This is a genomic window from Flavobacterium sp. N2038 (genome assembly GCF_025947185.1).
GTDB lineage: Bacteria > Bacteroidota > Bacteroidia > Flavobacteriales > Flavobacteriaceae > Flavobacterium.
Map to the genome: position 1 here is coordinate 2,191,514 of NZ_CP110001.1, position 57,671 is coordinate 2,249,184.

44 protein-coding genes, 1 other RNA gene and 1 pseudogene (2 of these 46 running past the window's edge) are annotated in these 57,671 nt (G+C 32.9%); 29 read left to right on the forward strand and 17 right to left on the reverse strand.

From position 1 onward, the window contains the following. The 5 genes from OLM51_RS09950 to OLM51_RS09970 all read left to right on the forward strand — a co-directional run. Positions 1 to 1,579, forward strand: partial view of a translocation/assembly module TamB domain-containing protein gene (locus OLM51_RS09950; protein WP_264554161.1) — the 3' portion only. The gene continues 2,906 nt to the left of window position 1, outside the view; the window shows 1,579 of its 4,485 coding nt (coding positions 2,907-4,485); the start codon falls outside the window, past its left edge; the stop codon is at positions 1,577 to 1,579. Positions 1,580 to 1,888: 309 nt separating this feature from the next. Further along, positions 1,889 to 2,875 carry a 6-phosphofructokinase gene (pfkA, locus tag OLM51_RS09955; protein ID WP_264554162.1) on the forward strand — a complete coding sequence of 329 codons (987 nt, stop codon included), beginning with the start codon at positions 1,889 to 1,891 and terminating at the stop codon, positions 2,873 to 2,875. Positions 2,876 to 2,972: 97 nt separating this feature from the next. After that, complete coding sequence (gene gap / locus OLM51_RS09960; RefSeq protein WP_264554163.1) at positions 2,973 to 3,977, forward strand: type I glyceraldehyde-3-phosphate dehydrogenase; 1,005 nt, start codon at positions 2,973 to 2,975, stop codon at positions 3,975 to 3,977. A 134-nt stretch (positions 3,978 to 4,111) separates the two neighbouring features. Further along, positions 4,112 to 4,963, forward strand: a complete 852-nt coding sequence (locus OLM51_RS09965) for an N-acetylglucosamine kinase (protein WP_264554164.1) — start codon at positions 4,112 to 4,114, stop codon at positions 4,961 to 4,963. Positions 4,964 to 4,973: 10 nt separating this feature from the next. Then, positions 4,974 to 5,348, forward strand: coding sequence for a methylglyoxal synthase (locus OLM51_RS09970; protein WP_213258393.1), 375 nt, complete (start codon positions 4,974 to 4,976; stop codon positions 5,346 to 5,348). Here OLM51_RS09970 and OLM51_RS09975 read toward each other — a convergent pair. From OLM51_RS09975 to OLM51_RS09995, 5 genes and pseudogenes are all read right to left on the reverse strand, one after another. Then, positions 5,329 to 5,421, reverse strand: a pseudogene (locus tag OLM51_RS09975) (Rid family hydrolase); the annotation flags it as partial. The gene OLM51_RS09970 and the pseudogene OLM51_RS09975 sit on opposite strands and share 20 nt — an antisense overlap. A gap of 70 nt (positions 5,422 to 5,491) precedes the next feature. Then, positions 5,492 to 6,091, reverse strand: coding sequence for a hypothetical protein (locus tag OLM51_RS09980; protein WP_264554165.1), 600 nt, complete (start codon positions 6,089 to 6,091; stop codon positions 5,492 to 5,494). Between the two features lie 11 nt (positions 6,092 to 6,102). Beyond that, complete coding sequence (locus OLM51_RS09985) at positions 6,103 to 7,749, reverse strand: hypothetical protein (RefSeq protein ID WP_264554166.1); 1,647 nt, start codon at positions 7,747 to 7,749, stop codon at positions 6,103 to 6,105. Positions 7,750 to 8,436: 687 nt separating this feature from the next. Beyond that, positions 8,437 to 8,817, reverse strand: coding sequence for a Rid family detoxifying hydrolase (locus OLM51_RS09990; RefSeq protein ID WP_264554167.1), 381 nt, complete (start codon positions 8,815 to 8,817; stop codon positions 8,437 to 8,439). Between the two features lie 27 nt (positions 8,818 to 8,844). Further along, entirely contained in the window at positions 8,845 to 11,544 is a 2,700-nt protein-coding gene (locus tag OLM51_RS09995; protein WP_264554168.1) for a putative LPS assembly protein LptD, read from the reverse strand. Positions 11,545 to 11,626: 82 nt separating this feature from the next. Between OLM51_RS09995 and OLM51_RS10000 the strand changes: the two genes are divergently transcribed. The 7 genes from OLM51_RS10000 to OLM51_RS10030 all read left to right on the forward strand — a co-directional run bounded on the left by OLM51_RS10000 (position 11,627) and on the right by OLM51_RS10030 (position 18,631). Next, positions 11,627 to 12,754, forward strand: a complete 1,128-nt coding sequence (locus OLM51_RS10000) for an N-acetylmuramoyl-L-alanine amidase family protein (protein WP_264554169.1) — start codon at positions 11,627 to 11,629, stop codon at positions 12,752 to 12,754. 50 nt (positions 12,755 to 12,804) lie between these two features. Then, a complete protein-coding gene (locus OLM51_RS10005; RefSeq protein ID WP_264554170.1) occupies positions 12,805 to 13,770 on the forward strand; it encodes an MlaD family protein in 966 nt (321 codons plus the stop codon). A 5-nt stretch (positions 13,771 to 13,775) separates the two neighbouring features. After that, positions 13,776 to 15,113, forward strand: coding sequence for a (Fe-S)-binding protein (locus OLM51_RS10010; protein WP_264554171.1), 1,338 nt, complete (start codon positions 13,776 to 13,778; stop codon positions 15,111 to 15,113). A 123-nt stretch (positions 15,114 to 15,236) separates the two neighbouring features. After that, on the forward strand, positions 15,237 to 16,028 hold the full coding sequence (locus OLM51_RS10015; RefSeq protein WP_264554172.1) for a (Fe-S)-binding protein: 792 nt from the start codon (positions 15,237 to 15,239) through the stop codon (positions 16,026 to 16,028). A 102-nt stretch (positions 16,029 to 16,130) separates the two neighbouring features. Continuing rightward, positions 16,131 to 16,613, forward strand: a complete 483-nt coding sequence (locus OLM51_RS10020; protein ID WP_264554173.1) for an ABC transporter ATPase — start codon at positions 16,131 to 16,133, stop codon at positions 16,611 to 16,613. A gap of 431 nt (positions 16,614 to 17,044) precedes the next feature. Continuing rightward, a complete protein-coding gene (gene bshA / locus OLM51_RS10025; RefSeq protein ID WP_264554174.1) occupies positions 17,045 to 18,181 on the forward strand; it encodes an N-acetyl-alpha-D-glucosaminyl L-malate synthase BshA in 1,137 nt (378 codons plus the stop codon). 27 nt (positions 18,182 to 18,208) lie between these two features. After that, positions 18,209 to 18,631 carry a protease complex subunit PrcB family protein gene (locus tag OLM51_RS10030; RefSeq protein WP_264554175.1) on the forward strand — a complete coding sequence of 141 codons (423 nt, stop codon included), beginning with the start codon at positions 18,209 to 18,211 and terminating at the stop codon, positions 18,629 to 18,631. Positions 18,632 to 18,707: 76 nt separating this feature from the next. Here the strand turns inward: OLM51_RS10030 and OLM51_RS10035 are convergent, their stop codons facing one another. Together OLM51_RS10035 and OLM51_RS10040 are read right to left on the reverse strand one after the other, a co-directional pair. Then, the gene (locus tag OLM51_RS10035) at positions 18,708 to 19,205 is read right to left on the reverse strand and encodes a hypothetical protein (RefSeq protein ID WP_264554176.1); all 498 of its coding nucleotides are present in this window, start codon (positions 19,203 to 19,205) and stop codon (positions 18,708 to 18,710) included. Positions 19,206 to 19,356: 151 nt separating this feature from the next. Further along, a complete protein-coding gene (locus tag OLM51_RS10040) occupies positions 19,357 to 20,187 on the reverse strand; it encodes a UDP-2,3-diacylglucosamine diphosphatase (RefSeq protein ID WP_264554177.1) in 831 nt (276 codons plus the stop codon). Positions 20,188 to 20,373: 186 nt separating this feature from the next. On the opposite strand from OLM51_RS10040, the gene aroC reads away from it, so the two are divergent. The 3 genes from aroC to OLM51_RS10055 all read left to right on the forward strand — a co-directional run bounded on the left by aroC (position 20,374) and on the right by OLM51_RS10055 (position 25,089). Further along, a complete protein-coding gene (gene aroC, locus OLM51_RS10045) occupies positions 20,374 to 21,432 on the forward strand; it encodes a chorismate synthase (RefSeq protein ID WP_264554178.1) in 1,059 nt (352 codons plus the stop codon). Positions 21,433 to 21,485: 53 nt separating this feature from the next. Continuing rightward, positions 21,486 to 22,766: a dicarboxylate/amino acid:cation symporter gene (locus tag OLM51_RS10050; RefSeq protein WP_264554179.1), complete on the forward strand. Its 1,281-nt coding sequence runs from the start codon at positions 21,486 to 21,488 to the stop codon at positions 22,764 to 22,766. 217 nt (positions 22,767 to 22,983) lie between these two features. Further along, positions 22,984 to 25,089, forward strand: a complete 2,106-nt coding sequence (locus OLM51_RS10055; RefSeq protein WP_264554180.1) for a response regulator — start codon at positions 22,984 to 22,986, stop codon at positions 25,087 to 25,089. Here the strand turns inward: OLM51_RS10055 and OLM51_RS10060 are convergent. Together OLM51_RS10060 and OLM51_RS10065 are read right to left on the reverse strand one after the other, a co-directional pair. Further along, positions 25,086 to 26,333, reverse strand: a complete 1,248-nt coding sequence (locus OLM51_RS10060; RefSeq protein ID WP_264554181.1) for a DEAD/DEAH box helicase — start codon at positions 26,331 to 26,333, stop codon at positions 25,086 to 25,088. The two genes, OLM51_RS10055 and OLM51_RS10060, sit on opposite strands and share 4 nt — an antisense overlap. A 135-nt stretch (positions 26,334 to 26,468) precedes the next feature. After that, positions 26,469 to 27,506 (reverse strand): formimidoylglutamase, encoded by a 1,038-nt coding sequence (locus OLM51_RS10065; protein ID WP_264554182.1) that lies wholly within the window; start codon positions 27,504 to 27,506, stop codon positions 26,469 to 26,471. Between the two features lie 97 nt (positions 27,507 to 27,603). Here OLM51_RS10065 and OLM51_RS10070 point away from each other — a divergent pair, with 97 nt between their 5' ends. Then, positions 27,604 to 28,482 (forward strand): hypothetical protein, encoded by an 879-nt coding sequence (locus tag OLM51_RS10070; RefSeq protein ID WP_264554183.1) that lies wholly within the window; start codon positions 27,604 to 27,606, stop codon positions 28,480 to 28,482. Positions 28,483 to 29,086: 604 nt separating this feature from the next. On the opposite strand, the gene hutI is transcribed toward OLM51_RS10070, so the two are convergent. Together hutI and OLM51_RS10080 are read right to left on the reverse strand one after the other, a co-directional pair. Continuing rightward, a complete protein-coding gene (hutI, locus tag OLM51_RS10075; protein WP_264554184.1) occupies positions 29,087 to 30,328 on the reverse strand; it encodes an imidazolonepropionase in 1,242 nt (413 codons plus the stop codon). Positions 30,329 to 30,424: 96 nt separating this feature from the next. Further along, positions 30,425 to 31,480 (reverse strand): glutaminyl-peptide cyclotransferase, encoded by a 1,056-nt coding sequence (locus OLM51_RS10080; protein WP_264554185.1) that lies wholly within the window; start codon positions 31,478 to 31,480, stop codon positions 30,425 to 30,427. A gap of 88 nt (positions 31,481 to 31,568) precedes the next feature. Here OLM51_RS10080 and ffs point away from each other — a divergent pair. From ffs to OLM51_RS10100, 4 genes are all read left to right on the forward strand, one after another. Beyond that, positions 31,569 to 31,666: signal recognition particle sRNA small type (gene ffs / locus OLM51_RS10085), an RNA gene on the forward strand. A gap of 193 nt (positions 31,667 to 31,859) precedes the next feature. Continuing rightward, positions 31,860 to 32,663: an SDR family oxidoreductase gene (locus tag OLM51_RS10090; protein WP_264554186.1), complete on the forward strand. Its 804-nt coding sequence runs from the start codon at positions 31,860 to 31,862 to the stop codon at positions 32,661 to 32,663. 125 nt (positions 32,664 to 32,788) lie between these two features. Then, complete coding sequence (gene fsa, locus OLM51_RS10095; RefSeq protein ID WP_264554187.1) at positions 32,789 to 33,445, forward strand: fructose-6-phosphate aldolase; 657 nt, start codon at positions 32,789 to 32,791, stop codon at positions 33,443 to 33,445. A 91-nt stretch (positions 33,446 to 33,536) separates the two neighbouring features. Continuing rightward, positions 33,537 to 34,034, forward strand: coding sequence for a hypothetical protein (locus OLM51_RS10100; protein ID WP_264554188.1), 498 nt, complete (start codon positions 33,537 to 33,539; stop codon positions 34,032 to 34,034). A gap of 96 nt (positions 34,035 to 34,130) precedes the next feature. Here the strand turns inward: OLM51_RS10100 and OLM51_RS10105 are convergent, their stop codons facing one another. The 3 genes from OLM51_RS10105 to OLM51_RS10115 form a co-directional block, all read right to left on the reverse strand. Next, positions 34,131 to 35,606 (reverse strand): MFS transporter, encoded by a 1,476-nt coding sequence (locus OLM51_RS10105; protein WP_264554189.1) that lies wholly within the window; start codon positions 35,604 to 35,606, stop codon positions 34,131 to 34,133. A gap of 177 nt (positions 35,607 to 35,783) precedes the next feature. Next, positions 35,784 to 36,485 carry a LytR/AlgR family response regulator transcription factor gene (locus OLM51_RS10110; protein ID WP_264554190.1) on the reverse strand — a complete coding sequence of 234 codons (702 nt, stop codon included), beginning with the start codon at positions 36,483 to 36,485 and terminating at the stop codon, positions 35,784 to 35,786. Then, positions 36,475 to 37,527, reverse strand: coding sequence for a sensor histidine kinase (locus tag OLM51_RS10115; RefSeq protein WP_264554191.1), 1,053 nt, complete (start codon positions 37,525 to 37,527; stop codon positions 36,475 to 36,477). The genes OLM51_RS10110 and OLM51_RS10115 overlap by 11 nt, the downstream gene beginning before the upstream one ends. Positions 37,528 to 37,969: 442 nt before the next feature. On the opposite strand from OLM51_RS10115, the gene OLM51_RS10120 reads away from it, so the two are divergent. From OLM51_RS10120 to chiA, 5 genes are all read left to right on the forward strand, one after another. Further along, the gene (locus OLM51_RS10120) at positions 37,970 to 41,017 is read left to right on the forward strand and encodes a SusC/RagA family TonB-linked outer membrane protein (RefSeq protein ID WP_264554192.1); all 3,048 of its coding nucleotides are present in this window, start codon (positions 37,970 to 37,972) and stop codon (positions 41,015 to 41,017) included. A 156-nt stretch (positions 41,018 to 41,173) separates the two neighbouring features. Continuing rightward, positions 41,174 to 42,760, forward strand: coding sequence for a RagB/SusD family nutrient uptake outer membrane protein (locus OLM51_RS10125; RefSeq protein ID WP_264554193.1), 1,587 nt, complete (start codon positions 41,174 to 41,176; stop codon positions 42,758 to 42,760). 115 nt (positions 42,761 to 42,875) lie between these two features. Continuing rightward, positions 42,876 to 44,813 (forward strand): glucosamine-6-phosphate deaminase, encoded by a 1,938-nt coding sequence (nagB, locus tag OLM51_RS10130; protein ID WP_264554194.1) that lies wholly within the window; start codon positions 42,876 to 42,878, stop codon positions 44,811 to 44,813. Between the two features lie 153 nt (positions 44,814 to 44,966). Beyond that, positions 44,967 to 47,033, forward strand: a complete 2,067-nt coding sequence (locus tag OLM51_RS10135; RefSeq protein ID WP_264554195.1) for a beta-N-acetylhexosaminidase — start codon at positions 44,967 to 44,969, stop codon at positions 47,031 to 47,033. A gap of 486 nt (positions 47,034 to 47,519) precedes the next feature. Then, complete coding sequence (gene chiA / locus OLM51_RS10140) at positions 47,520 to 52,262, forward strand: T9SS-translocated chitinase ChiA (RefSeq protein WP_264554196.1); 4,743 nt, start codon at positions 47,520 to 47,522, stop codon at positions 52,260 to 52,262. 177 nt (positions 52,263 to 52,439) lie between these two features. On the opposite strand, the gene OLM51_RS10145 is transcribed toward chiA, so the two are convergent. After that, positions 52,440 to 52,634, reverse strand: coding sequence for a hypothetical protein (locus tag OLM51_RS10145; protein WP_264554197.1), 195 nt, complete (start codon positions 52,632 to 52,634; stop codon positions 52,440 to 52,442). A 295-nt stretch (positions 52,635 to 52,929) separates the two neighbouring features. On the opposite strand from OLM51_RS10145, the gene OLM51_RS10150 reads away from it, so the two are divergent. Beyond that, positions 52,930 to 53,625 (forward strand): DUF3592 domain-containing protein, encoded by a 696-nt coding sequence (locus tag OLM51_RS10150; protein ID WP_264554198.1) that lies wholly within the window; start codon positions 52,930 to 52,932, stop codon positions 53,623 to 53,625. Positions 53,626 to 53,793: 168 nt separating this feature from the next. After that, a complete protein-coding gene (locus OLM51_RS10155; RefSeq protein ID WP_264554199.1) occupies positions 53,794 to 54,453 on the forward strand; it encodes a DUF3592 domain-containing protein in 660 nt (219 codons plus the stop codon). 93 nt (positions 54,454 to 54,546) lie between these two features. On the opposite strand, the gene OLM51_RS10160 is transcribed toward OLM51_RS10155, so the two are convergent. Further along, the gene (locus OLM51_RS10160) at positions 54,547 to 54,777 is read right to left on the reverse strand and encodes a hypothetical protein (RefSeq protein WP_264554200.1); all 231 of its coding nucleotides are present in this window, start codon (positions 54,775 to 54,777) and stop codon (positions 54,547 to 54,549) included. Positions 54,778 to 55,066: 289 nt separating this feature from the next. Here OLM51_RS10160 and OLM51_RS10165 point away from each other — a divergent pair, with 289 nt between their 5' ends. Further along, positions 55,067 to 55,840 (forward strand): TlpA family protein disulfide reductase, encoded by a 774-nt coding sequence (locus tag OLM51_RS10165; RefSeq protein WP_264554201.1) that lies wholly within the window; start codon positions 55,067 to 55,069, stop codon positions 55,838 to 55,840. Positions 55,841 to 55,916: 76 nt separating this feature from the next. Here the strand turns inward: OLM51_RS10165 and OLM51_RS10170 are convergent, their stop codons facing one another. Further along, positions 55,917 to 56,909 (reverse strand): virulence RhuM family protein, encoded by a 993-nt coding sequence (locus OLM51_RS10170; protein WP_264554202.1) that lies wholly within the window; start codon positions 56,907 to 56,909, stop codon positions 55,917 to 55,919. Between the two features lie 166 nt (positions 56,910 to 57,075). Between OLM51_RS10170 and OLM51_RS10175 the strand changes: the two genes are divergently transcribed. Next, on the forward strand, positions 57,076 to 57,671 hold the 5' portion of the coding sequence (locus tag OLM51_RS10175) for an ABC-F family ATP-binding cassette domain-containing protein (RefSeq protein ID WP_078228806.1). 1,024 nt of this gene lie beyond the right edge of the window; the window shows 596 of its 1,620 coding nt (coding positions 1-596); its start codon is at positions 57,076 to 57,078; its stop codon lies beyond the right edge, outside the window.

Consider the following 57,671-nt stretch of genomic DNA (forward strand, 5'->3'; position numbering starts at 1 on the left):
TACAGATTATGAATTGAGTGACCGAACTGTAATTGATTTAACAGATGAAAAGTTCTTATTTAGAAATAATCAGTTAACAGATACTAAATATGGTACAAAAGGATTATTGAACGGAACTATTGAGCATCATAATTTTGGTGACTGGAAACTCGATTTAAATATCACTTCTAAGCGACTACTTGCATTAGATACAAAAGACAGCGAGGATGCTGCTTATTTTGGTACCGCATTTATCAATGGTACTGCAAGTATTAAAGGACCAACTGATGGCTTGTTTATTAAAGTAGATGCGAAATCAGAGAAAGGTACAGAAGTTAAAATACCAATTAATAATGCGCAAAGTGTTGGAGAAAGCAGCTGGATTCATTTCGTGACACCTAAAGAAAAATATAATTTAGAAAACGGGATTGTAGAAAAAACCAGAAATTACAATGGTCTTGAGTTAGAGTTTGATTTTGATATTACCCCAGATGCAGAAGTAGAAGTTATTCTGGATCGTAATTCAGGTCACGGTATGAAAGGTAAAGGATACGGTTCGTTACTATTTAAAATTAATACATTAGGTAAGTTTAATATGTGGGGGGATTTCCAGGCATATGAAGGAACTTATAATTTTAAATATGGCGGATTAATCGATAAGAAATTTGCAGTAAAAAAAGGAGGATCTATTATTTGGGAAGGAAATCCGATGAAAGCTCAGCTTAATTTGGAAGCGGTTTATAAAACTTCTGCAAATCCGGCGGTACTTTTAGAGAATTCTTCTTTTAATAAGAAGGTTCCGGTTGAAGTTGTAATTGGTTTACGTGGAGATTTAACCAGTCCGGATCCTAATTTTGATATTCAGTTTCCATCGGTTAGTAATGTTTTAAAATCTGAAATTCAATATAAGCTCGATGATAAAGATGTTCGTCAGACACAGGCTTTGTATTTGCTGTCAACAGGTTCATTTATGAGTCCTGACGGATTTAATCAAAGTGACTTGTCCGGAACATTTGCCGAGACTGCAGCAAGTTTATTGGGAGGGATCATTAAATCAGACAGTGATAAATTTAATATCGATTTGAATTTTATATCAGCAGACAAGCGAATTGGTCAGGAAGCTGATGGTCAGTTTGTGGCTAATATTTCATCGCAGATTAATGAAAAAATATCCATCAACGGGAAAGTAGGTGTTCCGGTTGGAGGAGTTAATGAATCTGCTATCGTTGGAGATATCGAAATATTATATCGTGTAAACGAAGATGGATCGATGAATCTTAGATTGTTTAATAAAGAGAATGATATTAATTATATAGGACAGGGAGTTGGTTATACACAAGGAGTTGGTATTTCGTATGAAGTCGATTTTGATACTTTTAGTGAGCTGGTAAATAAACTCTTTAAAAGCCATAAATTAGAAAGAACCATCAAGAAATCTTCAGATGATATTCAGGATTCTTATTTAAATCCGGATTATATTAACTTCAATAGTAAAAAAGATAAAGAGAAGGATAAAAAGACTCCAGAAAAGAAAGAGGAGGAAAAGAAGCCTGTTCCTCAAAATAATCAAGGGCTAATTCCTGATAACGATGACTTTTAAGTAATTGTTAAAAAAGTAGTAAATCTAAAACCATTATTCTTATAATGGTTTTTTTTATGCTAATTTTAGATGTTTGAACATTTTTTGCGAAATGAAGTCTCCCTCACAATTTTATAACACTTCATTTATGTATTGTTAATTTTAAAGATTTAATTAAAATAAGCACCTTTTATTATTTTATCTGAATTTTTTGCTACAGAAAAACTTATTAACGAAAACGTTTGAATTTAACATATTTTATTAATTTATTATAATCAGAACCTGAAAAGTGGTGAATGTTTGCTAATTTTACAACTTAATACTTAAATAATGCCAAAAACAATAAAAAAAGTTGGTGTTCTAACATCAGGAGGAGACTCTCCGGGAATGAATGCCGCAATACGATCAGTTGTTCGAACATGTGCGTATCATAATATAGAATGCATAGGAATTTATAGAGGGTATCAAGGAATGATCGAAGGAGATTTTAAAGAAATGGGCCCTCGAAGCGTTAATAATATTGTAAACAAAGGTGGAACGATCTTAAAATCGGCTCGTTCTGTTGAGTTTAGAACTCCGGAAGGCAGAAAAAAAGCTCACGAAAATCTTATAAAAGCAGGAGTTGATGCTCTTGTTGTTATTGGAGGAGACGGAAGTTTTACCGGAGGATTACTATTTAATTCAGAATTTGGTTTTCCAGTAATGGGAATTCCGGGTACAATCGATAATGATATTTATGGAACAAGTTTTACTCTAGGGTATGATACTGCTTTAAATACTGTTGTAGACTGTATCGATAAAATTAGAGATACTGCAAGTTCACATAATCGTCTGTTTTTTGTAGAGGTTATGGGTAGAGATGCAGGGCATATTGCTCTTAATGCAGGTATTGGAGCTGGTGCCGAAGAAATCCTTATTCCTGAAGAAGATTTAGGTCTGGACAGATTGCTGGACTCTCTTCAAAAAAGTAAAGCTTCAGGAAAATCATCAAGTATAGTAGTTATCGCTGAAGGTGATAAAATTGGTAAAAATGTTTTCGAATTAAAAGATTACGTTGAAGCTAATTTGCCTGAGTACGACGTGAGAGTTTCTGTTTTAGGACACATGCAGCGTGGTGGTTCACCATCTTGTTTTGATCGTGTTTTAGCAAGCCGTTTGGGGGTAAAAGCAGTTGAATCTTTAATCGAAGGAAAATCAAATTATATGGTTGGACTTAAAGAAGATAAAGTGGTTTTGACTCCGCTTGAGCAGGCAATAAAAGGTAAATCTGAAATTGATAGAGAATTGTTGAGAGTGTCAGACATTATGTCGACATAATATATATAAATATAAAAGTTTAAAAAGGGAGAAGTTTATTGTGAGGAAATTAGACTTTGAATTAGTATAATAAAAACAAAAGCAAAAAATTAGTAAAATGTCAAAAGTAAAATTAGGAATAAACGGATTTGGACGTATCGGAAGAATCGTTTTTAGAGAGTCTTTCAATAGAGATAATGTTGAGGTTGTTGCAATCAATGATTTATTAGACGTAGATCACTTAGCTTATTTATTAAAATATGATTCAGTTCACGGTCGTTTTGATGGAACTGTAGAAGTAAAAGAAGGAAAACTTTATGTAAACGGAAGAAACATCCGTATCACTGCAGAAAGAAATCCTGCTGACTTAAAATGGAATGAAGTTGATGTAGACGTTGTTGCTGAATGTACTGGTATCTTCACAACTATCGAAACTGCAAATGAGCATATTAAAGGTGGTGCGAAAAAAGTAATTATTTCTGCTCCTTCTGCAGATGCTCCAATGTTTGTAATGGGAGTTAACCACGAAACTGCAAAAGCTTCTGATTTGGTTGTTTCTAATGCTTCTTGTACTACAAACTGTTTAGCTCCTTTAGCTAAAGTTATCCACGATAATTTCGAAATCGTTGAAGGTTTAATGACTACAGTTCACGCAACTACTTCAACTCAAATGACAGCTGACGGACCTTCTAGAAAAGACTGGAGAGGTGGACGTGCTGCTGCAATAAACATCATTCCTTCTTCAACAGGAGCTGCAAAAGCAGTTGGAAAAGTAATTCCTGCTTTGAATGGAAAATTAACTGGAATGTCTTTCCGTGTACCTACTGCTGACGTTTCTGTAGTAGATTTAACAGTAAAAGTGGCTAAAGAAACTTCATATGAAGAAATTATGGCAGTTTTGAAAAATGCTTCTGAAACTAACATGAAAGGTATTCTAGGATATACTGAAGATGCTGTTGTATCTCAGGATTTTATCTCAGATAAAAGAACTTCAATCGTTGATGCTGGTGCTGGAATCGGATTAAATTCTACTTTCTTCAAATTAGTATCTTGGTATGATAATGAGTACGGATATTCAAGTAAATTAATTGATTTGTCTGTTCATATCGCAAGTTTAAAATAATATTATATATTTTTGCAAAATCCCGTTATTTCAAAGTGACGGGATTTTGTTATTTTGTTTACGTCTTTAATTAATGTAAAAAACACACTTTTTATTTTGAATGAAGAAAAACTAATCCAAAAACTAAAACAAAAATGAAATTAATAGTTGATAGTGGATCTACTAAAGCCGATTGGATTGCAATTGATGATAATGGAAAAGTATTATTTACCACGCAAACTTTAGGGTTAAATCCGGAAATTCTTGACGGGCCGGAAATCATTGAAAGATTGAATGACCGTTTTGATATTCTGCAAAATAAAAAAGAGGCAACGCATTTGTTTTTTTACGGAGCTGGTTGTGGAACTGACCGTATGAAGCAGACTCTAAAGTTAATCTTTCAGGATTATTTTACAAATGCAATTGTAGATGTTCAGGAAGATACATATGCAGCTGTATATGCTACAACTCCAAAAGGCGAAGAAGCAATTGTATCGATCTTAGGAACAGGTTCTAACTGCAGCTATTTTGATGGTAAAGTATTACATCAAAAGGTACAATCATTAGGATATATCGTAATGGATGATTGCAGCGGAAATGTTTTTGGAAAAGAGTTAATTAGAAAATACTATTTTAATAAAATGCCTAAGGAATTGGCTGTTGAACTTGAAAAAGAGTACGATGTTGATCCTGATTTTATTAAAAACAAATTATACAAAGAGCCTAATCCAAATGCTTATTTAGCAACTTACGCTAAGTTTTTAATTAAACATAAAGATACAGAGTTCTGTAGAAAAATAATTTTCAAAGGAATGAAGTCTTTCGTTAAAAATTACATTAAGCAATTTGATAACTGCAAAGAAATTCCGGTTCATTTTGTTGGTTCTATTGCGTTTTATCTAAAAGATGAATTGCAGGAGACTTTTGATAAATACGAGCTTAAATTAGGAAATGTTTTAAGAAGACCAATTGATGGTTTAATCGCGTACCATGTTGCCAATCAATAGTTCTGGATTTATGGAAATTGCGATCATTGCACATGATGGTAAGAAAGCTGATCTGATTGATTTTTTGATTAAGAATGCAGATGTGCTGCATAATGAAAAGATTAAGCTTATTGGTACAGGAACAACTGGAGGTAAAGCGGAAGCAGCGGGTTTTAAAACGCAAAGAATGCTTTCGGGACCTTTAGGAGGTGATGCGCAAATTGCCGGAAGAGTAGCAGAAGGAATAACTCAGATGGTGTTCTTTTTTAAAGACCCATTGTCAAGTCATCCACATGAGGCTGATATAAATATGTTAATTCGCGTTTGCGATGTACATAATGTGCCGCTGGCAACAAATGAAGCAACGGCACAATTATTATTAGATGCTATTGCACTGCAATTATAGAGATCTCAACATTTACATTTTTTGGCAAACAAGCCACCTGAACCGTTTCACGAGCTGGAGCGGTTTTTTCGTTTATATTTTTTGAGTTTCTTTTATTTTCTAAAAATACAGTTTAGTAAAACAGCATGTCCTTATTTTATTTATTAAAACTTGATTCCCGTACTTAAACCATAAGACTTGAATATAATATCGCCAGGCTTTTCTTGTTCATAATTAAACAATGATTCTGCACCATCGAGTCTTAATAGTTGTTGCTCTTTAAATAGATTGAGAGAGATATTAAATTTATCTCTTTTTATAATTGGAACTCCAATACCAATTCTTGCATTGGTACCGCTTTTAAATTGATTTTTGTTTGTGCTGATTTCACTAGTAACCAATCCATACAGAAATACATTATTTGTATCTACAAAAAAGAATTTCATAATACCACCTAATTCTAATATTGAAAAATCAGGTTGATTATATTTCTTATAACCTGTAAGAACTCCAATGCTCATTTTTTTGAAAAGCATATAATTATAAGAGTATGTGAGTCCAAAGGCAATTTTTTTATTGTTTAGTTCTTCATCCCAAATGACGTGTTTTTCATTGCTGTTGTCAATGTAGCTATAACTATACGTGGCTTTTTTATGAATGATTACATCAAATTCTATGTTTGAATACCATTTTTCACAAGATTTATCCTGTCCGTAACCATACAAGCTGATAAATGTAAGGATTAATACTGCTAATTTTTTCATTTTATATCTGATTAAATTTTATTCATTCTATTACCGCTCCATATATTGTCTCGACGGCCTAATGCATAGAAATCTAGTTCATAGTATGTGTAATTTCTAAAGTTTTGCCCTTTTGCTATTTTTAATGAAAAATTATCGCTGGCTTTATTTCCATTAGGATTGTTACTGGAAGGAGGACTTGAATTTGTATTAGTAGAATATCCAATTAAAAAATCTAGTATTTGCTTGTCAAATTTTCTTTCAATTTGATTGGTGTGGATAGATTTATATCTTTCACCAAAATATAATACTTCAATTTCGTTTGCATTTTTTTGATTAGTAACTACAAACTCTTTTCTAGCACCACTGTTGACATTTTGTTTTAAAAAATTAATACCTAATTTATATAATTCTTTAATATTTGATTCACTATTTATTTGGTAATTTGGATTTGGCAGTTGGCGAATATATATGTTTAGGATATTATCAGAATTAAATCTAAAAAATGGTAAACCGCTACCAGAATTAACATTAACTAGCCTAAAATTATTATCACTTCCTAAAACTTGATAATTATTATTATACATATATACTGGAGGTAATTGATTAGGTGTGAATGGATTGTAGGTGTCAATTTTAGGATCCGGATAGCTGTATTTTAAATATACCCTATTTATGCCTAAATGCAGTTCATCTGCTTGAGATTTCCACCATATTCCTAATTTTTTAGTTTGCACTCTAGCTTGTACACCTATTGAACTGTATATTCCCCAACTTTGATTCCAAAATTCAGTTTTGATTCTATGGTTGCTGTCAAAATAATTGATACATGACCTATTAGTTCCAAATAAACTTTGAAACCAACTGGTATCCCGTAAGCCATCACATATAGGCAAATTATTGATCTTGTTTTGCAATATTTCGTCTTCTGAAAGCTGAGGTGGTTTAGGGCTATTTGGTGCACTTGGTGTGAAATTGCATTCTGTTGGGTCATATGGAGCCATGTATCTTACAACGCCTGGGTAACCAGTATCTGTCCATCCGCCAAGAGCAGTTCGAATTTCACATGGGGATCTACTTGGTGGCATTACTGATACGGGAAGTGATTGTGTTGCCGATAAAGAGTTTATTAAGTAATATTTACGGAGATTGTCATAATCTTTTATTCGCGAGGCCAAAACACCTAGATCTGTTGTAATTTTGTAAATTGAATCGCCAACTATGATTTCATAATCACTGTTTACGACAGCAGCAAAATAAGGGTCAGAAATAAAATTTTGTTTTTCTTCTTCTTCTTCTTCTTCTTCTTCTTCTTCTTCTTCTTCTGAAAAGTCAAGTCTTTCGTTTGCGGTTTTTGAGTAGATTCCTGGAAGTTTATGATTATTATTTAATAGATTAATTAACGCTTCATCTTTGGGGTTTACAATTGGAGTATGAGAACGAAAATTACTATTGTAAAGTTCTTTAAATTTTTGTTCAAGTTGATTTTCGTCCATTAATTTGTAATCAGTTATGTTTTTTTTTAAATCTTCTTTTGAAGAAAAATAAAATCGACCATTAATAACAGTACCGCTTTTTGTATTTTTTAGAGAAACGGAAGAACTTTGCTCACTAGATTCTTCTTGACAAGAATAAACAAGTATTGACAGTAATAAATAGGTAATTAATTTTTTTAACATGCTTTTTGGTTTTTTAGAGTTGATAAATAGTACTACATGATTATTAATAAGAATTAAATAAAATTTATAATTGATATAAATGTAGGTTTTTTATCTATTTAAAAATAATAAAAAGTAAGATTTTTTGTATATAAAATTAAAAAAAAACTTTGGTGATCCAAAAAAAAATATTTCAGATTATCACTAAAGATTAAAGAAAAGGCAAGTACATAAATTAAAATACTGTGTTGTTTGAGCGACTAATAAAGATTTTAATTTCTAAAAGAGAATGTTTGAAATCGTTGTCAAGACATTTTAATATAAATGTGAAGAGTAGGTAGAAATTTTGATTTTAAAGGGAGTTGCTACTTAGATTTAGGTTCATATTTGAATGAGTATAAGGCATTTCCTGAAGAAAAATGGATGGTTAGTTTTTAAAAATTTAAAAGATCACTTTTTAAAAATTATTAATAGAATCCCCAAAACTCCAAGTACGCTATTTGAATACCGTTTTTTAGCACTTGAATAGGTTTGGAGTATCGGAAATATTATGGATACGATGGTATATGTACGATTTAGATCATGATAGTAGAAAAGAAATAGTAGATGATTAAAATTTCATCTTTAAATGAAATAGAAAAGAGGGACTTTTGGTCCCTCTTCAAATAGATCACTACTCTTTCTGTGCAGAGCGATGTATTCAAATGATTAATTTATTGCAATTATAGAGATCTCAACATTTACATTTTTTGGCAAACAAGCCACTTGAACCGTTTCACGAGCTGGAGCGGTTTTTTCGTTAAAATAAGATCCGTAAACTGTATTTATTGCACCAAAATTATTCATATCCATGATAAAGATTGTTGCTTTAACCACATTCTCAAAAGTCATATCTGCAGCTTCCAGAATTGCTGCGATGTTCTCCATAACTTGTTTTGTTTCGTCGTTGATATTGTCTGTTACAAGTTCTCCGGAAGCCGGATTTATGGCAATTTGCCCGGAAGCATAAAGTGTATTTCCTGATAATACAGCCTGATTGTATGGACCGATAGGAGCCGGGGCTTTTTCGGTAAAGATGATTTTTTTCATAATGAATTATTTTTATTCGAAAGTAGTTTATCGATTAGAAGCGCTTCGTTTATTCCATTTGATATCACTTAAGACACCAGATTTAATTCCAATAAAGAAGTTCCAGTTTGAGTTTGTTCCAAGAGGAGTCCAGTTAAAAGCCATTCTCCAGCTTAATAAATCCCTCTCAAAACGGAATTGTGTAAAAGTAACTCCTTTTTGTACAAAGTCATAACCGGTTGAGACTCCGCCTTTCCATTTTGGAGTAATATCCATATTGGCAGAAATCATAATAGAGTTTCCTGTGATTTTATTCTCTCTGTTTACATTAGAGTATGTTAGTGAATAAGCCATTGTCATATCCCAAGGAAGCTTTGAGCTAAAGAATTCGGTTATAACATCTGTATCATCGTCTTTTTCGTTTGCAAACTGACTGTTTCTACTATCGTTTAGGTCCGTATTTGTACCAAATAAATCATCGCTACGTCCACCATTCTGCTGGCTTTGGGTGTTTTTTTTATCCTTGACACCTTTGTTGCTGAAAGAATAATTCAAAGTTACATTGGCACTGGTCATTCTAAATAAACTTCCTCCATTGTCAATGTTAAATTTGTCTATTTTGGTTCCTGAGTTGTCAATTGCATAAGGATCTAATACAGCGCCAAAATTCATGTTCATTTTATTGTCAAAAAATTGCGTTCCACCACTTATAAGCAAAGGTTGCCATGCTAAAACTTGCTTTCCGTCGGCATTAAAGTTATAGCTGGTACTAAAGTTTAAGTTGTTTAACAACATCATTTTTTTAGGCTCTGTTTTAGTGCTGTCACTGTCTCTGACTTTTGCCTCAAAAGTATTGCTTAAAGCAAAACCAACAATGTTTGAGTTTTCTTTTCCTGGAGCTCCATATACTCCACCTTCAAATCGCGTATATTCTGTTGTAATTCGTCCAGAAGCATCAACAGCATAACTGTTGTAGTATTTTTCAAAACTTGGTGTATACGCATACGTAACAGAAGGACGCATGACGTGACGTATGGATTGAATTTTTTTGTCGTCACCAAAATTAAAAGTACCATAAATGGTAGTTCCTAAGTTTGTGCTGAAATTGTAAGTTCTAAAAGCATCAAAACCATTGACTGTTGTTGTTACTACTTTGTTGACACTGTCATCATAGTTTTTTTCAATTGTTTTGGTTACCCAGGTTTCCTGATAATTGGTAGAAGCACCTGCGCTGAAATATTTGAACAATTTAAAGTTTGTACTTAACGGGATAGTATGTTGCATACCTATTTGAGCATCTTTAAACATTTGCGGTTTAAAGAACAAAGAATCCGTTGTTACAAAGTTATTTTTACCACTTAAATTATATTGTAAGTTGATGTTTTTTATGAAACCTTTTTTTACGCCATCTTTTCCAACAAAAGGATAAACACGGTCAATACTTGCCTGAAGCGAAGGAAGTGTCATGTTGATCACTTCAGTTTGGGTATTTTGCGAGTGTGTTGCTGTTAATGAAATCCTTGCCTGTGGAATCGTGTTAAAGGTTTTGTTGTATGAGATAGACGAACTTAAAGTGTTATTTAAGTTAGATCCCACGTTAGCCTGATTAATAGATTGCTTAAAGTATTTACTACTACCCATATTTACGGAAGCAGAAAAACTGGAGTTCGGGCTTGATTTAGTATCTTTAGAATGTGTCCACTGAATGTTGTAAATGTTTTGTTTTGAATAATCCGGATAACCTCTTTCACTGTTTATCAAATTTTCAAAGCGTACATTTACATTACCTCTATACTTGTATCTTTTTGCATACGCAGATTCAAAACGCATTGCGTAGCTACCATTTGTATAATAATCTCCCAAAACGGTTAAGTCGTAATTGTCGCTTAAAGCAAAATAGTAACCTCCATTTTGTAACGAGAAACCTCGGGTATTAGAATCATTATAACTAGGTATGATAATTCCGGAAACACTTTTCTCTTCACTCATTGGAAAATAAGCAAACGGAAGTGCAAGTGGAGTAGGAACGTCGGCAATAACCATATTGGTTAAGCCAGTAACAACTTTTTTTCCTGGAACAAATTTCACCCTGTTAGTTTGAAAATAATATTCCGGATTATCAACATCTTTAGAGGTTGTGAAACGTGCGCCTCTTAAAAAATAAACAGAGTCATTTTCTTTTTTGGTAACCGCAGCTTTAATTTTAAATTCTCCTTGTTCAGTTCTTGAATTGTATATTAAAGCTTTTTTTGTTTTAAAGTTAAAACGTATAGAATCCGGCTGTACTTCACTGGCACCTTGTTTAAAATTTGGATACTGAACCAGAACTCCGGCAGAATCTTTTATTCTTCCGGCATAAACTTCATCGTTGGCATAATCCAAAACAATTATACCAGATTTTAATTCTACATCCTTATAATATAGTTCGGCTTCATTATATAATGTAATGAGTTTTTTCTTTTGATCTATTTTAGCGTAATCTTTAGCTTTATATTTTACTTTTCCATCAAGAAAAGTCTTTGTAGGCTTGATGCTGTCTACTTTAATAGTATCAACTGTAGCAGTTTTTGGTTTATCTGTTTGTTTTACAGTTGATAAAGGCTTTTTTTTAGGTTTTATCTCTTGCGAATATACATTACCACATCCTAGAGTTAGGAAAAATGATAACAAAACGATATTAAATAAGTTTGTATGCAAAGGTTTAAATGCTATTTTTGTAAAAGTATGGCTTGTTTTTTGACATGTCAAACTTACATATAATTTTTTGGCAAAAATAATCAATTGCAAAAATTATAGCAGTTGCATTTTATTAAAATTAACTTTTAGATTTATGAACATATTTAACAAAACTAGGCTATTCTTTAGTTTTTTTCTAACAATAATTTCACTTTGCGCTTATAGTCAGGGGAATGTTTTTAAAGTAACACTTGATGCGGGACATGGTGATCACGATTTTGGAGCAGTTTATAGTGGCAGGATTGAAAAAAATATTGCCTTAGCTATTGTGCTTAAAGTGGGAAAAATATTGGAAGCTAGTCCAAATGTTAATGTTATTTACACTCGTAAAACGGATGTTTTTATTGATTTGGTCGAAAGAGCTAATATTGCTAACCGCGCAAATTCGAATATTTTTGTATCTATACATTGTAATGCTAATAAAAATACTGCAGCAGACGGAACAGAAACATATGTAATGGGTCTAAGTAAAGTAGCATCAAATCTTGAAGCAGCAAAAAAGGAGAACTCGGTTATTACTCTGGAAAAAGATTATAAACGTAAATACGAAGGATATGATCCAAATTCTCCGGAATCAATGATTGGAATGACTTTGATGCAGGAAGAATATTTGGATAACAGTATTTCACTGGCAAGTAAAATTGAAGATAATTTTGATAAACTTGGAAAAAAACTGAGACATGGTGGGGTAAAGCAAGCGCCGTTTATGGTACTTCACAAAGCGTATATGCCTCGAGTATTAGTTGAAACAGGCTTTGTCTCAAATCCTACAGAAGGAAATATTCTGAATTCTGAAGAAGGACAAAATGATATTGCAAAAGCAATTGCTGAAGCAATTTTAAGTTATAAAAGCGAATATTTTGGTTCGGGAGTTCCGGAATTGGCAGATGTAAGACCGGCAAGAGATACTTCAACTCCTAAAAAGCCTAAAGCTACAGAACCGACTACAGCGGCTAAAAATGCTGTAAAAGGAACTTTTTTTAAAGTACAGCTTATTGCAAGTATCAAGAAAACTCCTTTGGAACCAAAAAATTTCAAAGGCTTAAAAAATGTTACGATGCTTTATGAGAATAATATCTATAAATATTTCTATCAGGAAACTTCAGATTATGAAGAAGCAAAGAAATATTTGCAAGAAGCTAAAACTAAAGGATATGGCGCTGCATTTTTAATTGCTACTAAAGATGGGGAGAAAATCAGTATCCAGGACGCGACTAAATAAAAGTCACAAGTTCGAATATTTATATTATTTTTGTACAAACACTTAGAATTTTGAAACTAACAAGAGAAATTAAAACGGCTATTTTAGTCATCGCGGCAATTTTATTATTTATTTGGGGCTATAGTTTTTTAAAAGGCAGAGACCTTTTTACTAATTACAAAACATTATTTGTAGAATATGATAATGTTGAAGATTTAGGATCTTCAGCGCCTGTTACCATAAATGGACTTGCAATTGGTAAGGTTAATAAGATTACTATTAATGAAACTACAGGTAAATTATTAGTTGAACTTCAGTTAAAAACAGATTTTCCAATCTCAAAAACGAGTACAGCTGCTTTATATTCTCCAAGTTTAATTGGAGGGAAACAAATTAAAATTATTCCTAATCTTACAGATAAAGATCCTGTAGTTGATGGACAAACTTTAGCTGGATCTGTTGAGCTTGGATTGACCGAATCTTTAGGAGGAAAAATCGAACCAATTCAGCAAAAACTGGATAAAATGCTGGTAAATATTGATAATCTTGTTTCAGGATTAAACAATACACTGGATAAAAATACACAGGAAAATTTAAAGAAAACTATAGCTGAGCTGAGCCAGACAATGGTGCAATTCCATAAAGCTTCAGGCAGTTTAAATTCTATCTTAGATACTAATAAAGGTCAGATTAATGGTGCAGTGACAAACTTAAATAAGATGTCAAGCAACTTTAATAAAATATCTGATTCTTTAAACAAAGCCGATTTAGGAAAAACAGTGCGCAGTTTAAACCAGACTTTAGCTAAAGTTGATGTTTTAATGAGCAATCTGAATTCAGGAAAAGGTACAGCAGGAAAAATATTAAATGATGAAGCATTGTATAATAATCTGGCTAAGACTTCAAAAGAATTAGAGTTGTTATTACAGGATGTTCGTCTATATCCAACCCGTTATGTAAACGTTTCACTTTTCGGAAAGAAAAACAAGCCTTATGTAGCGCCTGCTGAAGATACTAATTCAAATACTAAAAAATAATCAGAATGAGTTATTTAGATAATATTTTATTCGCCATACTTCTTGTAGTAGGTTTTGGTTTTTTTACAGCGAGCGTAAAAAAAATCATCCGAAACGTTAATTTAGGGGTAGATGTTGATAGAAAAGATAATCCGAAAGCTCGTTGGAAAAACATGGCATTGATTGCTCTTGGACAATCAAAAATGGTGAGACGCCCTGTTGCCGGAATACTGCATATTTTTGTATATGTAGGTTTTATAATTATTAATATTGAACTACTTGAAATCATTGTTGATGGATTGTTTGGAACGCATAGAATTTTTGCACCTTATCTGGGTGTAGTTTATGATGTTTTAATTGCTTCTTTTGAAATATTGGCAATTCTGGTAATTTTTGCTGTAGTTGTTTTTTGGATCAGAAGAAACGTAATAAGATTAAAGCGTTTTATTAATAAAGACCTTGACGGATTTCCCAGAAGTGATGCAAATTATATTTTGTACTTCGAAACCGTTTTGATGATTTTGTTTTTATTAATGAATGCATCTGATTTGCATTTGCAAAATGTTCCGGGCGGATATTCTCATTTTCATAAAGCAGGAAGTTATCCCGTAAGTCAGTTTATAGCTCCAATTTTTAATGGTACATCTAATGAGTTAGTTGGACTTTTATTTGAAGTATTTTGGTGGCTGCATATTGTAGGTATTTTGGTTTTTATGAACTATTTATATTTTTCAAAACATTTACATATTCTTTTAGCGTTTCCAAATACTTATTTTGCAAATTTAAAACCAGAAGGTCAGTTTGATAATTTGGAGTCAGTTACCAAAGAGGTAAAGTTAATGATGGATCCAAATGCAGATCCGTTTGCGGCAGCTCCGGTGGATGAAAACGCAGCTCCTGCGAAATTTGGGGCAAGTGATGTTCAGGATTTAAACTGGGTTCAGCTTTTAAATGCTTACACATGTACAGAATGTGGACGTTGTACGTCTTCATGTCCGGCAAATCAAACCGGAAAAAAATTGTCTCCTCGTAAAATTATGATGGATACAAGAGATCGTTTGACTGAAGTTGGAAAAAATATTGATGCGAATAAAGGTGTTTTTGTTCCGGATAATAAAACATTGTTAAACGACTATATTACACCAGAGGAATTGTGGGCTTGTACATCATGTAATGCCTGCGTAGAAGAATGTCCGGTAAATATTAGTCCATTGTCTATTATTATGGATATGCGTCGTTATTTGGTGATGGAACAAAGTGCTGCTCCTATGTCACTAAATGCAATGATGACTAATATTGAAAATAACGGTGCACCTTGGCAATATAGCCAACAAGACCGTTTAAATTGGAAAAACGAGAATTAAGATAGTTTAAACGGTTATTTGTTTAATCGTTTAATTGATAATAAAATAGTAAGGTTTTTAGTAAGGTTATGAAAGAGAGCGATTAACCAAATAAACAATTAACCGATTTAACAACAAAAGAAGATGTCAGAAAGTTTAGTAGTGCCAACAATGGCTGAAATGCTAGCCCAGGGAACACAACCAGAAGTTTTATTTTGGGTTGGTTGCGCCGGAAGTTTTGATGATAGAGCAAAAAAAATTACTAAAGCATTTGTGCGTATTTTAAATCGTACCAATGTTTCATTTGCAGTTTTAGGTACTGAAGAGAGTTGTACCGGAGATCCTGCAAAACGTGCCGGAAATGAATTTTTGTTTCAAATGCAGGCCATGATGAATATCGAGGTTCTAAATGCATATGAGGCAAAAAAGATTGTTACGGCTTGTCCGCATTGTTTTAATACCTTGAAAAATGAATATCCTGAATTAGGTGGTAACTATGAAGTTATTCATCATACGGAGTTTTTAAAATCATTAATAGATGATGGAAGGTTAACTGTTGAAGGCGGGCAGTTTAAAGGGAAAAAAATTACTTTTCATGATCCTTGTTATTTAGGACGTGCTAATAAAGTTTACGAAGCTCCAAGAGATTTAATTCAGAAGCTTGATGTTGAATTGGTTGAAATGAAACGTTCTAAAGCAAATGGTTTATGTTGTGGAGCCGGAGGAGCGCAAATGTTTAAAGATGCTGAACCTGGAAATAAGGAAGTAAATGTACTTCGTACCGAAGATGCACTGGAAGTAAAACCGGACATTATTGCTGCGGGTTGCCCGTTCTGTAATACGATGTTAACAGATGGTATTAAACATCAGGAAAAAGAGGCTTCTGTTAAGGTAATGGATATCGCTGAGCTAATTGCAAATGCACAGGATTTATAAATAAGGCTCAAAGTTGCAAAGGTTCAAAAGGGACAAAGGCGTTATCGTAAAACTTGAAACTTGAAACCTGAAACAAAACAAACAAAATAAACAAAAAATAAAATGTATATACCTTTTGAAAATTTACCTGGTGAATCAAGAATTTGGATTTACCAATCGAACAGAAAATTTTCTGATGGGGAATTTTCTGAAATTGAAACTGATTTAAAAGCTTTTGTAGAAGAATGGGCGGCTCATGGAACAAGTCTTGAAGCTTCGTTTTTGTTGAAATACAACCGTTTTATAATATTAGCCGTTAATCAGGAAGTACAGGCTGCAACCGGATGTTCTATAGATAGTTCTGTGGAATTTATTCAGAGTTTAGAGAAAAAATATGACGTTGATTTGTTAGATAAAATGAACGTAACTTTTAAACTTGGTGAGCATATTGCGCACAAGCCATTAATTGATTTTAAAAAGATGGTTAAAGATAAATCGGTGTCTGAGAATACAATTGTTTTTAATAATCTTGTAAACAATATTGAAGAATTTAATGAATCTTGGGAAGTACCTGCTGCCGATAGCTGGCACAGCAGATTTTTCTAAGAGAAATTTATAGTATATTTTAAAAGGCATAAAACTTGAGTTTTGTGCCTTTTTTTGTTTTTAATATTTAGTGAATTAAATCGGACAGGTTTTTAAAACCTGTCCGATTTCTGTTCATGATCCTAGCAAATAGAAAACTTTGACAAAGTTGATTAAGCAAGTTCTTGCAAATACGAAAAATTATCATCTAGCCCCGATGGAAGCGGTATCCTTTTGTGCCGGTGTTCGGTGCAAAAGATATAGCGGACAGCGGGACGAGGTCTTCTTTTGAAAACTGATTTTTCTGCTCTGTATAAAAAAATAAAGATATAGTCGATTCTTTAATCTAACAATCTAATACTCTGATGAATCTAAGATTTACAAAAATCTAACAATTTAATCGGTAATTTAACCGCTATTTTTGAGTATTTTCGTAGGATTAAATTTAATCCATGAAAATAGCTATAGTTTGTTATCCAACGTTTGGCGGTAGTGGGGTAGTAGCCACTGAGTTAGGTCTTGAATTAGCCAGACGCGGACACGAAATACATTTTATTACTTATAGTCAGCCGGTTAGGTTGGCACTTTTGAATCCAAATGTTCATTATCACGAAGTAAACGTTCCTGAATATCCTCTTTTTCATTATCAGCCTTATGAGTTGGCTTTGTCAAGTAAATTGGTTGATATGGTGAAATTATACAAGATTGAGGTTCTTCATGTACATTATGCAATTCCACATGCTTATGCGGGTTATATGGCGAAGCAAATGCTGAAAAATGAAGGAATTGATCTTCCGATGATTACAACGCTTCACGGTACAGATATTACACTGGTAGGAAATCACCCTTTTTATAAACCTGCGGTAACGTTTAGTATTAATAAATCAGATTATGTGACTTCAGTTTCTCAAAGTCTGAAAGATGATACTTTGAAGTTATTTAAGATTAAGAATAAAATTAAGGTGATTCCGAACTTTATTGAATTAGATAAAGTTAAAAAGGATGTGGATGCACCTTGTCATCGTTATGTAATGGCAAAAGAGAATGAACGTATCATTACGCATATTAGTAATTTTAGAAAGGTAAAACGTATTCCGGATATCATTAAGATTTTTTATAATATTCAGAAAGTAATGCCTGCTAAGCTGATGATGGTGGGTGATGGCCCTGAAAAAGAAAAGGCCGAAATTTTATGTATGGAATTAGGGATTTACGATAAAGTAATTTTCTTTGGAAACAGTAATGAGATTGACAAGATTTTATGCATGACCGATTTGTTCCTTCTTCCTTCTGAAACAGAAAGTTTTGGTTTGGCGGCCTTAGAAGCTATGGCTCTTGGTGTACCCGTGATTTCCAGTAATTCTGGCGGTTTGCCTGAGGTTAATTTTGATGGGGTTTCGGGTTACTTAAGCAACGTTGGAAATGTTGAAGAAATGGCCGCAAATGCAATTAAAATTCTAAAAGATGATGAAACTTTGCTGGAGTTTAAAAGAAACGCTTTAGAGGTTGCTAAAAAGTTTGATATTAAAAATATACTTCCAAAATATGAAGCATTATATCAAAAGGCAATTGATGATTACAAAAACTAAAATCATAAATTTTAAAATTTAACCTAAATGAAAAAAGTAATTTCGATCTTAATAGTTTTTGTTTTGGTTTCCTGTGGCGCAAAAAAGACAGCAAGTTCTACAGCACTGTATGAAGTTTTGACCGAGCAAACTGATGGTGGTGGAAATATTAAGTTTTTTGAGATTTTGACAGAACCAAATGAAATCAAAATGCTCGAAAATGATCCGCTTTTGGCCGACAAAATGAAACAGGATAATATAAGTAACTCTAATTATGTTATTTTGAATATGGGCGAAAAAAATACCGGAGGTTATTCTATAGGTATTGAAAAAGTAGAAGAAACAGATCAAAATATTATTATTACTGTGAAAGAAAATAACCCTGCTGCGGATGCTATGGTAACACAAGTGATTACTTATCCTTATACAGTGGTTAGGATACATTCTAAAAAAGAAATTATTATTAAGTAATTTTGAAATCTTAGAAATAAAAAAAACCTGTCGTTATTGCGACAGGTTTTCTTTTACAATTATTTTTTATTTTTAATTAGAATCTGAATTTAACTCCAAATCCGACATCAAATCCAAAATTATCATCATCATAATATCCAGAACCAATTTCTGGTCTTGCATCTAATGACAGTGTAATAGGCACTTCTTTAAATCTGTATTCGATACCAATATCTCCCGCTGCAAAAACGTAAGTTCCGCTATCGTTGTATTTATAATTGTTGTTGTAATAATCGTGATCCCAAGCGGCTAAACCACCCCCAACACCAGCATACCAGTTGAATCCTCCATCAATGTTCCATACCCATTGGTAAAGTGCAACAGCTTTAATTGCATCTACATCACTGCTGTTTCTCCAGCCTAAATCAAATTCCAGTCTGTTTTTTTGGTTCAATCCTAATTGGTATGATACTTCACCTCCAAATCCGTTGTTGTCTCCTAAGCGTAATCCTAAAGCATGTTTTGAAATTTCTTGTGATTGAGCCGTAAATGCCAGGGCAATTAGCATTATGGCAGATAAAATGATTTTTTTCATAAAAATGGTTAAATTAATTTTTTCAAATGTATTATTACAGTTGCATATACAACGTATAAAATTTTTGAAAATTGTTATATAATTCACATTTCTAAGTAGAAAAAAAATGAAGTTGCCTTACAAAATGTGGCGCTCACAGGTTTTAATTAAATTATAATTTGTTTTTTGCTATAATTGAAGTAAGTAATTCTGTGGTTAAATTATCTTCCATTTCAAACAAATTTTCTTCTTCGGTAAAATTACTTTCAGCATAAGAATATAATTTCCAGCGTTTTTTGTGGTACTCTAATGCTGTTAAATTTTCAACCCAATCACCTGAATTCAGATATAAAGTCGATCCGTATTTGTTTTCTTTGGTAATTATTTTCGGTTCATGAATATGGCCGCAAATTACATAATCGTATTTTTTTTCGATGGCAAGATCTGTGGCTGTAGTTTCAAAATCAGAAATAAATTTGACTGCTTTTTTTACGCTGGCTTTTATTTTTTTGGAGAAAGAATATGGTTCACGCCCTAGTTTGGCCAGACACCAGTTTGCAAAACGGTTTGATAATATTAAGTAATCGTAGCCTAAACCGCCTAGTTTTGCAATCCATTTGGAGTGTTGTACAGAAGCATCAAACACGTCTCCATGAAAAATCCAGGCTTTTTTATGGTCTAATTCTAAAACTAATTTATCAACAAGAGAAAAATTTCCAAGATTCATGTCGCTGAATTTTCGGAGAATTTCATCATGGTTTCCTGTGATGTAATAGACTTTTGTTCCTTTTGATGCCATTCCGATTATACGTTGTATAACTCGCAAATGTGCCTTGGGAAAATACGATTTTCTAAATTGCCAAGCATCTATTATATCGCCATTTAAAACTAATGTTTTTGGTTTAATGCTTGATAGGTAGTTGTTTAGTTCTTTGGCGTGGCTTCCGTAAGTCCCTAAATGAACATCAGAAAGGATAACCAACTCAACGTTTCTTTTTTTCAATTTTTACTGATTTGAAGTTTAGCAAATGAATGAAACTCCTTTCATATTTATTTTATCAAATGGTTATCAATTTGAGCTCAATTTTAATAAATTATGATTTTTGAACTGCTTAAGCTTTAATTAATAATCACAATTTTATATTTTTTAATTTAATTCATAAAACTTACATTTGCTAAAACAAATAACATGGCGGGAAATAGCTACGGCACATTATATAGAGTTACAACATTCGGAGAATCTCATGGTGAAGCTTTAGGCGGAATTATTGATGGTTGTCCATCAGGAATACAACTTGACTTAGAAGCAATTGAAGTTGAGATGTCCCGAAGAAAACCAGGACAGTCAGCAATTGTAACACAAAGAAAAGAACCAGACGCGGTTCAGTTTTTATCTGGGATTTTTGAAGGAAAAACAACCGGCACTCCAATTGGTTTCATTATTCCAAATACCAATCAAAAATCTGACGATTATTCTCATATAAAAGACAATTACAGACCAAGCCACGCTGATTATGTGTATGATCAGAAGTATGGTTTTCGCGATTACAGAGGTGGTGGAAGAAGTTCTGCACGTGAAACAGCAAGCAGAGTAGTAGCAGGCGCAATTGCTAAACAAATGTTGCCGGAAATTAAAATTAATGCATACGTTTCTTCTGTTGGTCCTATTCATTTAGATACACCATATCAGGATTTGGATTTTTCGAAAATAGAAAGTAATCCAGTTCGTTGTCCTGACGAAAAATCAGCTGCGATTATGGAAGAATATATTCGTGATATTCGTAAGCGGGGTGATACTGTTGGTGGTGTTGTTTCATGTGTTATTCAAAATGTTCCAGTTGGTTTAGGAGAACCTGTTTTTGATAAATTACATGCTGAATTAGGAAAAGCAATGCTTTCTATAAACGCTGTAAAAGGATTTGAATACGGAAGTGGTTTTTCTGGTTCTGAAATGAAAGGAAGTGAACATAATGATTTATATAATCCTGACGGAACTACAAAAACAAATCTTTCTGGAGGAATTCAGGGAGGAATCAGCAACGGAATGGATATTTATTTTAGAGTAGCCTTTAAGCCTGTTGCGACTATTATGCAGACTCAGGATTCATTAGATAATAAAGGAAATATTACACCAATGACTGGTAAAGGCCGTCATGATCCATGTGTAGTACCTCGTGCGGTGCCAATTGTTGAAGCAATGGCAGCGATAGTTTTGGCGGATTTTTATTTAATCAACAAAACATATTAATAAAAATTAAGACAGTGAGGGTCTTAGTATTTTAATTTAAAACAGAAAAATTAATGCAAGTTACAGAAACCAAAAAAAAATCATTTCTTTCAGGATTAACAGGCCAGATTATTATCGCAATGGTCCTTGGTGCCACTTTAGGAATCATACTACATAATTATATTTCGCCGGAGGCAGCACAATCGTTTAGTAATAAAATAAAAATGCTGGCGACCATTTTTATCCGATTGGTTCAAATGATTATTTCTCCTTTAGTATTTACTACGCTAGTTGTTGGAATTGCCAAACTTGGAGATATAAAAACAGTAGGCAGAATTGGAGGAAAAGCTTTAGGTTGGTTTTTTACAGCATCATTTATATCATTATTAATTGGGTTGTTTTATGTAAATATTTTACAGCCGGGAGTAGGTTTGAAATTAGACCATGTTGATATGGCTGCTGCATCTGAGGTGACAGCAAAAACAAAAACACTTTCTGTAGAGAATTTTGTAGAGCACATTGTTCCTAAAAGTATTTTTGAAGCAATGGCTACCAATGAGATTTTACAAATTGTAATATTCTCGATCTTTTTCGGATTGGCTGCAGCTTCTTTAGGAAGCCCGGTTAAACCTGTTATAAATGCTTTAGATAAAGCCTCACATATTGTTTTAAAAATGGTAAATTATGTAATGAACTTTGCTCCAATTGGAGTTTTTGGTGCCATTGCAGGTGTGTTTGCTATTAGAGATGCAGAGGAATTGGTTATTACATACTTTAAATTTTTCGGATCGTTTTTAGTTGGAATTAGTACATTATGGGTCGTTTTAATTGCGGTTGGATATATCTTCTTAAAAGGAAGGATGACAGAGTTGTTAAGACGTATTACGGGGCCATTGGCAATTGCATTTGGAACAACAAGTAGTGAAGCTGTTTTTCCAAAATTGACTGAGGAACTGGAAGAATTTGGTGTAAAAGATAAGATTGTATCGTTTATGTTGCCATTAGGGTATTCATTTAATCTTGATGGAAGTATGATGTACATGACTTTTGCCAGTATTTTTATTGCGCAGTTTTATGGTGTTCATCTTGACATAGGTACTCAAATGGTGATGCTTTTGGTTTTAATGTTAACCAGTAAAGGAATTGCAGGTGTACCTAGAGCAAGTTTAGTAGTAGTAGCTGCTACTTGTGGTATGTTTGATATTCCAGTTGAAGGAATTGCCTTAATTTTACCAATTGACCATTTTTGTGATATGTTTAGGAGTGCGACAAATGTTTTAGGTAATGCTTTGGCGACTTCAGTTGTTGGTCAATGGGAGAATGATAAAGAGATTTCAACAGAAGCACAGGAATAAATATAATTAATATAAGTCATCTGTTTGATTTGTATTTGATTAAAAAGAATAAACAAATGCTAAAGAAGCTGTATTTTTAAATGAAATACAGCTTCTTTTTATTTTTAAGTGTATATTTGAGAAAATTTCCCGATTTATGCCCCGAATGCGGATTTTTTTTCTACTATTTTTAGTTCTGAATTGTTGTATCAATTCGGCTTCAGCACAGTCTGAAAAATTGTCAGAAGCTAAAGTTGATAAATTAGTAAAACAGGCACTGCGGGAATACAGAGAATCCTATTACGAAAAATCATTAATTACTTCCCGGATAGCATTAAACTCTGCTACTGCTATTAAAGAAAATGCTTTAATTTCACGTGCTTATACCATTATTGCAGCTAATTACAATGAATTAATCGAAGTTGATAAAGCAATCTTTTTTTATCAGAAAAGTTTAATCTACGCTAATAAAACAGATAATGATTCTATAAAATACAACATTTATAATAATTTGGGGAACATGTATTGTTTTGAAAAAAAACAATTTGACATTGGGATTCATTATTATAAGAAATCGATTGCTTACGGACTTAAGATTAATGACCCAAGCCAGGTTTATTTTACAAACGTAAATATTGCCTGGGCATATTTTGATGTTGGAAATTTTAAAGAAGGATACCCTTATTTGAAATTTATTACCACTAATAGTGAAAAATATGGTGGAGACTCTACAACGGTTATTGTACAGATGCTTAATGGTATGTATTCAAGTTATCAGAATGAAGATGATGCAGCAAATACATATTTTACAAATGCAATTGCGGCAGGTGAAACTACCGATGAAAAATCAGACTTGTCTTATGCACATTTGGAGTATTCTAAATTCCTGACCAAGATTAAAAGATACAAAGAAGCCTATGAAAACCTTACAAAATACAATAGGATTACAGAAGAATTGTATAATCTCGAAAAAATAAAAAAAGCTTCAACAGCCGGTTTTAATCTTGAACTTGATGAATATAAAAGACAGCTTGATAAAATTGAGAGTGAAAAAATTTCGCAGTATCAAAGTTTAAAAAAATCCAGAATTATTGTAATTCTTTTTATTCTTATCTCGCTTATACTTTTGTTTTTGATTGTAACTCTAATTAAGAATATCAGGTTTAAAAAGAAACATAATTTAGAGCTTGTAAAAGCGAAAGAAATAGCAGAAGAGGCCTCATTACTTAAAACGCAGTTTATTTCGACTATAAGCCACGAATTGCGTACACCACTGTACGGTGTGGTGGGAATAACAAATATGTTGCTTGAGGAACATAAAGAATTGTCAAGAAGTCAACATTTGAGTTCATTGAAATTTTCTGCAAGATATTTATTGTCACTTGTAAATGATATTTTGCAAATCAATAAAATCGAGGAAAATAAAGTTGTTCTGGAAAATTTGACCTTCAATATTTCAGATGAAATCACAATGATCAAAAATTCGCTTTCATTTTTATCTCAGAAAAATAATAATAAGATTAATGTTTACATCGATCCGGAAATCCCTGAATATTTAATTGGAGATAAACTTAGATTAGCTCAGATTTTAATGAATTTGGTTAGTAATGCATTAAAATTTACTAAAGATGGCGAAGTTGATATAAAGGTTAATGTGAGTCGTGTGGATGGGAAAAATTATTATCTCGATTTTTTGATTAAGGATAATGGAGTAGGAATTGCAATTGTAGATCAGGGCAAAATTTTTGAAAAATTTGTTCAGGTAGGCAGAAAAGATGAAGATTATCAAGGAACCGGACTAGGGTTAAGTATCGTAAAACGATTATTAGGGCTTTTTGGGAGTACAATTACTCTTGAAAGTGATTTAGGTCAGGGAACTTCATTTTCATTTGTTATTCCTTTTGAGCACGATCCTGAGAGGACAAAAAGAATTATTGATGAGATTGAAGTTGATCTGACTTCAAATGAAGTTTATAAGATTTTAATTGTTGAAGATAATCTCATCAATCAATTAGTGACAAAAAAGATTATTGAGAAAAATAATTATATCTGCAAAGTCGTTGATGATGGTTTTGGAGCATTAAAAATTTTGGAAAAGGAATATTTTGATCTTATTTTAATGGATATAAATATGCCTTTAATGAATGGGTTTGAGACCACGAAAAGAATTCGTTTAAATGGAATAAAAACTCCAATTGTTGCATTGACCGCTTTTGATAAAGATGAAATTACAGACGAGGCTATTTCTTCCGGAATAAATGATATTATCATTAAGCCATTTGAGCCTGTTAAGTTGTTTAAAATTATTAATTACCTAATACAAGAAGCAAAAAACGCTGGTTAGTACCAGCGTTTTTTATTTTGTTTAGAAGCATTTGATTTTCTCGATTTGTGAGCTCCGCCACTTCTGTTTGAATTTTTAGGTTTCTCTCCGGCTTCCGGGCTTCCCTGATGCCATTGATAAGGATGATCTGTAATTGTTTTTACATCAACTTTTATTAATTTTTGAATGTCTTTCCAGTATGGATGCTCATCTTTTCCACAAAAAGAAATAGCAATACCTCCATTTCCTGCACGTCCTGTACGACCAATACGGTGTACATATGTTTCAGGTATATTTGGCAAATCAAAATTGATTACATAAGGCAGCTGTTCGATATCAATTCCTCTCGCAGCGATGTCTGTTGCAACAAGAACACCAACTTCTTTATTTTTAAAAGCATCCAAAACACGTTGTCTTGCGTTTTGAGATTTGTCTCCGTGAATTGCTTCAGCCGGAATATCTTTTTTACGAAGAGCTTTTACAACATTATCTGCGCCATGTTTTGTTCTCGAAAAAACCAATACGTTTGATAAGTTTTCTTCTTTAATCAAATGATAAAGTAGGTTTCTTTTCTCTGTTTTGTCAACAAAATAGATACGCTGTTCTACGTTTTCGGCAGTTGATGATACAGGCGAAACTTCAACTTTTTCAGGATCTTTCAAAAACATTTCTGCCAATTCTCGAATAGCAATAGGCATTGTGGCTGAAAACAGTAAAGTCTGACGGTTTTTTGGGGTTAGTTTTACGATTTTTTTTACATCGTTGATGAATCCCATATCAAGCATTTGATCTGCTTCATCTAAAACTAAAGTATGTAAATGGTCAAAATCAAGAAACCCTTGTTTGTGTAAATCAAGTAATCTTCCTGGTGTTGCCACTAGTATATCTACTCCTTTTTTTAAGGTTTCAACCTGAGGGTTTTGCGAAACACCTCCAAAAATTGTCAATTGTGTTAAGTTGGTGTATTTACCATAAGTGTCAAAACTTTCTCCAATTTGTACAGCAAGTTCACGTGTTGGTGTAACAACAAGTGCGCGAATTTGTTTTGCTTTTTTTGATGAACCTACAATTCGGTGTAACTGATGTATGATTGGAATTGCAAATGCAGCAGTTTTTCCGGTACCAGTTTGTGCACAACCAATTAAATCTCTCCCCGATAAAATGATCGGAATAGATTGTTCCTGAATTGGAGTGGGGTTTAGGTAGCCTTCTTCAAATACAGCTTTTTGTATACTTTTTGAAAGTGATAGATCTTCGAATAACATATCTTAGGAATTAAGATTTTAGTTTTAAGTACTAAAATTCTGTGCAAAGATAGGTTTATTCAGTTAATCCTTTAATTGAAATTTGGTTTATTTAGAAAATATGCTGATTTTCAGTGTTTTATGTTTTTAATATCGTTAAATCTTTTCATTGTTGGCTTTTATAAAATCAGTAACCAGATACCCAATTAATTTTCCAATTAAATTATTGTTAGGAGAATCTGCTAAATCCGGTGCCCCTTCGCAGATGTGCAAATATGTGGCGTTTTTGTGCTGCCCAAAAAATGATATAAACTGACGTAATTCTTCAACAGAAAAACCGCTTATGGTCATGGCGCTGCTGGCAATATTTGGAATGGCATCCAGATCGATTTCAATTCCAAAAGAATCACTTCTTATAAACTCTAAAGCCAAAGCCATTTCTCTGTCAAAATCTTTTTCTTTGCGAATATTTACACTGTCATACGTATTGTAACGAACACGATCTTCAAGCTTTTTAATAATATCTAAAACGCTTTTTGAAGTATAATTTTCATGCAGACCAAAGATGAAGTACTTTTTTAAGAAACCTTCTTCATAAGCGTACGAAAAACCATTTCCGCTGTGACGCCCCTCTAAGATTCTAAAATCAGAATGAGCATCAAAATTAATAGCATTTATAGGTTTTCCTTTAGCAAGTGCAGATCCTTTGATGTTTCCGTAGGCATTATTGTGGCCTCCGCCGATAATGATAGGTGTTTTACCCGCTTTTATAATGGTAAAGATAATATGAGAAACTTCTTTGTCAATTTTTTCAACCAGCTGACTTAATTTTGAACGATCGTCAATATCATTAAAATCAAGATTTTCTACATCTCTCATTTCTTCAGATACATTGATTTGTCCTAATACTATAATTTGGCTTCCTTTAGAAAAACGATTGTGCTGAATATTGGCAATACTCTTTATGGCGCTTTCCCATGCCGATGCAGCACCGGGTCTTCCATAATTGGCACGCACGCCAATATCTTCGGGAATTCCTAAGAGCACGTATTTAGCTTCGCTTTCGGTTAAAAATTTGATTTTGTCGGCTCCTTTAGGAATGACAATCATCTTCTCACCAAACTTTATTTCACCACTTCTATGATTTGTGACTTTTGCTAAATCATTTACAGTAAAAGGAATCAGTTTATCCATAAAAAAAAATTATTGTTCAAAAATAATATAATTGTAACAACTTACGTTATTACGATATATTAATTCTTAAATTTGTTTTTAAAGAAAATTATTCAATATGGAAAACCCAAAGAACAACAACTCAAGTCTAAAGGCAATAATTGCCGTTTTAGCAGTCCTACTGATTGGTAGCTTAGTGTATATTTTTAAATTATCTTCTGATACAGAAGTGGTTAAAACTGAACTTACAACTACAATGACAGAAAAAGAATCTGTTATGAAAGATTTGCAGGAATTAAAAGCAACTTATGATGCTGCTATTGCTGAAAATACTTCAATGTCTGATGAATTGATTCAGGAAAGAGATAAAGTAGTGGCTTTAATGGATGATTTGAACAAATCAAAAGGAGATGTGTCTAAATACAGATCTCAGGTTCAGGCGATGCAGGGTAAAATGAAAACGTTAGTAGCTGAAAACGACGAATTGAAAAAACAAAACGGAGTTTTAACAGTTCAGAGAGATAGTACTATTGTAGTTTTAGGTGAATCTAAAAAATACAATGAAGTATTAGTAGGTCAAAACGAAGAGCTGGCAAAAACAGTAGAAAAAGGATCTAAGTTATCAGTTTTAAATACTAAAACTATAGCTTACAAAGTAAAAGGTTCAGGAAAGCAAATTGAAACAGATAAAGCAAGTCGTGCAGATGTCTTGAAAGTAAGTTTTACAATTGCTGAAAACCAAATTGCTAAATCTGGAGATAAAACGTATTATGTACAGGTTATTGACAGTAAAAACAATGTCTTAGGAGATAAGAAAACAGAAAGTTTTGGTGATAAATCTTTAACTTACAGCTTTAAAACTACTGTTAAGTATGAAAACAAATCAGTAAATGTTTCAGAAGATTTAATCGGTAAAGATTTTGAAAAAGGAACTTACTTTATCAATGTTTTTGATAATGACGAAGTAGTTTCTAAAACTAGTTTCAACTTAAGATAAGTAGGGCCAAAAGGATAATATAATACCACTTAGATATTAAAGGTCTGTGATTTTCTCACAGACCTTTTTTTATGAAGTTAATTATCTTGATTTGCGTTTTTTATTTTGTTTATCTTCTAACTTTTTTAGAATTTTTTCCTGTTTTTTTGCTTTCAAATCTGTTGATGAAGCTTTTAAATTTGCCTTAGACATAGCTTTTTCTTTTTAAATGTTTTAATAAAAATAATTAGTAAAACGTAACCCTATTTTTGTAAAAACTTTGTTCACGAGTTTAGTCAGGATATATCCTGAATTGGTAATAATTAAAAAGTTTGAATAGGATTTAAGCACACTCGCGGGTGCTTAAAAAGAGGGGAAGATTTTAAGTTCTATGAAGTAAGCGTTTGGAAATGGGTTTTTCCTGCAACATGCAATTTTCTCAACAAGCACAGAAGCACAGTTCTTCAGAACGATGTTCAAAAAAAGTGAAATAGTGCTAAATGTATTCATAAGAAAAAGGCTATAATTACAATGTGTAAATATAGCCCCTTTATTTGATTAAGCAAAGTTTAAAAGTTTATTTTAGAATAATTTAAGAGATTGATGTGCTCTTTCTTTGCTGATTTTAGTTTTCTAATATTTTACCTTCAATAAGCACACTTTCAATTAAGTTACTTCCAAAAGCATATGGAATTTGATAGTAAGAAGAAATTGGTTTTGTTAGGATTAAATTGGCCTTTTTTCCCTTTGTAATACTTCCATGAGTTTCTGAAATTCCCATAGCATAAGCACCATTTATTGTGGCTGCATTTATAGCTTCTTCAGGTGTCATTTTCATTTTAATGCAGGCTGTGGCAACAACAAAATTCATGTTACCGGATGGAGTAGAGCCAGGGTTAAAATCGGTGGCTAAGGCTAAAGGTAAACCTGCTTTTATCATTTCTCGTGCTGGTGTATAAGGAATGCTTAAGAAATAAGAACATGAAGGCAATGCAACAGGCATGGTTTCTGATCCTTTTAATGCTTCAATGTCTTCGGATGTCATAATTTCTAAATGATCAACAGAAAGGGCGTTAAATTTAACCCCTGACTGAATTCCGCCAATTGAATTGAATTGATTTACGTGGATTTTTGGTTTTAAACCGGCTTCTATTCCTGCCTGCATGATTTTTTCTGTTTCTTCTACAGAAAAATAACCGCTTTCGCAGAAAACATCAATGTATTCAGCCAGATTGTTTTTTGCTATTTCGGGAATCATTTGGGTTATAATTTCGTCGATATATCCCGTTTTGTTTTCTTTATAATGTGTAGGAAATGCATGCGCTCCCAAGAAAGTAGCTTTAATTGAGATGGGATAATTTTCTGCCAGTTTTTTAATAACACGAAGCATTTTCATTTCACCTTCAATAGTTAATCCGTAGCCTGATTTTATTTCAACAGCTCCGGTTCCTAAATGCATAACTTCTTCCAATCGCAATTTTGACTGTTCATAGATTTCTTCCTCAGATGTTTCGTTTAGTTTTTTTGCAGAGTTTAAAATTCCGCCGCCACGATTAGCAATTTCCTCGTATGTAAAACCATTAATGCGGTCTACAAATTCTTGTTCGCGATTTCCTGCATATACAATATGAGTATGACTGTCGCACCATGACGGAAGTACTACACGACCAGTTGCATCAATAATTTTATCAGCTTTTATTTCCGGAAGGTTTTCCATCGAACCAAAGTCTTCAATTAAATTGTCTTTTATGATTAAAAATGCATTTTTAATTGTTGGAAGTTCTGCCATTTCTGGTCCTGAAACTTTAGAAATTGATGTTTCGCGAACTTGTAGCAGTTCTTGTATGTTTTTTATTAATGTTGTCATGGTAATATTGTAAGGTATTATAAAACACAAATTTCACAAATTATCACTAATTAATTGGTGAAATCTGTGAAATTCGTAAAATTATTTGTGTTTGATTTATTCTGAAACTGTTATTTCAAACATTTTGTCCCAGTTTTTACCTGTTACGAATATTGTTTTTGTTGTTGGGTTATAAGCAATTCCATTTAAAACGTCTTCCATTGTTATGCTGGGACCTAATTTTTTGCGTAGCCCAGACATATTTAGGATTCCTTCTACAGCTCCACTTGCTGGGTTAACAACGGCAATTGCATCTTTTTGCCAAACATTTACATAAAATTTACCGTTAATGTATTCTAATTCATTAATAGCTTTAATTTTTGAAGACCCAGAATAAACATTGACATAGTCAATTAATTTTTGTGTATTTGGATCCATCTTCCAGATTTTTTCAGTTCCGTCTGAACGATAAATATATTTTCCGTCATTTGTCATTCCCCAACCTTCTATTTCTTTATCGTAGGTAAATGTTTTTTCAAGTTTTAATGTATTGGCGTCATAAATAAAACCTGTTTTTTCCTGCCAGCTTAATTGGAAAATTTTTCCATTAATAAAAGTAATTCCTTCACCAAAATACTCTTTTGGAAGATCTACTTGTTTGATAACTTTTCCGGTTTTGTAGTCAACAGATCTAAAGTAAGAATCTCCTTTTTGACCTGTACTTTCAAACAAAACACCATTATGAAATTCTAGACCTTCAGTAAAAGCTTTAGTGTCGTGAGGATATGTATTTACTACTTTAAATTTTAATGCTTTTGGTTCAACATCAGAAACCAATTCAATTCTTTTAGTCGCATCAGAAGAATCTCCGCCAAAATATACAGTAGCTTTTAAGTACTGATAGCCTAATTTTTGATCTAGTAATTCAATTCTAAAATCTTTAGCGCCTTTTGTGCTTCCAACTCTTAGGTCGTTTATGAAGTAGGCAACGCTGTCGATTTCTTTTGAATTTGGGTTTAAAATTCCAATTGTAAGCGGTTCTTTTTGCGTAAAATGAGCTGGAAATGCAGAATCATCGATAGTAAACAAAGAATTTTCACCTTTATTTTTATCTCCACATCCAATTAATGTGATTCCTAATAAAATGACAGCTAGGAAGTTATATTTTTTCATAGTTTAAATTTTGAATAAGCCAATATACGACGATAATTTTATAGCAACAAAGCTCTTGCAAAAATATAAAAAGATTGTATATTTGCACCGGCAAGTCCTACACGACCAGCTCCTGCAGACTCCCCCAGGATGGGAACATAGCAAGGGTACGTGGTTGAGCGGTGCGATGTAGGTCGCTTGCCTTTTTTTTTTTTTTTGTTACTGTGATTCTTTTTTAGAATTTATATAAAAGTAGTCTTCCTTAGGGGAGATTTTTTTATTTTTACCCCTGTCGAAAGTAAGAAATGATATATGAAAGGTTTGAAGTTTTCTATCTGCATATTAAATCTACTCCTAGGCAATCATATTTAACTTATAACATTTAACATCTAACTTGATAATGAGTAAAGTCGTTTTAATTACCGGAGGATCTTCAGGGATTGGAAAATCTATTGGCGAATTTTTGCATCAAAGAGGTTTTGTTGTTTACGGAACAAGCAGAAATCCGGAGAAAGTTCTAAATTCAGTTTTTCCTTTAGTTGCTTTAGATGTTCGAAATGCTGAATCTATTAAAAATGCTATTGCAAAAATTATTGCCACTTCAGGCAGATTAGATATTGTTATTAATAACGCCGGGGTTGGAATTACTGGGCCTTTGGAAGAAATTCCAACAGAAGAAATCAGGAATAATTTTGAAACTAATTTTTTTGGACCTATAGAGGTGATGAAAGCAGTTTTGCCACAAATGCGTAATCAAAAATCGGGTTTAATAATTAACATTACGTCGATTGCCGGTTATATGGGACTTCCTTACAGAAGTGTTTATTCGGCATCAAAAGGGGCTTTGGAGTTAATTACAGAGGCTTTAAGAATGGAAGTTAAATCTTTTGGTATTGAAATTACAAATGTAGCACCAGGAGATTTTGCAACGAATATTGCGGCTGGTCGTTATCATGCACCGGTTATTAAAGATTCGGCTTATGAAAAGGTTTACGGAGATGTTTTGGCTACAATGAATGATCATGTTGATGCAGGAAGTAACCCGAACGAAATGGCTGAAGCTATTTTTAAAATTATCCAGACCAATAAGCCAAAAGTGCATTATAAAGTTGGTGCTTTTATGCAAAAGTTTTCTATTGTTTTAAAACGAGCACTTCCGGACAGAATGTATGAGAAAATGTTAATGAATCATTATAAACTTTGAAAATGGTGTGAATAACAAGATTTTACACATAATTGTCAAAATGCTTTAGATTTTGAAATTGTTATTGGTATTGATTTTGTAATTTTGCACCGAATTTATTCAACACACAATTAAATATATAGATTATGAAATTTTTTATTGATACAGCTAATTTAGCTCAAATTAAAGAAGCACAAGCTTTAGGTGTTTTAGATGGTGTAACCACTAATCCATCATTGATGGCAAAAGAAGGAATCACCGGAAAAAACAACATTTTGAAGCATTATGTTGATATCTGTAATCTGGTAGAAGGTGATGTAAGTGCTGAAGTAAATGCTTTAGACTATGATGGAATGATCAAAGAAGGTGAGGAATTGGCTGAATTACATGATCAAATCGTTGTAAAATTACCTATGACGAAAGAAGGTGTAATGGCTGCAAAATATTTTTCAGACAAAGGAATTAAAACAAATGTAACTCTTGTGTTCTCTGCAGGGCAAGCTTTATTGGCTGCAAAAGCGGGTGCAACTTATGTTTCTCCTTTTATCGGTCGTTTAGATGATGTTTCTACAGATGGTTTAAATTTAATTCAGGAAATTAGAGAGATTTATGATAACTACGGTTATGAAACTCAAATCTTAGCAGCTTCTGTACGTCACACTATGCATATTGTAAACTGTGCTAAAATTGGTGCAGATGTTATGACAGGACCTCTTTCGGCAATTACTGGTTTATTAAAACACCCTTTAACAGATATCGGATTAGCGCAGTTTGTTGCTGACTTTGAAAAAGGAAATAAATAAGAATCAGTTCATTATAATTTCAAATCGTCTTTTTTTTATTGAAAAAAGGCGATTTTTTTTTACTTTTATACGAACGTAAAAAAAAAAGCTTATGAAAATTATATTGGTTTTAGTTTCGTTTTTCGCTGCAAGTCTGTCTGTAAATGCACAAGCGGCCAAGATTCTGACAAGTGTAAACGATGCCGGTGATGTAGCAACTTATGAGCTGGATTGTACGGTGAAATTTCAAACTTTGGCAAAAGGTCTGCGATATAATATTACACGTCATGAGTTTAAAGGACCCGAAATGAAAAATAATTATCGTTTGTTATTGGTAATGGACGGTTTTTATTCGAAAACTTTAAATGATTCTATGATGATTTCTGCTGTTTTAACGGATGGAACCGTTATCGAAGCCCGAAAAATAATTGAAGACGATGGTTTTTTTGATGGAGCCTGTACTTTAAAAATAAAAGATCCTAAAGCTTTATTAGAAGCCAATATAGACAAAGTTGTTGTTCATGCTGATAAAGAAGTTGTTTATAAGATTTCGGATCAAAACAGAGCTGTTTTTAAGAAGAACCTGAGTAATATAATTGAGGCTAAGTAAAGTGGCTTAGAACTAAGTGGCTTAGTTTTTTGGCTGATTTGTGATAAAAAAAAACTCCCATTTTAATCAAATGGGAGTTTTTTTTATGTTTTATTTTTAGTGTCCGCCGCCTTCGCTTTCTACGTGACTTATTCCTTGTCTTTTTAAGATCTTAGGACAGTAGAAACCATAGAATCCTAAATAAGCAAAACCAAGAAGTGGTACGATGTAAGAGAAGTGTGTCCAGCTAATTCCGAATATTCCACCTGGGCTTGTTGAGTCGATATCACAGATACTTCCCTGAATCAATGGAATAACTCCACCTCCAAGAATCATCATAATTAAGAAAGATGATGCTTTTCCTGTGTTTTTTCCTAAACCTGCGATTGCTAAATCGAAGATAGAAGGCCACATGATAGATAAGAATAAACCTCCAGAAATAAAGAAGAATTTAGCAATTTCAGGATTTGGATAAACTAATCCGGCAACCATCATTAATAAACCTGATATTCCAAAAAGCATTAAAGTCTTTCCAGCATTCTTGCCACCTACAAAACTTACAGCAATGAATAATAAAATCCAGATTGGGTAAATGTAGAATGAAGAAACATCATGTGCAGCAAAAATATTAGCTCCAATAATTACTCCGAATGCTACTGCCGGTACGATGAATTTTAAAGCTGTATTAACCAGGTTTGAAGTGTTGAAAACGTTAACACCACCATTCCAACGGCCAATCATTAAACTTCCCCAGTATAGAGCGATAAACGGTGCAATTGCATCTTCAAGAACGTTTCCGAATTCATTTGTATGTAGTAAAGCCGGTAAATTACTGATGATTGTAACTTCGGTTCCAACATAGATAAAGATTCCTAACATACCCAAATAAAGTTGTGGGTAATCTAAAATGCTGAATTTAGCATGTTTGTGTTCTATTTTAGCCTCTTCTTCATCTGCTTTTGCAGGATCTTCGATTTTAGAAAAATACATAAAAACGGCCACTACAATAAAGGCAAGACCTAAAATAATGAAAGGTAGTTTGATATCCTCTAATGAAAGATTTGTTTTTTTGTTGTCACCCATCCCAAATAATGCAATTCCTAATAAGATTGCACCAATAGTTGTTCCGAAAGAGTTTACACCTCCTGCTAAAGTTAAACGGTGTGCTCCTGTGTTTGGACTTCCCATTTTAATTGCTAATGGGTTAGCTACAATTTGCTGAATAGAAAAACCTAAACCTACAGTAAATAAAGCTGTTAAAAAGAATGGGAAACTTTGCATTGTTGCTGCAGGGACAAATAAAAATGAACCAAGCGAAGAAAGAAGTAATCCCGCAGAAAGTGTCTTTTTATATCCGAATTTTTGTAAAACATCAGATTTTAGTGATATTAAAAAGAAGATAATTGACCCTACAAAGTATGCCGCATAAAATGCCCAGGCTACTAATTGTGATTGTACTTGTGATAAAGTAAATACTTTTTTGAATACTGGAATCAGGATATCATTGGCAGAACCAACAAAACCCCAAAAAAAGAAGACGATTATCAATGAGATAAATTGCCCCCATTTGGTTTGTACATTTTCTGAACTCATAATTGTAATAAGGTTAATTTTTTAATTTTATTGTTTTTTGAAGACCGTAAATATATTTGTTACGAATATCAAAAAAAAATAAAAAGACACAAATAATGTTAAATTTAAACCAACGGCATTATTTTTTCAACAATGTGTTAGTTTTAACTTAGTTAGAAAATGGGATGTAGGCGGGGGTTATTCCAGAATTTTGTTTTTTACATCTTTACTATAGTTTCTGCCTATCGGAATGGTGTAAGATTGTATTTGAATACGATTTCCTTCGATTGATTTTACCTTATTCAGGGCGATTACATAAGATTTATGAATACGTAAAAAACGATCTGCCGGTAATTCTTCAGATAAGGAGGTTAAAGATTTATGTGTAATATAGGTTTTATCCGGAGTAACTACTTTAATGTATTCTTTCATTCCTTCGATAAATAAAATTTCTTCAATATTAATTTTCATCATCTTTTTATCTACTTTGATAAAAATATGAGAATCACCTTTTGCAGTTTCAACTTTTATGTTGTTTTTGACATTGAACTCTGTCGTGATTTTATTGATGCATTTTATAAATCTTGGCAGTGGAATTGGTTTTACTAAATAATCTAAAACATCCAGATCGTAACTTTCTGCAGCAAACTCTCTAAAAGCAGTTGTAATAATAACTTTAGTTTTGTTTTCGATTAAACTAATCAGTTCAAAGCCTGTCATCATTGGCATATTGATATCCAAAAAAACAGCATCCACTGGAGTACTGTTTAAGAAGTCAAGTGCTTCTAAAGAATTATTGAATGTGGCAATAACTTCAAAATCTGTAAAATTCACAAAGTAATTTTGCAGGACTTTGATAGCTAAAGGTTCGTCATCAATCAATACGCATTTAATCTTCATTATGAATAGGTATTTGCAAACGGATTATATAGTAATTTAATTTAGTGCTGGATTTTAAGCTAAAATTATTTTTGTAAATTAATTTCAATCTCTTTTTTGTATTGACTAATCCAATTCCGCCTTTTGAATTAAGATTTTGTGAAATTACAAAATTATTTAGGATTTCAAAATCTAACAGTTTATTGTCAATAACTTTGCAATTGATTTTAATTTTTAAGTTTTGGTTGTTTAATCCGCCATGTTTAAAGGCATTTTCAACAAGTGAAATAAATATAAGAGGAGGTACCACAATATCTTCTATACTTGATTCTACATTTATTCTGGCTTCAACATTGGTAAAACGCAGCTTTTCGATTTCAATGTAGTTCTGGATATAATCAATTTCTTTAATAAGTGGAACAAACTTGGTTCCCTTTACGTCGTACAATACATATTCCATCAAGTTTGAAAGTTTGATTATTACATCAGGAACTTTGTCTGATGATTCCAGAGATAAAGCGTATAGGTTGTTTAAGGTGTTAAAAAAGAAATGTGGCTGGATTTGGTTTTCCAGATATTTCAGTTTGATTTTAAATTGATTTTCTCTCAGTGAACGGTTTCGTTCTCTTTCTCTTAGCCATGTCAAAGTTAAATAAACAGAGGAAGCCATGGCTAAAACATACAGCTCTCCAATACAAACGGCTACTATATGATTAATCTCAAATGGATGATATTCCCGATTGGCTTCTGGCCAAATGTTTTCTGATATAATATAAAAGGTAAGCGCTGTTTTGATTAAGTAAATAGCAAACAAGCTTAGTAAAAGTGAAAAAGTATAAGTTTTGTATTTCTGTTTCAGTACATATTTTGGTACTAAAACAAAAAGATTAAAATAAACCAAAGGGATATGCAAAGAGAATTCTATCAGATTTGATTTGAATGAATAGGTATAGTCATTAAAATAGGCTCCCCATCTTAAAAAATTTAAAGTAAAATAACTGCCCCAAAACCAAACATGATTTTGAAGTTTAATGTTAAATTTTAGTTTTTGAATTTCGTTCAATTTTAGTGGTTATAATTTAGACTTTTTTAACAGTCATATAATTGTTGTGCAACTTTAAACAATTAGTTGGTAAAACGCAATTCTTTTGATGAAAAAAACATGATAAATATATAATGATGTAAAATATTTGGGATAGAACGTTTTCGTATAGTGAAATATTGAATTGTTTTGTGTTTTTTTTGAAAGTCTTTTTTGTTGTAATTGTCAGGTAATTAAGGGGTTTGCTGAGTTTTTAATATGTTAATGAATTGTGTTTTTTACTGAATAAAACGATATAAATTACATAAAAAAGTGATTTTATTTTATTTGAAAACGTTTTCGTAACGCGTATTATTGAATGTTTTATGTCGTTCGTTTAAAGTTTGAAGCTGTTTGTATAAATTATTTTTTTTAACAATCCCTTAAGAATAAATTTACACCATAACTAACAAAATAAATAAACATGAAAAAAATTTTCTTAATCTTTATGATTGTTTTTACTGCGCAGGTTTCGCTTGCTCAGGTAAAGAATGTTAAAGGTGTGATTACAGGTTCTGATGGGATGCCGTTGCCAGGCGCATCTGTTGCGGTACAAGGAAGTCAAAAAGGGGCTAGTACTGATTTTGATGGATTGTACACAATTGAGGCACAAAAAGGACAAACATTAGTTTTCTCTTATGTTGGTCTTGAAACACAATCTATAGTTGTAGGTGATGCTGCTACAATTAATGTTAAAATGGTTTCTGCAGCATCTAATGCATTAAGTGAAGTTGTTGTAACTTCTTTAGGTCTTAAAAGATCAAAAAAGACTCTTACTTATGCTGCACAAGAAGTAAAAGGAGAAGAGGTAACAAGAGTTAAAGATGCCAACATGATGAATAGTTTATCTGGAAAAGTTGCAGGTTTAATTGTTGGTAAAAGTTCTGCTGGAGCTGGTGGAGCAGTAAAAGTAACTATTCGTGGTAACTCATCTGCGACAAATAATCAGCCATTATATGTTGTTGACGGAATTCCTTTGTTGAACTCTAATTCTGCGCAAGCTAACCAGGTTTTTGGTGATACAGCAGGAGGTAACAGAGATGGTGGAGATGCAATCTCGATGATGAACCCTGATGATATTGAGTCTATGACTGTCCTTAAAGGAGCTTCTGCAGCTGCTTTATATGGTTCTCAAGGTGCAAATGGTGTTATCGTAATTACAACAAAAAAAGGTAAAGAAGGTAAAGTAACAGCAAATTATAATGCAAGTTTATTCGTTGATAACGTGGTTTCATTACCAGAATTTCAAACGTCTTATGGAGCAGCTCCATCATCAGATAAGACTTGGGGTGCTGCTAAAAGTTCACCTGATCATGTTAAAGGTTTTTACAATACTGGTGTTACTATGATCAATTCGATCTCTGTAAATGGAGGTAGTGATAAAATGTCAACAAGTCTTACTTATGCAAATACAGATGTTGACGGAATTATTCCAACAAATGAATTCAAGAAAAATAACATCGCACTTCGTCAAAGTATTAAAATGTTTGATGACAAAGTAACAATCGATGCTGGTTTATCTTATGCTGAACAGAAAATTACAAACAAAGCAACAAACGGATTATATTTCAATCCACTAACTGGGGTTTATTTGTTTCCAAGAGGGAATGATTTCAATGATTATTACAATAATTACGAAGAGTTCAATCCTAAGAGAAACTTAATGACTCAGAGATGGCCATCAGCTACGTCGGATATTATTCAAAATCCAGGATGGATTTTAAATAGAAATCAATCTATCGATAGAAACACATCTTTAATTAGTTCTGTAGCTGTAAATTATAAAGCTAATAATTGGTTAAATGTTAGAGCTAGAGGAGGTTATAATAAATTTAATAATACATTTGACAAAAGAATGTATGCAGGTACAAACGAAACTTTAGCTCCGTCAACAGGTAGATATATCTATTCAGATAGCGAAAGTTCTCAATTGTATGGTGATTTAATTGCTACTATTAATACAAAATTCAACGATGACTTTTCATTCAGTGCAAACGTTGGTACAAGTATCACAAAATCTACAATTAATGATGCTTATGTAAGCGATTCAGGTCAAAAAAACGGATTAGTAAATGCTAACTGGTTCAATACAGGTAACTTTGTATCTGCAGAAAGAAATGCACATACTATTGGTGGTAAAAAAGAAGTTCAGTCTGTTTTTGCAAGTGCTACTTTTGGTTATAAAGATATGCTTTACCTTGACGTAACAGGAAGAAACGACTGGTCTTCAACTTTAGTAAATACAGATAACTTAAGTTTCTTTTATCCTTCTGTAGGTTTGTCAGCTATTTTGAGTCAAATGGTATCATTACCAGAATCAATTAGTTATGCAAAAGTTAGAGCTTCTTATGCTCAGGTTGGTAATGATGTTAATGCATTTTTAACTTCACCAGTAAATACTTTGGTTGGTGGTATCGTAACGGCTCCGAATGTTGGACCAAAACCAGGAACGTCATTGAAACCGGAAATGCAAAATTCTTACGAGTTTGGTACAGAATGGAGATTTATTAATAACAGAATTGGATTTGATTTTACTTACTACCATAATGAAACTAAAAATCAATTAATTACATCTCCGGCTCCAATTCCTAATACTACAGGATATACTAACTACGCTTTTAATGCAGGTAGTATCGAAAATAAAGGTTTTGAGATTAGTGTAACTGGAAAAGCAATCGTTGGTGATAAATTTTCTTGGGATCTTGGTTTAAATTATGCTTCAAACAAAAATACAGTACTTGATTTAGGTACAGGTGCCAATGGAGATGTTAATACTGTAATCTTAACAAATGGTGATCCAAACAGTTACAGATACGTATTACAAGTAGGACAACCATTTGGAACAATCCAAGGAAAAAATATTCTAAGAAATGATAAAGGACAAATGGTACTTGATGGTGTAGGTGCTGCTGCTAAAGTTCAAAAGACTGATTGGGTAAATATGGGAAGTTCAAATCCTGATTTTATGTTAGGTTTTTCAAACTCATTCAAATACAAAAAAGCATACTTAAACATTCTTATCGATGGTAGATTTGGAGGTCACGTAATGAGTATGACTGAAGCAATGATGGATGCTTATGGTGTATCTAAAGCAACAGGTGATGCAAGAGCTGCTGGTGGAGTTAAAATTGATGCAGTTGATTCTAATGGAAATGCAGTTACTACAATGAGTGCTCAAGATTATTATAGTTCAGTTGGAGATAGAGCAGGTGCTACAGGAGAGTATATGTACAAAGCTACAAACGTTAAGTTAGGCGAACTTTCTTTAGGATATACATTTGACTTTAGCAAAAGCACAATTTTCAATGCAGTGAATGTTTCTCTTGTTGGTAAAAACTTATTTTTCTTCTACAAAGACGCTCCGTTTGATCCAAACGTAACGTTAAGTTCTGGAGAAGGATTACAAGGTGTTGATATTTTTGGAATGCCTTCAACTAGAAGTATAGGTGTTAATTTAAATTTAACTTTCTAAAATAATATAATATAAAGGACAAAACCTTTTGGTTGTTGTAAGAGGATTGGTTTATTGATTGAATGCAGAAGAGGTAAAACAATAAACAATTTAACCCGAAATGGGTTGGCTTATAAGTCAATAAAAATGATTTTAATTAACGATAAAAATTCACAGATGAAAAATAAATTATTAATGTTTAGTGCAGTTTTAGCTCTTTCACTAGGTAGCTGTACAGGTGATTTTGAGGATATAAATACCAATGAGACTGGTTTTAGTAATACTCAATTAGAACAAGACTTTAATCAGGTAAAGGCACCTATTAAGACCATGCAAAGAGGTATGTATATCCTGGTTGCAGATGATTGGCAAGGGGATATTCAATTCAATTTAAATGCAGATATTTTCTCCGGATATATGGGAACGCCTCATGATTTTGAAGGAAATACAAACAATTCAACTTATGCTCTTTTAGATGGTTGGAATGGGGCCGAATGGGTTCAGAAATACCAAAGAGAGATGGTTAATGCCTATAACCTTGAGAAATTAACAAAAGATAAATACCCTCAGTTTTATGCCTGGTCTTTGATCTTAAAAGTATATGCAATGCATAAAACTACAGATTATTATGGACCAATTGTATACTCTGGTTTTGGAAATACTGACGGATCAACTCCGTACGATTCTCAACAAGCAGTTTATAATCAGTTTTTTGCAGAGTTAAAAACTGCGATTGATATTTTGACTCCTATAGCGACAGCAGATAAAACTGCGACTTTCTTTCCTGATAAAACTGATAAAACAGACGGAACTACAGCTAAAGGGAAAGTGTTAAATTGGGTAAAGTTTGCTAACTCTTTAAGATTGCGTTTAGCGATGCGTATTTCTAATGTTGATCCTGCAAAAGCAAAAACTGAAGGAGAAGCTGCACTAGCAGGTTTAGGAGTTATTACTGCTAACACTGAGAATATGGCTTACTTAGCAGAGCATCCGGTTAAAACCTATACAGGTCCATGGGCAGATATTAATGCAGGAGGAGCGATTGTTTCTATAATGAATGGTTACAATGATCCAAGAAGAGCTACTTTCTTTAAAACTACTAAAACTGGAACTTATCAAGGTATCAGAATGGGAAGTTTGGTTGATGCTGATTATAGAACGGCAAAACAAGATCAGTTTTCTCAGGTTGGTGCAATTGTAGAAAATGATATGATTCCTTGGTTTAATGCTTCAGAATCTTATTTCTTAATGGCAGAAGCAGCTTTAAAAGGATGGAATGTTGGTGGAGGAAGTGCTCAGTCATTCTACGAAAATGGAATCGCAATTTCATTTGCTCAGCTTGGTGCAGGAAGTGCAGCAGACTATACTAGTGATGATGTTGCTTTACCAGCTGCCTTTACAGATCCATTAAATCCTGGTAATAATATTGCTGCACAAAACCTGGTAACTGTTAAATGGTCTGATGCAGCTTCTAATGAAGTGAAATTACAAAAAATCATCACTCAAAAATGGATTGCTGGTTTCCCTGACGGTCAGGAAGCTTGGGCTGAGACAAGAAGAACTGGTTACCCAAAATTATTCTTACCTGTACATAACTATTCAGGAGGAAAAATCCCTGAGGGAACTTTTGTAAGAAGGTTGAATTTCTTCGTAAACGAGAAAACTTCAAATCCAACTGGTTATGCGCAAGGTGTTAGCCTTTTAGGAGGTGTTGATACTGGAGCAACTAGACTTTGGTGGGATACTGGAGTGAATAAATTCTAAGAAAGTTTTAAGATTACAAGAATATTTAAGTTTGGTTAGTAAATGGTATAAGCAGTGCAAATTGCTTATACCATTTTAAAAAGCCAAAATTGTACATACCAAAAAAAGAAAAGAAATGAAAAGTGCTTTAGATATAAAACCTGATATTAGTTATAAGAGCGCTGGAAAATTTGAAGAGACCAGATTTGAAAAAATTCATAACGAAATCTTCAAAAGCTCTGCCGAAGCTTCGGTAATTGTAGCACAGGAAATTGCTCAATTGATCAGATCTAAACAAGAGAAAAACAAATCTTGCGTATTAGGTTTAGCAACAGGTTCTTCGCCAATAAAAGTATACGAAGAATTAGTTAGAATGCACAAAGAAGAAGGGTTGAGTTTTAGCAATGTAATCACTTTTAATTTGGATGAGTATTATCCAATGTCAAAAGAAAACAATCAGAGCTATCATTATTTCATGCATCAGCATCTTTTTAATCATATTGATATTAAACCTGAAAATGTTAATATTCCTGATGGTACAGTTTCTATTGATGAATTGAATCAATATTGTATCGATTACGAAATGAATATTAAAAGTGCAGGAGGATTAGATTTTCAATTATTAGGAATCGGTCGTACAGGTCACGTAGGTTTCAACGAACCTGGATCACACATTAACTCAGGGACTCGTATTATTACATTGGATCATATTACCAGAGTAGATGCTTCATCAGATTTTAATGGTATAGATAACGTTCCTAAAAGAGCTATTACCATGGGAGTTTCTACCATTATGAGATCTAAAAGGATTGTATTGATGGCTTGGGGACAGAATAAAGCAGAAATTATTAAAAGAACAGTTCAGGGAGATATAAGTTCAGAAGTTCCTGCAACATTTTTACAAAATCATCCTAATGCAACTTTTGTTTTAGACCAGTCTGCAGCGTCAGAGTTAACACGTTTTAAAACACCCTGGTTAGTAGGAGAATGTATCTGGACACAAGAATTAAAAAGTAAAGCGATTGTTTGGTTATGCCAAAAAACAAAACAAGCGATATTAAAATTAACAGACAGAGATTACAACAACAACGGAATGTCTGATCTTTTGGCACAAGAAGGTTCTGCTTATGATTTGAACATTAATATGTTTAATGTCTTGCAGCATACCATAACAGGATGGCCGGGTGGAAAACCAAATACAGATGATTCGCATCGTCCGGAAAGAGCCAATCCTGCTAAAAAAAGAATTATTCTTTTTAGTCCGCACCCAGATGATGATGTTATTTCTATGGGAGGAACTTTTTCAAAATTGATAAAACAAGGGCATGATGTACATGTAGTATATCAAACCTCCGGAAATATAGCGGTTACAGATGATGAAGCATTAAAATTTGCAGAAGTAAGCAACGATTTTGTTGGTGAAGCTGCAGCTGATATTAACTTCAAATCAGTAATTAAATTTTTAAATAATAAGTCAGGAAATCAAATAGACTCTTTGGAAGTTCGAAAATTAAAAGGACTTATAAGAAGAAGAGAATCTTATGCAGCAACCCGATACATTGGATTGAAAGATGAAAATACACACTTTTTAGATCTTCCGTTTTATGAAACCGGACAGGTTAAGAAAAATCCTTTGGGTCCGGAAGATATTGCAATCGTAAAAGATATTATTGCTAAAATAAAACCACATCAGGTATTTGCGGCAGGAGATCTTGCAGATCCGCATGGAACTCATGAAGTTTGTCTGAATGCAATTTTCGCAGCAATGGGAGAGTTAAAGTCAGAAAAATATATGGATGATTGCTGGTTATGGTTGTACCGCGGAGCATGGCAGGAATGGGATATTAATGAAATTGATATGGCAGTACCACTTTCTCCATCAGAAGTATTATTAAAACGTCACGCAATTTTATACCACCAGTCTCAAAAAGACAGAGTGATGTTTCAAGGAAACGATTCTAGAGAATTCTGGGTACGTGCAGAAGACCGAAATAAAAATACTGCAATTCTGTATGATGAATTAGGTCTGGCAGAATACGAAGCAATCGAAGCTTTTAAACGTTTTGATTACTAAAATAATTTGATTCGGGGTTAGAGCGAATCATGTGCAAAATTCAGATTGATTTTACAGCGATTAGTGAGGGATCAATAGTGATCATTCTGAGTTTTGTTTCCTTTATCTATTTATTAATGTTGTCTCAGGATAACATCTTTACAAAAAATTAAAATGAAATATTTATTTGTCCTACTATTAGCGGGTTTAACATCTAATGCTCAAATTCAAAAAGAGCAATTAAATCTTATGCCCTGGCCTCAAAGTGTTGTTTTAAACGATGGGAATTTTACTTTAACTAAAAATTTTAAAGTAAACATTACCGGAACCCCTAATCCAAGAATTTATGGAGGAGTAACTCGTTTTTTACGTCGCTTAGATGGAAGGACAGGTATATTTTTTGAACAAGGTTTTATTACCAAGCTAAATGAAGTACCAACAGCAGAACTTCAGATAAACTGTACTAAAAGTGGGAAAATTGGTTTGTATGAAGACGAAAGTTATCATTTAGATATCAAACAAAACAAAATTACAATAAATGCAACAAGTGATTTAGGTGCTTTACACGGCCTTGAAACCTTATTGCAAATGTTGCAGAATAATAATACATCTTTTTATTTTCCAGTTTCGCAAATTTCAGATTTTCCAAGATTTACCTGGAGAGGATTGATGATTGATGCTTCAAGACATTTTCAGCCAATTGATGTTATTAAAAGAAATATCGATGGACTGGCAGCAATGAAAATGAATGTTTTTCACTGGCATTTAGTGGATGATCAGGGATGGAGAATTGAAATGAAAAAGCATCCGAAACTAATTGAATTAGCATCAGATGGATTGTATTATACACAAGAGGAAATTAAAAATATCGTAAAGTATGCCGATGAGCGTGGTATTTTAATAGTTCCCGAAATAGATGTTCCTGGTCACGGTTCTGCAATACTTACTGCTTATCCTGAAATTGGAAGCAAGGTAATTACATTGACTGGTGGAACTTCCGAAAAAAATATTCAGGGTACAGCAATCTCTACCTATGGAATTGAAAGAAATGCTGGTATTTTTTCACCAACATTAGATCCTTCAAATCCTAAAACATATCAATTGCTAAGCGAACTTTTTGATGAGGTTTGTCCATTATTCACCGGAGCATATTTCCATATTGGAGGAGATGAAAACGAAGGGAAAGACTGGGATGCAAATCCAAAAATTCAGGAGTTTAAAAAGAAAAATAATTTAACCACAAACCACGAATTGCAGACTTATTTTACGATGCAGTTAGTGCCGATGCTTAAAAAACACGGAAAACAATTAATGGGATGGGAAGAGATCATGACAAAAAACATGTCAAAAGATGCGATTATACATTCCTGGAGAGGACCAAATGAAGGCGTTGTGGCAGGACAATCATTGGTTGATGCAGTAAAAAAAGGTTACAAAACTGTATTATCAAATGGTTTTTACATCGATTTGATGTATCCGGTTGAAAGTCATTATTTAAATGATCCGATGCCAAAAGGAGCTAATTTATCAGCTGAAGAAAAAGCGAGAATTTTGGGTGGAGAAGCAACAATGTGGACAGAGCTTGCGTCATCAACTACAATAGATTCACGAGTTTGGCCAAGAACTGCTGCGATTGCAGAAAGACTTTGGTCGGCAGAAGATATTACCGATGTTGCTAACATGCGTAAACGTATGGATTTTATCTCTTTCAGACTAGAAGAATTAGGATTAACACATATTCGCAATAAAGGAGTTATCTTAAGAAATGTAGCAAACAATCAAAGTATAGTAGCATTAAATGAATTGACGAATGTTTGTGAGCCATTAAAAGGATATACTCGTAACAAAGGAGGAACAGAGTATCAAATGTACTCTCCGTTGACTCTTTTTGCAGATGCCTGCGGACCAGATGCGAAAGATGCACTTGCTTTTGATGATTCAGTAGCTCAATATTTAGGAAATAAAACGCCGGAAAATAAAGCAAAAGTTTCAGCATTTTTCAATAAGTGGATTGCTTTAAACAAAGAATTAAGTGATTTAAGTGCAAACGCACCGCTTGTACAACCTGTTCTTCCGTTAGCAAAAAAATTAAGTAAAGCCTCTGAACAGATGTTGTTGGTTTTAGATAATAAATCAACTCTAAAAGCAGAAGATTTGAAAAACTTAATTGAAGAATGCAATACAAAAGAGCATGCAGATGTTGAGTTGGCAGTTTACAAAAGCTTGAAAAAATTATTATAAAGTTTGGTTTGAGTTAGTGATGTTTAGTAAGTTTTGTTATTTGAATATCTGAATTTAATTTATCTCTACCAGAGATTTTTGGTAGAGATAATTTTAACAAAACGGCTAAAAAAGTTAAACCTTATTTTAAAAGAAAAAATATTTTAGAACACAAATAACCATAATAGTAACCCTTTAAAACCAAATAGAAAGAATAAGAGAATAAAAAGAAACATGACAAACAAAAGTATCTTAGATTGATGAGTTATCCCCAAATTTATCTGCCTGTATATTTTATATTAATTTTTTAAAAATTATAAATAAATATTTAACCAAGACTATTTGCTATTGATTATGGACTAGTTAGTAATAGTAATATTTATCTATAGAATGTAATTTGAGTTTATTTCCAGTCGATTGCAAAATTCCAATTTGCGATTGAGCGAAACCCGGCTTTATAAGCTGTGGCCCAAGTATTTATTTTCTATTAACCAATATTTATTAATTATGAAACATTATTACAGATTGCTCTTTTTGTTACTGTTTCCCTTACTCGCGTTAGCCCAACCGGCTCACGGAAAAAAAGTAGTGGGGTATTATGCGCAATGGTCTATTTATGCCCGGGACTTCAATGTTCCGAAGATAGATGGAAGTAAATTGACGCATTTAAATTATTCTTTTTATGGGACAACTTATGATCCTGCCCATCCGGAGAATACAAAATTAAAATGTTTGGATACTTATGCTGATTTTGAGCATATGGAAGGCGGAATCCCTTGGGATGCTCCGGTAAAAGGAAACTTTTATGACTTGAAAAAGTTAAAAGAAAAGTATCCTCATTTAAAAGTCTTAATTTCTGTTGGAGGCTGGACAAAAGGTCAGGATCTTTCTCCAATTGCCGCTAGTCCTGTGGCAAGAGCTGCTCTGGCTGCAGATATGGCAAACTTTATTACTACTTATCCATTTATTGATGGTTTCGACATTGATTGGGAATATCCTCTTTCTGGTGGAACTGATGGAACTGAGATCGTAAATGGTGCACCGGTTCCTCCACAAAAATATAGCCCTGATGATAATAAAAATTTAGTGCTTTTATTGAAAGCAATGCGTCAGGCAATGCCAAATAAACTTATTACAATTGCAGCCGGAAATAATGTTAGAAATGTTTCTAAACAGTATTTGGGCCCAAACAACAGATCACAATACGGAATGACAGAAGATATTTCGACATATTGCGATTATATTACTTACTTCGGATATGATTTTGGAGGAAACTGGTATGATAAAACATGCTATAATGCGCCTTTGTATGCAAGCGGAAATACAAATGATCCATTGTATGGTGCTACGCAATCAGAATCACTTGATGAATTAACAAATCAATATTTAAACGTAATTGGTTTCCCTGCCAACAAATTAATCATGGGATTACCATTTTACGGAAAAAAATTCGATAACGTTGCTGCAAATTCAACAAATGGATTGTTTGTTGCAGCACCAAGATATGTAGTTCCTGGATGTACAAATCCGCAAAACCCAACCGGAACATGGGATGGTTCTGGAGCTTGTGAAAAATCAGGAAGTATCGAAATTTGCGATTTGGTTGGAAATCCGGTTACAAATTCACATGCCTATTTAGATCCAAATACTATGCAGGTTACTGCAAGTGCAGCTTCGGCAGGATGGGTAAGATATTTTGATAATACTACAAAAGTTCCTTATTTATACAACTCGACTTTAAAGCAGTTTATCAGTTATGAAGATAAACAGTCAATGGACTTAAAAGTGCAGTATATAAAATCAAAAAACTTAGCCGGAGGGATGATTTGGGAATTATCTCAGGATACAAGAGGTTCAATTCCAAATTCATTATTAACACAGGTTGATACTTCGTTTGGAAGTGTTGTTCCGGGAACAGTAAGTATTTCAGGTTCTGTAAAAAATGGCTCAGCTTTAGTTACAGACGTTACTGTTGAATTGCGTGACGCAGCAAATACGGTAATACAAACTGTGGTTTCAGCAACCGGTAACTTTACTTTCAACAACTTAACTTCCGGGCAAAATTATGGTCTTACAGCTGCAAAAGCGAGCTATACTTTTACTCCGGTAACGTTAATAAATGTTACTCAAAACCAAACAGCAGTTATTATTAACGGATCACAGCCAACTTATACGGTGAGCGGAACTGTTCTTGACGGATCTGCAGCAGTATCTGGAGTTACAGTTTCTGCAACTTCTGGTGCAACTGTTCTTACTGCGGTTTCCAATGCAAGTGGTGCTTATAGCGTTGCAGGATTAACAGCAGGTTTAAATTTTACCGTTACAGCTGCAAAAACAGGATTCTCTTATACACCAACTTCAACAGTTTATAATGCAATCAGCGCAAATAAAACGTTGAATTTTACTCAGGGTGCAGCGGTAGTTTATTATACAGTAAACGGAACAATTTTGAATAATGCAACTCCGGTTTCTGGTGTAACGGTTACAGCGTCTTCTACAGGAGGGAACTTTACGGCAGTTACAAATGCAAGCGGTACTTATTCATTAAGTTTACCAGCTGCAGGAAATTATACAGTAACAGCAGCTTTAAGCGGACAAACTTATACACCGGCTTCTACAGTATATTCTAATCTGAATGCTAATAAAACATTAAACTTCACACAGGATGTTGTTGTAACTACAAGTAAAATTAGCGGAACGGTTAAAAACGGAACTACTCCGGTTTCGGGTGCAAAAGTAGAATTGGTTTTACCATGGACAGATAATGCACATCCGTGGAAAAGTGTTCTGGCAACAACAGATGCGCAAGGAAAATACAGTTTTGATAATTCAGTTATAGACGGTTATACAACCATTACAAGTTTAAAACTAAATACTTGGTCAAACGGAGAAGTTAATTATTATCCAAATAATCTAGCCAACTTTGCAGTTCCTGCAAGTCCAACAATATACAATTTTAATACTAGCGCTACCGGCAAAATGGCATTGGCAGCAGCTACAAACTTAATCAGCGGAACTGTAAAAAATGGTTCAACGCCAGTAGCCAATGCAAAAGTAGAAATTGTTTTACCGTGGACAGATAACACACACAACTGGAAAAGCGTTTTGGCAACAACAGATGCATCAGGAAATTATACTTTCGATAATTCAATTGTAGCAGGTTATACGCAAATATTAAGCTTGAAATTAAATTCATGGCAAAACGGAGAAGTAGCTTATTTTCCAAATAACCTGGCAAACTTTGCTGTTCCGACAACGCCAACAGTTTATAATTTCAATACACAAACAACAGTTGTGACTAAGCCAGTGGTTGCTATTACAGCACCGACAGCTTCGGCGATTGCTATAAACTTAGGATCAGCAATTAATTTCGTTGCAAGTGTTGGATTAAGTGCTGCCGATGCCACTACAATCTCGTCTGTTGTATTTAGTTTAGATGGACAAAGCATAAGCGCTACCAATTCTTCTGGAACTTACACAGCAGTTTGGACACCAGTTGCAAATCAGTTTTCGCAAAGTCACACTTTAGCCGTTACAGCTACTGCATCAAATGGAACAACAGATTCAAAAACATATAGTTTTACATTAAATTGTTCTGGTGCAAACTGTCCAAATACATTACCTGTAATTACTTGGAATACACCATCAAACACTACTGTATACCAAAGTACTTTCCAGGCTGTGCCAATTTCAGTTACAGCTGTTGATAGTGACGGATCAGTTTCAGGTGTTACGATTACAATAAATGGAGGCACATTTAACATGACAGCAGGTACAAATAATACTTATACGTATAATTTTACACCAACCGCAACCGCTTATCAGGATTATCCAATTGTAATTAAAGCAACTGATAATAAAGCTGCTGTAACTACATTAAACAATACTATTAAAATCGCTACAATAAGTGGTAATAGATTTATTCCGCTTCCATCTAAAATTATTTTAGGATATGCGCATTCTTGGGAAAATACTTCTGCTCCATTCTTATATTTTTCTCAAATAAAAGGAAGTAAGTTTAACGTAGTGGATTATTCTTTCGTAGAAACCGTTAATCGTGATGGTTATACGCCAATACTAACCACAAACGATGCTAGATATTTGACCAATGGTGTTTTCGATAAGCAATTGTTGAAAAATGATATCAAATCTTTAAGAGATAGCGGTGTTCCAGTTATCGTCTCTATTGGAGGTCAAAATGGTCATGTCGTTTTAGATAATGTAACTCAGAAAAATATTTTTGTTAATGGTCTAAAAGCTATTATTGATGAGTATCAATTTGATGGAGTTGATATTGATTTTGAAGGCGGATCGATGAATTTTAGTGCAGGAGGTTTAAGAGATATTTCTTATTCAGGTATTTCTGCTTATCCAAGATTAAAAAACGTAGTAGATGCTTTCAAAGAGTTAAAAGCCTACTATGGCCCTGGATTTTTATTAACTGCAGCTCCGGAAACACAATACGTACAAGGAGGATATTCTACTTATACGGATACTTTTGGTTCTTTCCTGCCAATCATTCAAAACTTACGTAACGAATTAGATTTGTTAGCCGTACAATTGTATAATACAGGAGGAGAAAACGGATTAGATGGCCAATATTATGGTACAGCTAAGAAAGCAAACATGGTAACAGCCCTAACAGATATGGTGATAAAAGGGTATAACATTGGTACAACAGGAATGCATTTTGATGGTTTACCAGCTTCAAAAGTTCTTATTGCATTACCAGCTTGTCCAAGTGCAGCAGGTAGCGGTTATTTAACACCGACTGAAGGAATCAATGCGATGGATTATTTAAGAAACGGAACCACTTTTTCAGGAAGAACATACACTATGCAGCCAGGCGGACCATATCCTTCTTTAAGAGGTTTAATGACTTGGTCTGTAAACTGGGATGCCTCTTCTTGTGGTAATTCATCTGAATTATCTAAAGCGTATGCCGCTTATTTTGCATCACAGTCTGCAGCAAAAACGTTAGCGCTTGATGATATTTCTTCAAAAAGCAGTGCTACGATAGCTACTTTTAAAGGTAGTTCACTATCGGTAGTAAATGAATCTGAAGATATTGCTCAGGTGGATGTGTTCAATACCATTGGGCAATCAATCGTAAGTCACAGAAATGTTCAGAATAACAAAGAAATACTGCTTTACAATCAAAGTTTTTCAACTAAACAATTGTTTTTGGTTATTGTAACAGATAGAGCAGGAAACAAAAAATCATTTAAAGTGATGAACTTTTTGAACTAAAATGAATACAAAATTTAGAAATAAAAAATTGGGGAGGTTAAAATTGAGTTTGGTTATTTATTTTTTAATCTGATTTTATATTTCGAATAAATGTGGCAAATTAAGGTGATTTGTTATTTGGTTTTCACCTTAAGGAGCTCATTATAAGCCCGGCAATTTTATTGTCGGGTTTTTTTATTAATGGTCTCCAATTTTGACATTAGAAACAAAGAAACCAAAGCCAATTGCAAAAGCTACAAGGGCACACAATATAATTTTTGCCGAAGTTTGTCTATCGCGAGAAATGAATATCAGACGAAGTATTCCCACAAAAAAAGCAATTAGACTAACAAAGGCAAGCAAAGCGCCAAGTATAACCAGAGGATTGTTCATGTTTTTAAATTTAAAGTGTTTTTAGTTTGTTAATTATAATTTTTAGATGTTAAACCTGCAACAGGAGATTTTTAACTACAAACCCTGTATTTTAGTAGTTAAAAAGCCTGCTTCATAGGTGAAGAAAGATTCTTTATACCGGAATTTCAGCTAATTTAGTTATTTATTTCATGAGGTTTTATAATTCTGATAAGTACAACAAATTTGTTTAATCTGTGAGATATTTGGTATTATCAGATTTGATTTTTTAGTATTATAAATCTTATATTTGCACGCGTTATACATAATCTAAAACATGAAAGCTATATCTATAATTAAATACGTGTTCCTTACAATTGGAGTGCTTATGCTTGCAGGAGCTTTTTATCTTTATCAGGATAAACAGGCCTTTTTAAAAAGAGCAGAAACTGTTCAGGGAACAGTTGTTGAATTAATTAGTAAAAGATCTGATAAATCTACTACTTATGCGCCCGTAGTTGCTTTTGCAACAAAAGCCGGAAATAAAATTGAATTTACTTCATCTGTCAGCAGTAATCCTCCAAGTTATAACGAAGGAGAAAGTGTTGAAGTTTTGTACGATCCCGCTAATCCAAATGATGCTGATATTAACGGATTTGCTTCGTTGTGGCTTGGAACGTTAATACTTGGAATTTTAGGAACAGTTTTCTTTTTGATAGGTTTTGGTATTATTTGGTTCGGTATTTTAAAACAAAAAAAGTTCCAGTATCTTCGCAATAATGGCAAACGTATCGATACAAAATTTATTCAGGTACACCTAAATTATAGTATGACGGAAAACGGAAGAAATCCGTTTCAGATATCAAGTCAGTGGCTTGATCCAAAAACGAATGAAATGTATGTTTTTGAAAGCGAAAATATTTGGTTTGATCCAACAGAGTTTATAAAAACAGATGATATTAAGGTTTTGATTAATCCGGATAATCCAAAGAAATATATGATGGATATTTCATTTTTACCTGTTATGAAATAATAATTTTTAAAAATCTCTTTGATTAATACATTATAAACCCGGCAATTTTTGTTGCCGGTTTTTTTTATTAATAAAAAAAACAAAATATATAATACTTGTAATTTCTTTTAGAAGTATTTTGCATTAAAAAATAATTATTTATAAAAGATGAAAAATAGCTTTTCTATAATGAAATATATTTTCTGTACAATTGGTTTGCTAATATTTGCACAAGCCTTTTATATTTATCAGGAAAAAAGGACTTTTGTAGAAAAGGCAGATGCTGTACAGGGTATTGTTTTAGGTAATTCTACAAATGAGAAAACTATTGTGTCTTTTATCACAAAAGCAGGTAAACCAATTCAATTTATTTCTGATAACAGTAACAATCTAACAAACTATAATGAAGGAGAAAATGTCGAAGTTTTGTATGATCCTGAAAATCCTAACAAAGCTAAAATCAATAGTTTTAGTACTTTGTATACAGGTGTATCAATTTTAGGCTTTTTTGGAGCCGTTTTCTTTTTGACAGGTTTCTCATTTTTTTTATCTGATAATTCTAAACAAAAGAAAATGCATTTTTTGCAGCAAAACGGAAAACAAATTGTTACAAAATTTATTGATGTACAGATTGATTTAAACACAACAGTAAACGGTAGTAATCCTTATTTTATTTGCAGTGAGTGGCTGGATCCAAAAAACAATGAACTATATTTTTTTGAAAGCGACAATATTTGGTTTGACCCCACAGATTCTATAAAAAAAGATGAAATAAAGGTTGTAATTAACCCATTGAATCCAAAAGAATATTTTATGGATATTTCTTTTTTACCTGTCATAAGTAAATAATTAAAGTTTTTAATAATCTCTTTTGTACATAAAAAAAACTGGCAGTTTTTACTACCAGTTTTTTTATGCTTAAAACAATTTGGAGTGCTTATTTTAAGCTTCTAAATAAGGATCTAAAACTTCGGCAAGTTTATTAAGCCAGTAAAAATTATCATCGACATTTTTTATTTCCGCTTCTATAGTTTCACATTTCCTCATAACGCATATCGAAAGTGCATTATTTACTTCTCGTATCAGTTTTGCCATCTCTTTACAATCAATTTTGTCAGTAAAGAAATCGTTTAATCTGGTTTCCATTTCGTGTGTAAAGTTGTTTGTAGTCATAGTTTTATGTTTTTCTGTAAATTTAAATAATAACTATTTTTAGTTTGATACAAATTTGTGTCATCACGAATATTTTGTAAGAAATTTAACATATGGTATTTTTTAATGAAGTTATTCGTGTAGTTAGTGTTTTCTAAAAAAAAATAAGAAAGCTTTATAAAAATCTGTTTTAATCCGCGTCTTCGCGTTAGCGAATCCGTATCATCCGCGTACCATTTCTTCACCGTTAAATCCAGATTACAAACTATTTTAATTACTTTTGACTTCCAGAATTATCCCATAAAACTTCATGAAGAAATCAATTTATATTATAATAGCATTTTTAATTTTCACTACTTCTTTCAGTCAAAATAAATTCGAAAACCTGGAAGTTGATCCCATTCAAATTCAAAAAACATATACAGGCTGGTCCGTTTATCAAAGTAAAAACATAATGCTTTCCAGAGATTTTACAGCGCTGGATTCCTCTTCAAAAGAAATTTCAAAAGAATCTTTTTTAGATCAATTGGCAAACGGAAACGTTATCCCAATTCGATTAAAATCTGAGGCGAATGTTTATGTCTATAAACTATTCAAAATTCAGCCAAAAACAGATACAAGTATAAAAGCAACAATCAATCAAATTGGTTTTGATGCTCTCAAGAATTATAAAATGGAAGGAACGGTTTTTCCTTCGTTTTCATTTAAAGATTTAGATGGAAATCTGGTTACCAACGAATCCATGAAAGGAAAAATCATTGTGATAAAATGCTGGTACATTCATTGTACGCCTTGTATTAGAGAATTTCCTCAGGTTAATAAGCTTGTTTCAGCTTATAAAGACAGAAAAGATATACTTTTTGTAAGTTTAGCCGAAGATTCACCGGAACAATTAAAAACATTCCTGGCCAGAAAACCGTTATCGTATTCGGTTATTCCAAATATGAAAGACTATATGAATGAAGCTTTACAGTTAAATTCATTTCCAACACATTTTATTCTCAATAAAGAAGGAATGATTTCTAAAGTCTTACCCAATTTTGAGAGTTTGGAAGTGGCTTTAGCGAAAGAAAGTAAACAGTAGTTTTTTAAACCATATAAGTTCATGTAAGAGATTATAAGCTAATTAATATGAACTTATTTTACTTACATGGTGAAAATTATTCTTTTTTTAATTTCATTATTTCTTTGTCAAAGTCAGATAAATATTCTCTATCCTGAATAATTCGATATTTATCGAACTCCATCTCAGCTTTAATTTTTGCTTCCAAATGAGAAATTTTTCCTTTATCAGTCAAAATAGGATAACTTGAAAGCTGTAGAAAATTGTTTAGAAAAACGGTCCAATCTTCCATTTGCATAATGATTTGGCGTTTAGCATAATTTTCTGCCAGATCTAAATAAGCTGAAACAATTCTGTTGAGTTCTTGAAGATGCGCATCGTTTAAATAATTTTTCGCAATAGTTACATCGCTTTTTTGAATTTTTCCATCGGGAGCATCTTTCCATGTTGAAAGTCCCATATAGATTTTTGTGGCATCTGCTTCTGTATAAATAATTTCGGAAGCAGTTTTGCCTGTTATAGCCCAATGAAGTTTGTTTTGCACGGTTGCAAAAAATGCTTTTGTTTCAATATTGTCTTTTTCATAATTTGCCGAAAGCGCATAGATATCAGTGATTTTTTGATAAAAACGTCTTTCAGAAGAACGAATTTCTCTTATTCGCTCCAATAATTCCTCAAAATAATCTTTCCCGAAAGCTTTTCCATTTTTAAGCATTTCATCATTTAAAACAAACCCTTTGATAATAAATTCTTTTAAAGTCTGAGTTGCCCAAATTCTGAATTGAGTAGCTTGCTTAGAATTTACTCTATAACCCACAGCAATAATTGCGTCGAGATTGTAAAAATCAATTTCTCTGCTTACTTCTCTTTTTCCTTCAGTTTGAACTGCTCGAATTTTTCGAGTAGTTGAAATAGGATCTAATTCTAAGCTTTTATAAATTTCTTTTAAGTGATAAGTTATCGTGTGAGATTCGACTCCAAATAGTAAAGCCATAGCCTTTTGCGAAAGCCAGAAATTTTCATCCAAAAAAGTAACTTCAATATTAATGTTAGCTTCAGAAGTTTGATATAATAAGATGGGAGCTTGCATAAGTTTAACTAAAATAAAAAGTGAAGATAAGTAAAATGTAATTTTAAATCATATAATTAATGAGAGAAAGTGTAAGTTTAGCTTTAATAAACTTATATCACTTTTATGGTGAGAAAAATTAAACCTTTTTCCGTACTTTTGCACCAAATTAATTAAAAAGACATTCATGTTAACAGTCAATAATTTATCAGTTCAATTTGGCAAACGAATTTTGTTTGACGAAGTAAATACCACTTTTACACACGGAAATATTTATGGAGTTATTGGAGCCAATGGTGCTGGAAAATCTACATTTCTAAAAATCATTTCAGGCGATATGGACCCAACTTCAGGGCATATTCATTTAGAACCGGGAAAACGTATGTCGGTTTTAACGCAAAACCATAACTTGTTCGATGAGCATACGGTTTTGGAAACTGTTTTGATGGGAAATAAAGTTCTGTATGCTGTTAAAAAAGAAATGGATGAACTTTATTTAGACTACAACGATAAAAATGCAGACAGGATAGGGGAGCTTCAGGTTCAGTTTGAAGAAATGAACGGATGGAACGCCGATTCTGATGCAGCAGCAATGTTGTCTAACTTAGGAATTTCTGAGGCTGATCATTATACTTTAATGGCCGATATGGAAGGAAAAATGAAAGTTCGTGTGCTTTTGGCGCAGGCACTTTTCGGAAATCCTGATGTATTGATTATGGATGAGCCTACCAACGATTTGGATTTCGAGACAATCGCTTGGTTAGAAAATTTCTTAGCAAACTA

Excerpts from the sequence above, each read along its gene's own strand:
- pfkA (WP_264554162.1), top strand. The coding sequence starts at position 1,889 with ATGCCAAAAACAATAAAAAAAGTTGGTGTTCTAACATCAGGAGGAGAC.
- gap (WP_264554163.1), top strand. The coding sequence starts at position 2,973 with ATGTCAAAAGTAAAATTAGGAATAAACGGATTTGGACGTATCGGAAGA.
- OLM51_RS09965 (WP_264554164.1), top strand. The coding sequence starts at position 4,112 with ATGAAATTAATAGTTGATAGTGGATCTACTAAAGCCGATTGGATTGCA.
- OLM51_RS09970 (WP_213258393.1), top strand. The coding sequence starts at position 4,974 with ATGGAAATTGCGATCATTGCACATGATGGTAAGAAAGCTGATCTGATT.
- OLM51_RS09980 (WP_264554165.1), bottom strand. The coding sequence starts at position 6,091 with ATGAAAAAATTAGCAGTATTAATCCTTACATTTATCAGCTTGTATGGT.
- OLM51_RS09985 (WP_264554166.1), bottom strand. The coding sequence starts at position 7,749 with ATGTTAAAAAAATTAATTACCTATTTATTACTGTCAATACTTGTTTAT.
- OLM51_RS09990 (WP_264554167.1), bottom strand. The coding sequence starts at position 8,817 with ATGAAAAAAATCATCTTTACCGAAAAAGCCCCGGCTCCTATCGGTCCA.
- OLM51_RS10000 (WP_264554169.1), top strand. The coding sequence starts at position 11,627 with ATGAACATATTTAACAAAACTAGGCTATTCTTTAGTTTTTTTCTAACA.
- OLM51_RS10010 (WP_264554171.1), top strand. The coding sequence starts at position 13,776 with ATGAGTTATTTAGATAATATTTTATTCGCCATACTTCTTGTAGTAGGT.
- OLM51_RS10015 (WP_264554172.1), top strand. The coding sequence starts at position 15,237 with ATGTCAGAAAGTTTAGTAGTGCCAACAATGGCTGAAATGCTAGCCCAG.
- OLM51_RS10020 (WP_264554173.1), top strand. The coding sequence starts at position 16,131 with ATGTATATACCTTTTGAAAATTTACCTGGTGAATCAAGAATTTGGATT.
- bshA (WP_264554174.1), top strand. The coding sequence starts at position 17,045 with ATGAAAATAGCTATAGTTTGTTATCCAACGTTTGGCGGTAGTGGGGTA.
- OLM51_RS10030 (WP_264554175.1), top strand. The coding sequence starts at position 18,209 with ATGAAAAAAGTAATTTCGATCTTAATAGTTTTTGTTTTGGTTTCCTGT.
- OLM51_RS10035 (WP_264554176.1), bottom strand. The coding sequence starts at position 19,205 with ATGAAAAAAATCATTTTATCTGCCATAATGCTAATTGCCCTGGCATTT.
- aroC (WP_264554178.1), top strand. The coding sequence starts at position 20,374 with ATGGCGGGAAATAGCTACGGCACATTATATAGAGTTACAACATTCGGA.
- OLM51_RS10050 (WP_264554179.1), top strand. The coding sequence starts at position 21,486 with ATGCAAGTTACAGAAACCAAAAAAAAATCATTTCTTTCAGGATTAACA.
- OLM51_RS10060 (WP_264554181.1), bottom strand. The coding sequence starts at position 26,333 with ATGTTATTCGAAGATCTATCACTTTCAAAAAGTATACAAAAAGCTGTA.
- OLM51_RS10065 (WP_264554182.1), bottom strand. The coding sequence starts at position 27,506 with ATGGATAAACTGATTCCTTTTACTGTAAATGATTTAGCAAAAGTCACA.
- OLM51_RS10070 (WP_264554183.1), top strand. The coding sequence starts at position 27,604 with ATGGAAAACCCAAAGAACAACAACTCAAGTCTAAAGGCAATAATTGCC.
- hutI (WP_264554184.1), bottom strand. The coding sequence starts at position 30,328 with ATGACAACATTAATAAAAAACATACAAGAACTGCTACAAGTTCGCGAA.
- OLM51_RS10080 (WP_264554185.1), bottom strand. The coding sequence starts at position 31,480 with ATGAAAAAATATAACTTCCTAGCTGTCATTTTATTAGGAATCACATTA.
- OLM51_RS10090 (WP_264554186.1), top strand. The coding sequence starts at position 31,860 with ATGAGTAAAGTCGTTTTAATTACCGGAGGATCTTCAGGGATTGGAAAA.
- fsa (WP_264554187.1), top strand. The coding sequence starts at position 32,789 with ATGAAATTTTTTATTGATACAGCTAATTTAGCTCAAATTAAAGAAGCA.
- OLM51_RS10100 (WP_264554188.1), top strand. The coding sequence starts at position 33,537 with ATGAAAATTATATTGGTTTTAGTTTCGTTTTTCGCTGCAAGTCTGTCT.
- OLM51_RS10105 (WP_264554189.1), bottom strand. The coding sequence starts at position 35,606 with ATGAGTTCAGAAAATGTACAAACCAAATGGGGGCAATTTATCTCATTG.
- OLM51_RS10110 (WP_264554190.1), bottom strand. The coding sequence starts at position 36,485 with ATGAAGATTAAATGCGTATTGATTGATGACGAACCTTTAGCTATCAAA.
- OLM51_RS10120 (WP_264554192.1), top strand. The coding sequence starts at position 37,970 with ATGAAAAAAATTTTCTTAATCTTTATGATTGTTTTTACTGCGCAGGTT.
- OLM51_RS10125 (WP_264554193.1), top strand. The coding sequence starts at position 41,174 with ATGAAAAATAAATTATTAATGTTTAGTGCAGTTTTAGCTCTTTCACTA.
- nagB (WP_264554194.1), top strand. The coding sequence starts at position 42,876 with ATGAAAAGTGCTTTAGATATAAAACCTGATATTAGTTATAAGAGCGCT.
- OLM51_RS10135 (WP_264554195.1), top strand. The coding sequence starts at position 44,967 with ATGAAATATTTATTTGTCCTACTATTAGCGGGTTTAACATCTAATGCT.
- chiA (WP_264554196.1), top strand. The coding sequence starts at position 47,520 with ATGAAACATTATTACAGATTGCTCTTTTTGTTACTGTTTCCCTTACTC.
- OLM51_RS10145 (WP_264554197.1), bottom strand. The coding sequence starts at position 52,634 with ATGAACAATCCTCTGGTTATACTTGGCGCTTTGCTTGCCTTTGTTAGT.
- OLM51_RS10150 (WP_264554198.1), top strand. The coding sequence starts at position 52,930 with ATGAAAGCTATATCTATAATTAAATACGTGTTCCTTACAATTGGAGTG.
- OLM51_RS10155 (WP_264554199.1), top strand. The coding sequence starts at position 53,794 with ATGAAATATATTTTCTGTACAATTGGTTTGCTAATATTTGCACAAGCC.
- OLM51_RS10160 (WP_264554200.1), bottom strand. The coding sequence starts at position 54,777 with ATGACTACAAACAACTTTACACACGAAATGGAAACCAGATTAAACGAT.
- OLM51_RS10165 (WP_264554201.1), top strand. The coding sequence starts at position 55,067 with ATGAAGAAATCAATTTATATTATAATAGCATTTTTAATTTTCACTACT.
- OLM51_RS10170 (WP_264554202.1), bottom strand. The coding sequence starts at position 56,909 with ATGCAAGCTCCCATCTTATTATATCAAACTTCTGAAGCTAACATTAAT.